At 71.3% G+C, this 55,925-nt stretch carries 49 protein-coding genes (2 of these 49 cut by a window edge); 24 read left to right on the top strand and 25 right to left on the bottom strand.

Translation table 11 applies throughout. The features are described 5' to 3' along the window. The 4 genes from ACYVMZ_RS03070 to ACYVMZ_RS03055 all read right to left on the bottom strand — a co-directional run. On the bottom strand, positions 1-2,477 hold the 5' portion of the coding sequence (locus ACYVMZ_RS03070) for a DUF3367 domain-containing protein (protein ID WP_461075119.1). It extends 1,696 nt beyond the left edge of the window; 2,477 of the gene's 4,173 nt are visible here — the first part of the coding sequence; the start codon lies at positions 2,475-2,477; the stop codon falls past the left edge of the window. After that, on the bottom strand, positions 2,474-3,199 hold the full coding sequence (locus ACYVMZ_RS03065; protein WP_461075117.1) for a class I SAM-dependent methyltransferase: 726 nt from the start codon (positions 3,197-3,199) through the stop codon (positions 2,474-2,476). Before ACYVMZ_RS03065 ends, ACYVMZ_RS03070 begins: the two co-directional genes overlap by 4 nt. Before the next feature lie 113 nt (positions 3,200-3,312). Continuing rightward, positions 3,313-4,500, bottom strand: coding sequence for a glycosyltransferase family 4 protein (locus ACYVMZ_RS03060; RefSeq protein WP_461075115.1), 1,188 nt, complete (start codon positions 4,498-4,500; stop codon positions 3,313-3,315). Positions 4,501-4,705: 205 nt separating this feature from the next. Beyond that, positions 4,706-5,758, bottom strand: coding sequence for a PorA family protein (locus ACYVMZ_RS03055; RefSeq protein WP_461075113.1), 1,053 nt, complete (start codon positions 5,756-5,758; stop codon positions 4,706-4,708). A 233-nt stretch (positions 5,759-5,991) separates the two neighbouring features. On the opposite strand from ACYVMZ_RS03055, the gene ACYVMZ_RS03050 reads away from it, so the two are divergent. The 4 genes from ACYVMZ_RS03050 to ACYVMZ_RS03035 all read left to right on the top strand — a co-directional run bounded on the left by ACYVMZ_RS03050 (position 5,992) and on the right by ACYVMZ_RS03035 (position 9,192). After that, a complete protein-coding gene (locus ACYVMZ_RS03050; RefSeq protein ID WP_010042314.1) occupies positions 5,992-6,144 on the top strand; it encodes a hypothetical protein in 153 nt (50 codons plus the stop codon). Between the two features lie 2 nt (positions 6,145-6,146). Then, positions 6,147-7,391, top strand: coding sequence for a PucR family transcriptional regulator (locus ACYVMZ_RS03045; RefSeq protein WP_461075111.1), 1,245 nt, complete (start codon positions 6,147-6,149; stop codon positions 7,389-7,391). 176 nt (positions 7,392-7,567) lie between these two features. Beyond that, positions 7,568-8,341, top strand: coding sequence for an IclR family transcriptional regulator (locus tag ACYVMZ_RS03040; protein ID WP_461075109.1), 774 nt, complete (start codon positions 7,568-7,570; stop codon positions 8,339-8,341). After that, on the top strand, positions 8,338-9,192 hold the full coding sequence (locus tag ACYVMZ_RS03035; protein WP_461075107.1) for an SMP-30/gluconolactonase/LRE family protein: 855 nt from the start codon (positions 8,338-8,340) through the stop codon (positions 9,190-9,192). Before ACYVMZ_RS03040 ends, ACYVMZ_RS03035 begins: the two co-directional genes overlap by 4 nt. Positions 9,193-9,319: 127 nt before the next feature. Here the strand turns inward: ACYVMZ_RS03035 and ACYVMZ_RS03030 are convergent, their stop codons facing one another. The 3 genes from ACYVMZ_RS03030 to ACYVMZ_RS03020 form a co-directional block, all read right to left on the bottom strand. Next, positions 9,320-10,711, bottom strand: coding sequence for an FAD-dependent oxidoreductase (locus ACYVMZ_RS03030; RefSeq protein WP_461075105.1), 1,392 nt, complete (start codon positions 10,709-10,711; stop codon positions 9,320-9,322). Between the two features lie 139 nt (positions 10,712-10,850). Next, entirely contained in the window at positions 10,851-12,152 is a 1,302-nt protein-coding gene (locus ACYVMZ_RS03025) for an MAB_1171c family putative transporter (RefSeq protein ID WP_461075103.1), read from the bottom strand. Further along, on the bottom strand, positions 12,149-12,790 hold the full coding sequence (locus tag ACYVMZ_RS03020) for a toxin-antitoxin system, toxin component family protein (protein WP_461075101.1): 642 nt from the start codon (positions 12,788-12,790) through the stop codon (positions 12,149-12,151). The genes ACYVMZ_RS03025 and ACYVMZ_RS03020 overlap by 4 nt, the downstream gene beginning before the upstream one ends. 285 nt (positions 12,791-13,075) lie before the next feature. Here ACYVMZ_RS03020 and ACYVMZ_RS03015 point away from each other — a divergent pair, with 285 nt between their 5' ends. The 5 genes from ACYVMZ_RS03015 (at position 13,076) to arfA (ending at position 18,819) form a co-directional block, all read left to right on the top strand. Beyond that, the gene (locus ACYVMZ_RS03015; RefSeq protein WP_461075099.1) at positions 13,076-14,434 is read left to right on the top strand and encodes an extracellular solute-binding protein; all 1,359 of its coding nucleotides are present in this window, start codon (positions 13,076-13,078) and stop codon (positions 14,432-14,434) included. Further along, positions 14,431-15,372 carry a carbohydrate ABC transporter permease gene (locus tag ACYVMZ_RS03010; protein WP_461075097.1) on the top strand — a complete coding sequence of 314 codons (942 nt, stop codon included), beginning with the start codon at positions 14,431-14,433 and terminating at the stop codon, positions 15,370-15,372. Before ACYVMZ_RS03015 ends, ACYVMZ_RS03010 begins: the two co-directional genes overlap by 4 nt. Then, entirely contained in the window at positions 15,369-16,232 is an 864-nt protein-coding gene (locus tag ACYVMZ_RS03005) for a carbohydrate ABC transporter permease (protein ID WP_461075095.1), read from the top strand. The genes ACYVMZ_RS03010 and ACYVMZ_RS03005 overlap by 4 nt, the downstream gene beginning before the upstream one ends. A 22-nt stretch (positions 16,233-16,254) precedes the next feature. Further along, complete coding sequence (locus ACYVMZ_RS03000; RefSeq protein WP_461075093.1) at positions 16,255-17,223, top strand: arabinan endo-1,5-alpha-L-arabinosidase; 969 nt, start codon at positions 16,255-16,257, stop codon at positions 17,221-17,223. Between the two features lie 81 nt (positions 17,224-17,304). Next, positions 17,305-18,819, top strand: a complete 1,515-nt coding sequence (gene arfA, locus ACYVMZ_RS02995; RefSeq protein WP_461075091.1) for an arabinosylfuranosidase ArfA — start codon at positions 17,305-17,307, stop codon at positions 18,817-18,819. Between the two features lie 15 nt (positions 18,820-18,834). On the opposite strand, the gene ACYVMZ_RS02990 is transcribed toward arfA, so the two are convergent. Then, the gene (locus ACYVMZ_RS02990; protein ID WP_461075089.1) at positions 18,835-20,037 is read right to left on the bottom strand and encodes an NHL repeat-containing protein; all 1,203 of its coding nucleotides are present in this window, start codon (positions 20,035-20,037) and stop codon (positions 18,835-18,837) included. Between the two features lie 84 nt (positions 20,038-20,121). Next, complete coding sequence (locus ACYVMZ_RS02985; protein ID WP_461075087.1) at positions 20,122-22,938, bottom strand: glycoside hydrolase family 35 protein; 2,817 nt, start codon at positions 22,936-22,938, stop codon at positions 20,122-20,124. A 197-nt stretch (positions 22,939-23,135) separates the two neighbouring features. Here ACYVMZ_RS02985 and ACYVMZ_RS02980 point away from each other — a divergent pair, with 197 nt between their 5' ends. Then, a complete protein-coding gene (locus tag ACYVMZ_RS02980; RefSeq protein ID WP_461075085.1) occupies positions 23,136-24,182 on the top strand; it encodes a lysostaphin resistance A-like protein in 1,047 nt (348 codons plus the stop codon). A 219-nt stretch (positions 24,183-24,401) separates the two neighbouring features. After that, positions 24,402-25,052 carry a DUF4360 domain-containing protein gene (locus ACYVMZ_RS02975; protein ID WP_461075083.1) on the top strand — a complete coding sequence of 217 codons (651 nt, stop codon included), beginning with the start codon at positions 24,402-24,404 and terminating at the stop codon, positions 25,050-25,052. A 42-nt stretch (positions 25,053-25,094) separates the two neighbouring features. Here the strand turns inward: ACYVMZ_RS02975 and ACYVMZ_RS02970 are convergent, their stop codons facing one another. Next, entirely contained in the window at positions 25,095-25,487 is a 393-nt protein-coding gene (locus ACYVMZ_RS02970; protein ID WP_461076313.1) for a MerR family transcriptional regulator, read from the bottom strand. 124 nt (positions 25,488-25,611) lie between these two features. Between ACYVMZ_RS02970 and ACYVMZ_RS02965 the strand changes: the two genes are divergently transcribed. After that, on the top strand, positions 25,612-26,511 hold the full coding sequence (locus tag ACYVMZ_RS02965) for an NAD(P)-dependent oxidoreductase (protein ID WP_461075081.1): 900 nt from the start codon (positions 25,612-25,614) through the stop codon (positions 26,509-26,511). 232 nt (positions 26,512-26,743) lie between these two features. Here the strand turns inward: ACYVMZ_RS02965 and ACYVMZ_RS02960 are convergent, their stop codons facing one another. Both ACYVMZ_RS02960 and ACYVMZ_RS02955 read right to left on the bottom strand, forming a co-directional pair. Continuing rightward, on the bottom strand, positions 26,744-27,874 hold the full coding sequence (locus ACYVMZ_RS02960) for a sensor histidine kinase (protein WP_461075079.1): 1,131 nt from the start codon (positions 27,872-27,874) through the stop codon (positions 26,744-26,746). A gap of 134 nt (positions 27,875-28,008) precedes the next feature. Further along, positions 28,009-28,668, bottom strand: a complete 660-nt coding sequence (locus ACYVMZ_RS02955) for a response regulator (protein ID WP_461075077.1) — start codon at positions 28,666-28,668, stop codon at positions 28,009-28,011. A gap of 352 nt (positions 28,669-29,020) precedes the next feature. On the opposite strand from ACYVMZ_RS02955, the gene ACYVMZ_RS02950 reads away from it, so the two are divergent. The 3 genes from ACYVMZ_RS02950 (at position 29,021) to ACYVMZ_RS02940 (ending at position 31,611) form a co-directional block, all read left to right on the top strand. Next, the gene (locus ACYVMZ_RS02950; RefSeq protein WP_461075075.1) at positions 29,021-29,971 is read left to right on the top strand and encodes a DUF4258 domain-containing protein; all 951 of its coding nucleotides are present in this window, start codon (positions 29,021-29,023) and stop codon (positions 29,969-29,971) included. 22 nt (positions 29,972-29,993) lie between these two features. Then, a complete protein-coding gene (locus ACYVMZ_RS02945; protein WP_461075073.1) occupies positions 29,994-30,218 on the top strand; it encodes a DUF2283 domain-containing protein in 225 nt (74 codons plus the stop codon). A gap of 271 nt (positions 30,219-30,489) precedes the next feature. Further along, positions 30,490-31,611, top strand: coding sequence for a hypothetical protein (locus tag ACYVMZ_RS02940; protein ID WP_461075071.1), 1,122 nt, complete (start codon positions 30,490-30,492; stop codon positions 31,609-31,611). Positions 31,612-31,657: 46 nt separating this feature from the next. Here the strand turns inward: ACYVMZ_RS02940 and ACYVMZ_RS02935 are convergent, their stop codons facing one another. Both ACYVMZ_RS02935 and ACYVMZ_RS02930 read right to left on the bottom strand, forming a co-directional pair. Next, the gene (locus ACYVMZ_RS02935) at positions 31,658-31,840 is read right to left on the bottom strand and encodes a DUF397 domain-containing protein (protein ID WP_461075069.1); all 183 of its coding nucleotides are present in this window, start codon (positions 31,838-31,840) and stop codon (positions 31,658-31,660) included. Continuing rightward, a complete protein-coding gene (locus tag ACYVMZ_RS02930; RefSeq protein ID WP_461075067.1) occupies positions 31,837-32,673 on the bottom strand; it encodes a helix-turn-helix domain-containing protein in 837 nt (278 codons plus the stop codon). The genes ACYVMZ_RS02935 and ACYVMZ_RS02930 overlap by 4 nt, the downstream gene beginning before the upstream one ends. A 130-nt stretch (positions 32,674-32,803) precedes the next feature. Here ACYVMZ_RS02930 and ACYVMZ_RS02925 point away from each other — a divergent pair, with 130 nt between their 5' ends. The 3 genes from ACYVMZ_RS02925 (at position 32,804) to ACYVMZ_RS02915 (ending at position 35,799) form a co-directional block, all read left to right on the top strand. Beyond that, positions 32,804-33,271 (top strand): ATP-binding protein, encoded by a 468-nt coding sequence (locus ACYVMZ_RS02925; RefSeq protein WP_461075065.1) that lies wholly within the window; start codon positions 32,804-32,806, stop codon positions 33,269-33,271. Between the two features lie 123 nt (positions 33,272-33,394). Beyond that, positions 33,395-34,381 carry an arabinan endo-1,5-alpha-L-arabinosidase gene (locus ACYVMZ_RS02920; RefSeq protein ID WP_461076311.1) on the top strand — a complete coding sequence of 329 codons (987 nt, stop codon included), beginning with the start codon at positions 33,395-33,397 and terminating at the stop codon, positions 34,379-34,381. After that, positions 34,363-35,799, top strand: coding sequence for a family 43 glycosylhydrolase (locus tag ACYVMZ_RS02915; RefSeq protein WP_461075063.1), 1,437 nt, complete (start codon positions 34,363-34,365; stop codon positions 35,797-35,799). Before ACYVMZ_RS02920 ends, ACYVMZ_RS02915 begins: the two co-directional genes overlap by 19 nt. Positions 35,800-35,812: 13 nt before the next feature. Here the strand turns inward: ACYVMZ_RS02915 and ACYVMZ_RS02910 are convergent, their stop codons facing one another. From ACYVMZ_RS02910 to ACYVMZ_RS02875, 8 genes are all read right to left on the bottom strand, one after another. After that, positions 35,813-37,555, bottom strand: a complete 1,743-nt coding sequence (locus ACYVMZ_RS02910) for a pyridoxal phosphate-dependent aminotransferase (RefSeq protein ID WP_461075061.1) — start codon at positions 37,553-37,555, stop codon at positions 35,813-35,815. A gap of 134 nt (positions 37,556-37,689) precedes the next feature. Beyond that, positions 37,690-38,838 carry an aldose epimerase family protein gene (locus tag ACYVMZ_RS02905; protein WP_461075059.1) on the bottom strand — a complete coding sequence of 383 codons (1,149 nt, stop codon included), beginning with the start codon at positions 38,836-38,838 and terminating at the stop codon, positions 37,690-37,692. 89 nt (positions 38,839-38,927) lie between these two features. Continuing rightward, the gene (gene mmsB, locus ACYVMZ_RS02900) at positions 38,928-40,172 is read right to left on the bottom strand and encodes a multiple monosaccharide ABC transporter permease (protein WP_461075057.1); all 1,245 of its coding nucleotides are present in this window, start codon (positions 40,170-40,172) and stop codon (positions 38,928-38,930) included. Continuing rightward, the gene (gene mmsA / locus ACYVMZ_RS02895) at positions 40,169-41,719 is read right to left on the bottom strand and encodes a multiple monosaccharide ABC transporter ATP-binding protein (RefSeq protein ID WP_461075055.1); all 1,551 of its coding nucleotides are present in this window, start codon (positions 41,717-41,719) and stop codon (positions 40,169-40,171) included. Before mmsA ends, mmsB begins: the two co-directional genes overlap by 4 nt. A gap of 47 nt (positions 41,720-41,766) precedes the next feature. Beyond that, the gene (gene chvE, locus ACYVMZ_RS02890; RefSeq protein ID WP_461075053.1) at positions 41,767-42,879 is read right to left on the bottom strand and encodes a multiple monosaccharide ABC transporter substrate-binding protein; all 1,113 of its coding nucleotides are present in this window, start codon (positions 42,877-42,879) and stop codon (positions 41,767-41,769) included. A gap of 141 nt (positions 42,880-43,020) precedes the next feature. After that, the gene (locus tag ACYVMZ_RS02885) at positions 43,021-43,989 is read right to left on the bottom strand and encodes a glycosyltransferase family protein (RefSeq protein ID WP_461075051.1); all 969 of its coding nucleotides are present in this window, start codon (positions 43,987-43,989) and stop codon (positions 43,021-43,023) included. Positions 43,990-44,101: 112 nt separating this feature from the next. Then, positions 44,102-45,109 carry a zinc-dependent alcohol dehydrogenase gene (locus ACYVMZ_RS02880; protein ID WP_461075049.1) on the bottom strand — a complete coding sequence of 336 codons (1,008 nt, stop codon included), beginning with the start codon at positions 45,107-45,109 and terminating at the stop codon, positions 44,102-44,104. Then, entirely contained in the window at positions 45,106-46,269 is a 1,164-nt protein-coding gene (locus ACYVMZ_RS02875; RefSeq protein ID WP_461075047.1) for a mandelate racemase/muconate lactonizing enzyme family protein, read from the bottom strand. Before ACYVMZ_RS02875 ends, ACYVMZ_RS02880 begins: the two co-directional genes overlap by 4 nt. A gap of 287 nt (positions 46,270-46,556) precedes the next feature. On the opposite strand from ACYVMZ_RS02875, the gene ACYVMZ_RS02870 reads away from it, so the two are divergent. Beyond that, positions 46,557-47,462, top strand: coding sequence for an SCO2400 family protein (locus ACYVMZ_RS02870; RefSeq protein WP_461075045.1), 906 nt, complete (start codon positions 46,557-46,559; stop codon positions 47,460-47,462). Between the two features lie 551 nt (positions 47,463-48,013). Here the strand turns inward: ACYVMZ_RS02870 and ACYVMZ_RS02865 are convergent. After that, positions 48,014-48,451, bottom strand: coding sequence for a MarR family winged helix-turn-helix transcriptional regulator (locus tag ACYVMZ_RS02865; protein ID WP_461075043.1), 438 nt, complete (start codon positions 48,449-48,451; stop codon positions 48,014-48,016). Between the two features lie 105 nt (positions 48,452-48,556). Here ACYVMZ_RS02865 and ACYVMZ_RS02860 point away from each other — a divergent pair, with 105 nt between their 5' ends. Then, complete coding sequence (locus ACYVMZ_RS02860; RefSeq protein WP_461075041.1) at positions 48,557-49,579, top strand: NADP-dependent oxidoreductase; 1,023 nt, start codon at positions 48,557-48,559, stop codon at positions 49,577-49,579. Between the two features lie 92 nt (positions 49,580-49,671). Next, positions 49,672-50,091: an organic hydroperoxide resistance protein gene (locus ACYVMZ_RS02855; protein ID WP_461075039.1), complete on the top strand. Its 420-nt coding sequence runs from the start codon at positions 49,672-49,674 to the stop codon at positions 50,089-50,091. Positions 50,092-50,160: 69 nt separating this feature from the next. Here ACYVMZ_RS02855 and ACYVMZ_RS02850 read toward each other — a convergent pair whose 3' ends face one another. Both ACYVMZ_RS02850 and ACYVMZ_RS02845 read right to left on the bottom strand, forming a co-directional pair. Next, on the bottom strand, positions 50,161-51,306 hold the full coding sequence (locus ACYVMZ_RS02850; protein WP_461075037.1) for a serine hydrolase domain-containing protein: 1,146 nt from the start codon (positions 51,304-51,306) through the stop codon (positions 50,161-50,163). Next, complete coding sequence (locus ACYVMZ_RS02845) at positions 51,303-53,912, bottom strand: M14 family zinc carboxypeptidase (RefSeq protein WP_461075035.1); 2,610 nt, start codon at positions 53,910-53,912, stop codon at positions 51,303-51,305. The genes ACYVMZ_RS02850 and ACYVMZ_RS02845 overlap by 4 nt, the downstream gene beginning before the upstream one ends. A 184-nt stretch (positions 53,913-54,096) precedes the next feature. Here ACYVMZ_RS02845 and ACYVMZ_RS02840 point away from each other — a divergent pair, with 184 nt between their 5' ends. The 3 genes in view from ACYVMZ_RS02840 to ACYVMZ_RS02830 are tightly spaced (at most 46 nt apart) and all read left to right on the top strand, a layout consistent with a single transcriptional unit that may run on beyond the window. Next, entirely contained in the window at positions 54,097-54,960 is an 864-nt protein-coding gene (locus ACYVMZ_RS02840; RefSeq protein ID WP_461075033.1) for a hypothetical protein, read from the top strand. Positions 54,961-55,006: 46 nt separating this feature from the next. Then, entirely contained in the window at positions 55,007-55,801 is a 795-nt protein-coding gene (locus tag ACYVMZ_RS02835; RefSeq protein WP_461075031.1) for an EI24 domain-containing protein, read from the top strand. Further along, positions 55,798-55,925: the beginning of a LysE family translocator gene (locus ACYVMZ_RS02830; protein ID WP_461075029.1), read on the top strand. 487 nt of this gene lie beyond the right edge of the window; 128 of the gene's 615 nt are visible here — the first part of the coding sequence; its start codon is at positions 55,798-55,800; its stop codon lies off the right edge, out of view. The genes ACYVMZ_RS02835 and ACYVMZ_RS02830 overlap by 4 nt, the downstream gene beginning before the upstream one ends.

The following is a 55,925-nucleotide window of genomic DNA, read 5'->3' as shown; positions in this document are numbered from 1 at the left end:
GCGCCCTCGGGCGCCTTGATGCTCTGCGTCATGCCGTTCGGCCGGAGGAAGCTGGTGCGTGCCCCCTTCTCCGTCTCCACGCGCACCTTCGTCGCCGCCGCCCGCACGCTCTCCTGCGGCAGCGGCGTCACCTTGAACGACGACGGCATGTCGTAGCCGCCCGTGAAGCCGATCCGCAGCCACTGCCCGTCCGGGGAACTGGGCGAGCCCTCGGCCCACGCGGTGCCCGGGTCGCCGTCGAAGGCGTTCACCGGGTCGTACTGCGGGAGGTGGAACAGCCAGTTGCCGTACGAGGACGCCGTCACCGAGCGGGCGCCGCGCAGCTCCGCGACCGTCTGGTGGTTCAGGCCCTCGGTCGGCAGGATCTGGCGCGGTTTCCCGCCCGGGTCCTGCTGGGCGCCGGGCGCGTTGCGCTCGTCGCGCGTGTACGTGTACGAGGTGTTGGCGTTGACCAGCCCGAACCGGGTGTCGGCGTAGCGCATCCCGTCGCCGACCACCTGCACGGGCGGGGTGCCGAGCCCGGGGTGGTGGTCGCCGGTCAGCACGGTCGCCCGGCCGCGCAGCTCGGTCGCCAGCGGCAGCAGCGCCTCCGGGCCGCCGGAGACGACGGCCGTGTCGGCGACCGGGGCGAGAGCGGCCTGCCCGGGGCGCGGTACGTCCTCGCTGCTCGGCCGGTAGATCTCCACGGCCCGCTGCCGCGGGTACAGGCCCTCGACCTGGAGCGGCGTGTCGTGCGCGATCCGCCCGCCGGTCATCACCGGGCCGAGGCCCGTCACCCGCTCGTACCCCGACTGTTCCAGGGTCCGCTTGACCGTCGTGGTCGGCACGTACCCGATCTGGTCGGGGTCGAGGTCGTTGCGGACGACCACGTAGTAGACGCCGGCCCGGCTCAAGTAGTCGGCCAGGCCCGGGACTTCGGCGCCGGACATCAGGGCCTGCTCGACGGCGTCCATGGCGCGCCGGTTGCCGGGGGTGCCGAAGGGGACGTAGTCCCGTTGCGCCCAGCGGGACTCGGCGAGCACGTCGAGGGGCTGGTCGATGGGGGAGCCCCAGGTGTAGATGCCGTGCGCGGTCGCCGGGACGACCAGGGCACGCGAGTCGGGGGAGTACTTCTCCAGCCAGTCGGCCGTGGCCTGCCAGTACGTGGGGAGCTTCTGGAACGAACCGGCGCTGAGGATCGAGCCGTTGAGGTACGGCCACATCAGCCCCGGGAGGATCAGCACGGCGGCGATCAGCGGGGCGAAGCGGCGGACCCGCACCGGCCGGGCACCGTGCCGCTCGGCGGCCACGCCCACCAGGTGGGCCAGGCCGAACACCAGCGCCAGCGCCAGGCCCGTCTGGAACTTGTAGATGTTGCGGAACGGCGAGAGCCAGCCGTCCAGCCAGTCCCGCACGGTGTCGTGGAAGGGCGCGCCGAACGCGCCGCCGTACCCGGCGAGCAGCACCAGCGCCGTCACCAGCGCGGTCAGCACCAGCCAGCGCCGCTCCGGCATGTCCCGCCGGGCCAGTCCCGCCAGGCCCAGCCCGGCCGCCAGCGCCGAGCAGACGATCACGATCACCGAGGAGGCCACCGTCCAGCCGGCCGGCAGCCAGGCCTCACCGAAGTGCAGGTACGCCACCCAGTTGCCGGCCCCGCGCAGCGCCTCCGTGGCCGCCATGGTGTCCGTGGTCGTCTTCGAGGTCTCGATGTAGGGGAGGAAGTTCTCGCCGTAGATCCCGAGCAGCAGCAGCGGGATCCACCACCAGGCCGTCACCACGATCACGGCGGGCGCCCACCAGGCGATCAGCTTGCGCTGCCGGGGACCGGGCGGGCGGGACAGCAGATACAGGCCGACCGGGAGCAGCGAGGCCAGGGTCGCCGCCGCGTTCACCCCGCCCATGAACGGCACGATCAGCGCCGAACGCAGGGCCGCGATCCGGGCGGCGTACCGCTCGCCGGTCAGCGGCAGCAGCACCCACGGCAGGAAGGCACCCGGCAGCGCGGCGGCCGACGTGGAGCCGACCACCGTCGTGAACACCGGCCACAGCGCGTACGCCACGGCCGCGAGCAGCCGGGACGCGCCGCTGCCGATCCGCAGCCGCTCGGCCAGCCGCAGCGCCCCCCAGAAGGCGACCGACACCACCAGCGACAGCCACAGCCGCTCCGCCAGCCACACCGGCAGCCGCACCAGGTCGCACAGCCAGTAGAACGGCAGCATCGGCCACAGATAGCCGACGTACTGGTCCTGGATGCCGCCGAACCCGCCCCGGTCGTGCCACAACTGGCCCAGGTCGGACAGGAACTGGCCGGGGTCGACCGTCACACCGAGCTTGGTGTCGAAGGTCTGCCGGCCCGGGTGCACCGCGAGGAACAGCACGAACACCACGGCCCAGAACCCCAGAAGCCAGCGCCGCGACCTCGGGCCCTCCGGCGGGCCCGAGGCGGGCGCGGGGGTGGGGACGGCTGCCGGAGGAGGAGCCTGGACCGTGGTCGTCATGGGGGACACCGCCGCAGGATGAGGAGGAGGTTCCAGGTGGCGAACTCGCGGATCCCGGGCGCCTTGACGACGGTCTCCGCGAGGAAGGGCCAGTAGCGGGAGCGCGCCGAGACGACCCGCACGTCGTCGCGGGCGCGCACCTGCCGCAAGGTGGTGCCGATGTGGTGCGGGAACAGGTTCTCGCCGAGGGTGTGCTTGGGAGTCCTGCCCGTACGGCGCTCGTAGCGGGCGCGGGCCCGCTCGGCGCCGAGGTAGTGCCACGGGGCCCACTCGTGCCCGCCCCACGGCGACAGCCAGTTGGTGAACGACACGTAGATCAGCCCGCCCGGCCGGGTCACCCTGGCCAGCTCGCTGAGGAACGTCTGCGGATCGGCCACGTGTTCCAGCACGTTGGAGGAGAACGTGACGTCCGCGACCCCGTCCGACAGCGGCAGCAGATACCCGTCCGCGATCACCGCGCCCTCGGGCGGCTTCTCGCCCAGCTCCCCTGCGTCCGGCTCGAACAGGTAGGCGTGGGCGCCCCGGCGCCGGAACTCCTCGGTGAAGTGGCCGCTGCCGCCGCCCACGTCCACCACCGTGCGCCCGGCGACCGGACCGTCGTACGCCTCGACCTGGTCGGCGGCGTCCCGGGCGAGGAGGGAGTAGCAGGCGTCGGGGTCGTCCTGCTCGTGCAGGAAGGCGCGGAGGAGGGCGAGGGAGCGCCGTATCGAGGGGTCCTTCATATGCCGACCCGAGGAGCGCGGGGCTGTGACATGTGCGGCTGCGCCGCGTGGACGCGACCAGCCACGAAGAATCCGTGCTCGCGAGACGGCCGTACCGACACGGCGCATGGGCGTCACGGCGCCCAGCCCCGCACCGCCTCGGCGGCCACGGCCCGGAACTGCCGGACCGTTCGATCCCAGCGATACCGCGCCGCCCGGTCACGAGCCGCCTTCCCCATCAACTCCCGGCGATGCCCGGACAGGGCCAGCGTGCACCAGGCCGCCGCGAACGACGACTCGCCCTGGGCCAGGACACCGGTCTCGCCGTCGACCACGGAGTCGCGCAGGCCGGGTACGTCGAAGGCGATCGCCGGGGTCTCCCGCGCCGCCGCCTCCGTCACCACCAGGCCCCAGCCCTCCACCGCGGAGGGGTGCAGCAGCAGCCAGGCCGCGCACAGCAGCCGGTGCTTCTCCGCCTCGGAGACATGACCGGTGAACTCCACACCGGGACCGGCGAGTTGCTCCAGCCGCTCCCGCTCGGGGCCGTCCCCGACGATCAGCAGCCGCCCGCCGGTGACCGGCCGCACCCGCTCCCACAGCCGCAGCAGCAGGTCGATCCGCTTGTACTCGACGAGCCGGCCGACGGCGACGAACAGCGGATCGGGCGAGCGGTCGGCGCGCGGCCCGGGCTCCTCGACCCCGTTGTGCACCACGCGTATCCGGTCCCGCTCGACGCCGATCGCGCGCAGCGCGTGGGCCGTCGAGGGGGAGACCGCGACCATCAGGCTCCGGCGCTGCGCACCCGTCAGCGCCCAGTGCTCCAGTCTTCGGCCGATCCGCGCGGCCGGGGCCAGCGGCCCGCCGAAGCGCATCGTCCACAGGTCGGTGTGAACGTGGTTGACCAGGCACAGCGTGGGCCCGTGGTGCCACAGGGGCGCCAGGTACGGCATGCCGTTGCACACCTCGACCAGCAGGTCGCAGTCGCCGACCTGGCGGGCGAAGGCCGAGCGGGCGCGCAGGTAGTGGCCGTACGCGCCGCCCGCCGACACGACCCGGTAGTCACGGAAGGCCGCCGGGCCTCCGCACAGCAGGGTGACCTGGTGGCCCAGGCGGGTCAGCCCGTCGGCGAGCCGGTCGACGAGGAGCTCGGAGCCGCCGGCCGACGGGTTTCCGAGGTCACGGTGGGCGAGGAAGACGATCCGGCGCGGATGTGGGGGGAGCGCCGGAGGGTGCTGCGGCGCGCTGGGGGGCGCGGCGCGATGGGGGTCCCCCCGCTCGAGCGGAGCCGAGAGCGGGGGAGGGGATGGTACGTGCTGGGGCATGGGTGCTCCAACTCGTGTCAGGGTGCGGAACTCAGCGTGGGGAGGCAGGAGCGCACTCAGGCGTGCTGTGGGGGGTCTGAGCTCTTCCTGGGGGTGGGGTGTGGACAGGTTGTGCTCGGGTGGGGTTGGACAGTTTTCGCCTGGACGTTCTCCACGGCTACTCACCGGCGTGACAATTTCGGGCTTTGTTAGAGCTGACGTCACATCACATCGTGAGGGTGGGGCGGGGCGTATCGGGTGTGTCGGGCGCATCGGTGGGTTCCTGTCGATTCCGCCCACGGGCCACCAGAACACCGCCCACCACCGCGAGCACGAATCCCACCACAGCCGCACCGACCGGCAACGTCTCGCCCACCATGCGCAGTCGACCGCTGTCCTGCTTCGCCTGCCGCACGGCCTCCTTCTGCGTCTCGGTCGTGAACGCGATCTTCCGGCTGTCCAGCAGCACCGCCGCGTCCTTCTTCGCCCCCGGCGCCCGCAGGGTCCGCTTCGGGCCGGTCTGCGCGTAGATCACCCGGCCGGTGCGCTGGTCGACGACCAGCTCGAAGCCGTGGTTGGCGTACCACTCCTCGGCCAGCACCTGCGGGCGCCGCGGCTGGTCGACGATGCTGCCGGGCACCAGCCGGGTGCCGGTCTTCATGGGCGCGACGGTGCCGGTGAAGCGGTAGCCGGTGTAGCCCTGGATCTTCTTGGTGCCCCGGTAGTGCAGCGTGACGGTGGTGCGGCCGGTGTTGTCCCACCACTGGTAGGAGCGTTTCTCCACGTCGAACGGGAACTTCAGGTACGCCTCGCCCTCGATGTACGGCTTCTCCTGGCAGCAGTGCACCGGCTTGGTCGTCCTGCGGTCCATGACCCAGCGGTGCGGGACGAAGTCCAGCGCGTCGTGCGGGTCGGCGGCCGGCAGCGACTTGTCGGTGTCGACCGTGGTCGTCACGTCCCAGACGGCGTTGCCGCTGCGCTCGCTGTCCTCGACGTTGCCGCGCACGCGCTGGGTGACGGTGATCTTCCGGTTGGGCACCGTCTCGATCCGGTCGGTGTCGAAGACGCTGCCCCGGCCGGTGTAGACGGCCGTGGTGTCGATGTCGATCGGGTTCACGGCGGCACGCGGCTCGACGTACCACGCGAGCAGGGGGGCCAGCACCAGCAGGAACGTGCCGAGACCCAGCAGGAGGAGGGAAAAGGGGGCTGGAAGGCGCGGCCCGAAGGGCCTCGACGACGAGGGGTGGTGGTCGGGTGACGGGTGGGCTGTTCGGCGCATCCGGGCACTCCAGGGAAGTGGGTCGGTTCGACGTACGGACGCGTCGACACCGTGGGGGCAAGTGCGCGTGCGGTATTGGGCCGGGAACCGTAGGCGGCTCTTGACGAGGTGTCAATCTCCTGTCGACACTGGGCGCACGACAGGCAGGGGTGCACGGACGTACGAACACACGGGGTGGGGACGACCTCCGAACACCTTCCGGACGACCTCCGGACAGAGAGGCTGACCCTGCGATGTCCAGACTGCTCGCCGCCGCGCTGACCGTCGCGCTCGCCGCCGCCCTCGCGGTGGGCGCCGCGCTCGGCGTCGTCGCGCTGCTCGAAGCCACACCCGACCAACCGAACACGCCGTTGATCACGTACGAGCAAGCCGGACAAGGGAGTTGACCGTGACGGCCACCCGCCCGGGAACCGTCACGAACCGCTCCGCCTGGCACGACGTGCCGCGCTTCCAGGTGCGCCGGTTCGCGGCGATCGCCATGGCCGAGGCCCCCGAACTCGCCGAGGAGATCCTGCGCGAGATCCAGCGCGAGTACCCCCACCTGCCCGTCGTCCTGGACGACTCCGGCGAGCCGATGGCCCTGGTCGGCATCCGCCGCGCCATCGAGGTCTTCGTCCAGCACCTGGAGAACTCGGAGGGCCGTCCCACGGTGCCGCCCGGCGTCTTCCAGGAGTTCGGCAGAGGCGAGGGCCTGCACGGCCGCTCCCTGGACTCCCTCCAGGCGATCTACCGCATGGGCGTCCGCCTGGCCTGGCGCCGTTTCGCCGACATCGGCCAGCGCGTGGAGATCCCGCCCCCGGCGATGTACGAGCTGGTCGACGCGGGCTACGAGTACCTGGACGGCCTGGTCGACCAGTCCGTACGCGGCTACGCGGAGGCCGCCGCCCGCCAGGCCGGGGAACGCCTGCGCCTGCAGCGCAGGCTCATGGAGCTGCTGCTCGCCGAGCACCACCGGGGCGACCCGGCCGACGCGCTGGCCGAACGGGCCGCCCGGATCGGCTGGCCGCTGCCCGAGAAGGTCGCGGTGGGCGTGCTGCTGCGCCCGGCGCGCGAGGCGGTGGCACCGGCGGTCGGGCAGGGCGTACTGCTCGACATGGAGTACGAGCAGCCGCGCATGGTCGTCCCCGAGCCGGACGCCGCCGGCCGCCCCGAGCTGCTGCACCGCGCCCTGACCGGCTGGTCGGGCGCGATCGGACCGCCCGTCCCGCTGGCCGACGCGGCGAAGTCGCTGCGCTGGGCCGAGGCCGCCGTACGCCTGATGGAGCGGGGCCTGCTGCCGTCCGGGGAGGTGCTGTACTGCACCGAGCACACGGAGGCCCTGGTGCTCCTGCAGCCCGAGGAGCTGATCGACGACCTCGCCCTGAGGTGCCTGGCCCCCCTGGCCCACTGCGGGCCCACCCACGGCCGCCGGCTGGCGGAGACGCTGCTGGCCTGGCTGGAAACCCGCGGCGGCGCGCCGGAGGTCGCGGCGCGGCTCGGCGTCCATCCGCAGACCGTGCGGTATCGCCTCAGGCAGATCCGCGAACTGTGGGGTGACGAGATCGGCGATCCCGACCGGCGGTTCGAGCTGGAGCTGGTGTTGCGGGCGCAGCGTTTGCGGGGGGTGCTGGGGGAGTCGCGGAGGCGTGCGTGAGCGCGTTCGCGGGAATCCTCCCGTCCGTACACCTCCCTCGCCTGCCGCAACCTTCTGCGCCTGAGCGCGCAGGACCATTGCCCAGGCAAACGGACATTGAGTAGCCTGTGTTCGCTATTCCGATCAGCTGTTGAAATTTCGAACGCAGCTTCAGACACCAAGGGAGGGTGCCGGTCGTGGGACGCCTCGTACCAGCCGTGACCCGGGCTCTCGACATTCTCGAGCTCTTCCTCGACGGGGACGGCACGCTCTCCGCCCCCGACATCGTGCGCAGGCTCCAGCTGCCGCGCACCACCGTGCACGAGCTGGTCACCACGCTCGCCGCCCGGAAGTACATCGTTCCCGTGCCCGGTCAGCCCGGACGCTACCGGCTCGGCGTACGCCCGTACCAGCTCGGCGCCCGCTACGCCGAGCAGCTCGACCTCGCCGCCGAGGGCCAGCAGGTCGCCCGGTCCGTCGCCGAGACCTGCGACGAGACCGTGCACGTGGCGATCCTGGAGGACACCGACGTCATCTACATCGCCAAGGTCGACTCCACGCACGCCGTGCGCATGGTGTCGGCGGCCGGGCGCCGGCTGCCCGCGCACTGCACCTCCGTCGGCAAGATGCTGTTGGCCTCCCTTCCCGAGCAGGAGCTCGCCGCGCGCATCCCCGACGACGCCGAGCTGGTCGCGATGACCCCGAACAGCATCACCGACCCGGCCGCCCTGCGCGAGACCCTGGCCGAGATCCGGCAGCGGGGCCTCGCCGTGGAGAGCCGCGAGTCCAACCCCGACGTGAGCTGCGTGGCCGCGCCGGTCCGGGACCGCACCGGCCAGGTCGTCGCCGCCCTGTCCATCTCGGTGCCCATGATCCGCTGGAGCGAGGAGCGCCGCGCCGAGCTGGAGCAGCTCGCCGCCAAGGGCGCCGCCGAGCTGTCCGAGCGCCTCGGTCACCGGAGCGTGGCATGACGACGAACTCGGCGTACGAGGTCGCGGTCCGCGCGGAGGCGGAGCTCGGCGAGGGCCCGACCTGGGACGCGGCGGCCGGTCGGCTCCTGTGGATCGACATCCTCGGCTCCCGCGTGTACACGTACGACCCCGCCACCGGCCGCCGGACGGTGCGCAGGACGGAACAGCACGTGGGCGCCGTCAAGCCGCGCACGGGCGGCGGGCTGGTGCTGAACCTGCGCGACGGGATCGGGCTCCTCGACCCCGACGACAGCTTCCGCTGGCTGCACCGGGAACCCGTGCCCGGCCGCCGCGCCAACGACGCCGCCGTCGCCCCCGACGGCGCGCTGTGGGCCGGCACCATGCGCTACGACGAGGCGCTCGGCGGCGGCACACTGTCCCGGGTCACCGGCGACGGCACCGTCGAGGTCGTGCTCGACGACGTGACGGTGAGCAACGGCACCGGCTGGAGCCCCGACGGCCGGCTGATGTACTACATCGACACCCCGACCCGCCGTATCGATGTGTTCGACCACGCGGACGGCCGGATCTCGAACCGGCGGCCTTTCGCCGAGATCGAGGAGCGCGCCGGCTTTCCCGACGGACTGACGGTCGACGCCGACGGATGCGTGTGGGTCGCCCTGTGGCAGGGGGCGGCGGTACGCCGCTACACGCCGGGCGGCGAGCTGGACCGGGTGATCGAGCTGCCGGTGCCGCTGGTGACGGCGTGCGCCTTCGGGGGCGCCGACCTGACCGACCTGTACATCACGACGGCACGGACGGGGCTGGAGTCGCCGGCGCCGCTGTCCGGGTCGTTGTTCGTGGTGCGAGGCGCGGGGAAGGGGCTGCCGCAGCCGGCGTTCGAGGGCTGAGGGCGGGGGTGCCCCGGGGATGGGTGCGCAGCCCGGCGCAGTCCGCGGGCATCCGTGCCCCCTGAGGCACCCCGCAGCGCCGGGCTGCGCCACCCACCCCCGCCCACCCCCGCCCAGCCCCCCGCGCCTACGACAACCCCGCGGCCTTCCGTTCCCCAGCCGTCAGCGGCGGAGCCGTCAGTGCCGGTTTCAGCGGCCCCACCACCGCCGCCAGCAGCACCGACGGAGTCAGCAGCACCTCCGGCCCCCGCTCCAGCGAGGTCACATCCGTCACCCGCCGGGCGATGCGCCCGTTGCCCATCGCGGTGCGCAGCAACCGGTCGACGTACGCCGCGACCCACCGGTCCCGCCGGGTCGGCCCGCCCTGCGTCGCCCCGGGGTAGAACACGTCCTGCCCGAGCGCGAGGTCCCAGGCCGGCCCGACCGGCCGGGCCACCGCCCGCTGGGCCCGCCGCGCCCACCCGGGAGAACCCCAGCCGTACCGGCGTACGACCGTGCCGAGCGCCGCCGCGCTCTGGGCGGCGACCGACATGCCGTGCCCGTAGACGGGGTTGAAGGCGGCGAGCGCGTCCCCGAGGACGACGAGGTTGTCCGGCCACACCGGCATCCGCTCGTAGAAGTACCGCCGGTTGGCCGTGGTCCGGGTGAACGCCACGTCGGTCAGCGCCTCCGCCCGGCCGATCAGGTCGGCGATCACGGGATGCCGCAGCTCCTCGCGGGCGTACCGGTCGAAGTCGCCGGTGTCGGCGGACGGTTCGCCGCCGCGCGTGCCGTACAGGGTGACCAGCCACCGTCCGTTCTCGACGGGCAGCAGGACACCGCCCCGCCCGGGGCCGGAGCGCGGGTCGGGCTGCACGTTCACCACGGGGAAGCCGTCCCGGGCCGCCTCGGGCGCGCGGTAGAGCCGGCTCGCGTACGCCAGCCCCGAGTCCACCACCCGGCGGTCGGGCGCGGGCAGCCCCAGCTCGGTCAGCCACTGCGACGTGCGGGAGCCGCGGCCGGTGGCGTCGACGACCAGATCGGCCCGCAGGGTGTGTTCCGTACCGTCCGGACGCCGCACCCGCACCCCCGCCACAGCGGCGGCCGTGCCGTCGAGTCCCAGGACCTCGGTCCGCTCGGCCAGCTCGATCCGCTCGTCGGCGCGCACCTGCTCCCGCACCGTCGCGTCGAGCAGGTCCCGGCTGCACAGCAGCATGAAGTGCGACTCGGCCCACCGCCGGTACCAGCCGTGCGGCGACAGGATCACCATGTCCGTGGTGACCGGCTGCCGGTGCGCCCCCGCCTGCCGCAGCCGCCCGGTGACGCCCGGCAGCAGCTCCTCCAGCGCCCGCACCCCGCCCGACCACAGCTGGTGGACGTGCCGGGCCTGCGGCAGGCCCCGGCGCGGCTCGGGACCGGCGGGCAGCGCGTCGCGCTCCACCACCGTGACCCGTACGGCGAGACAGGCCAGGGCCCGCGCGGCGAGCAGGCCGGCGAGGGAGCCGCCGAGGACGACGGCGGTGGCGGGACGTTCACTCATGGACGGGCACGCTCTTTTCTCCCACGGGCACGCTCGGTGCCATCTCAACAGACACAGTCATCAGCGGACACAGTCATCACAGACACAGTCATCAACGGATCCCCAAGGGACACCGTCCCCGACGGGCACGCTCCGGCGCTCACCGCGCACGTTCGCCGGGCCGGACCGGATGCTCCTCGTGCTCGTCGTGCTTCTCGTGATCGTCCTGCTCCGCGTCCGCCACGGGCGTGCCCGGCGCGGCCCCGGCCAGCCGCTCGCGGACCGCCTCGACCTCCTCGGGGCGGCGCAGCGCCCGCGACACCGCCCCGATCTCCTGCAGCAGGTCGGCCGTGTCGGACTCGTTCGTGCCCTCGCTCTGCGGCGACCGCCGCCGGGCCTGCACCGCGTCCTGGATCGTCACCGCCGCGGCCAGCGCCTTGGCCCGGCCCGGCTCGAATCCGAGGGCGAGTGCCGCGTCGTACGCCCGGCGCCGCCGCTCCTCGTCGATGTGCCGGGCCAGCGGGAGGAGGACGTCACGGATGAACGTCTCCCGGCGGATCAGGCGCAGTTCCGGGGTGGCGCGCAGGACGAAGGGGATGCCGCCGCCGTTGACGGCGCGCATCAGCAGGTACAGGGGGCGCAGTTCGTGGTGGGCGAGCCGTAAGCGCCAGCGCTCGTGCAGGTACTGGCCGGCGTGCGGGAGGATGAAGCCGACCGCGATCAGGATGGCGGACAGCGCGGCGACGGTCGGCGCCAGATCCGTGCTCAGCCAGTCCAGGTCGTGCCCGGACCAGCGGGCCACGACGGCGGTGAGCTTGGCCGCGTCGAAGACCAGGTTGATCGCGTAGCCGACGCCCAGGGACTTCAGGCCCCAGCGCAGCCAGGCGTCGAGCCCGTCGGTGCGCATCCAGTTCCAGATCAGCCGGGACGTGATGAGGACGGCCACGGTGTGCGCGAGCAGGTAGAGCAGGATCTCCTCGCGCATGAACGGGGTGGTGGCGTAGTACGTGTCCAGGTCCCGCAGCCGCTCCACGGGCGCGTCGGCGAGCGCGAACAGCACCCACAGGGCGACGATGACGCCCGAGTAGACGCAGATCACCCAGCGCATCGCGCGGCGGGTCGCGGCCGAGCGGTCGGACAGGCCGTTGCGCCAGGCGATGATCAGCAGCAGACAGGAGCCGCAGAACGCGGTGAGGAGCGAGTAGCACCAGGGCGCCGAGATGTTCGGCACGCCCACGAACCGGTTGACCCGGGCGATCGTCGACGGGGCGCAGAACACGAAGACGAAGCAGGCGAGCAGCAGCAGCCCGCCGACCGCGCGCAGCAGCGGGTCCCGCCACAGCCGGACGATGGTGGGCAGCTTGATCACCAGGGCGATGGTCAGGACCGTGGCCGGGATCCAGAAGGAGATGTGGAACTCGCTGAGGAAACCGGAGGGTGTGAGCGCCAGCCGGGTCGTCACCGCTCGCCGCCTTTGCGTCCGCGGTAGCCCAGGGACCGCTGCAGGGGGTCGAGGGGCGCGTCCGTGTCCCGGCCGCTCAGGTAGGGGCGGAACACGGCGGCGAGACGGTGCCCGAAGTCGTCGGCCTCGGCCTCGTCCCGCTCACGGGACCCGTCGCGGGCGGCCACGGCCAGCGCGGCGTCGCGCCACCCGGGCTCGCCCGCCAGGGCCTCGGCGGCCGCCGCGCCGGCGATGTGGTGATGGCCGTGTCCGGCATGCAGGTGCCACAACTCGTGGCCGAGGATGACCAGTTGTTGCACCGCCTCGGCCCGCTCCTCGACGATGACGAGGTCGAAGTCCTGGAACTCCACCCACAGTCCGGTGACGTCGATCTCGTCGGGAAAGCGCTCGAAGCGCAGCTCGACGGGGCGTCCGCCGCGGCGCGCGCTCATCTCCTCGCACAGCGCCCGGCACAGCGCCCGCACATCGGCCGGCGGGCGAGGTCGGGCCCGCACCGCGGCGGCGAGGCCGGCGGCCAGGGCGCGCATGGCGGATCCCGCCCGGGGCCGTCGCGGCGCCGCGCGTGAGCCGAAGGGGCGGCGAACGACCAGGGAAACAGCGGCCCGCGCCGCCCACTTCCGCGCGCCCGCGAAGTCCATCGCGCCCCCTTGTCGTCAACACCGCCGCACAGCAGGCCGTTCGAGCCTACGCGGCCGGAAGTGTCCGCGCCATGCGAACCCGTGACCGTTGTTCAGCCGCAAACGACCGAGGTTTTCCGTGTCCCCGCGCAAAGTGCTGCCCGGAGTTCTTGTCCGAACCATTGACGCGCGAGCGCTTCGAATTTACGGTCCCGTTCGAAGTTACGAGCATTTGTCGAAATACCGAACGCATCGAACGAACTGGCCGTAACGCAGACGGAACAACTCGAACAGTTAGGGCAGGGCATGGGACGACCTGGCCTGAATCGCAGGCAGCTTCTGGGCGGGCTCGGAGGGCTGTTGGTCGGCGGCAGCTTCGGCTTCGCCGCCCTCGGCACCGGCGCCGACGCACTCGCCTCCAGCGCGAGCACGCGGGTGCGGTACTGGAACCTCTTCAGCGGCGGCGACGGCTCCAACATGATCGCGATGCTGGACGCCTTCCGTAAGGCCAACCCGGACATCGCGGTGAAGGACTCCACCCTCCAGTGGGGCAACCCCTTCTACACCAAGCTCGCCATGGCGGCCGCGGGCAACCGCGCACCCGACCTGGGCGTCATGCACCTGGGCCGGGTCACCGGGTTCTCGCCCGGCCGCCTCCTGGACCCCTGGGACGTCGACCTGCTCGCCAAGTACGGCGTCAGGGAAAGGGACTTCAGCCCCGCGCTGTGGAAGCGCGCCGTCATCGACGGCAAGCTCTACGCCCTGCCCCTCGACAGCCACGTCCAGCTCTGCTTCTACCGCAAGGACGTGCTGAAGAAGGCGGGCCTGCTCGGCGACGACGGCCGGATGGTGCCCGTGACGTCGGCCGGAGAGTGGTTCGACGTCCTCAAGGAGGCCAGGAAGGCCACCAAGAAGGGCCTGCAGACCATCGGCTTCTGGCACAACGACCAGAACTTCCAGTGGTGGTTCTTCGTCGCCTTCTACACCCAGCTCGGCGGCACCTGGTTCAACGCCGCCAACACCGAGGTGACCTTCGACACCGACAAGGCCACCCAGGTCCTGGAGTTCCTGCGGCGGCACATCACCGACGGGTACGCCAACCCGGGCTTCGGAGGCGCCGCGGGCGCCGAGCAGTTCCTCAACGGCTCCCCCTTCGTCTGGGAGGGCAACTGGTCGGTGCCGGTCTTCTCCGGCGCGAAGCTCGACTACGGCGCCACCCCGCTGCCGCCCGTCTTCGGCAGGCCGGCCACTCACGCCGAGTCGCACGCCTTCGTCCTGCCCCACCAGTCCGACCGCGGCGGCCCCGCCAACGAGGCCGCCCACCAGCTCGCCGCCTACGTCGTCCAGCACGCACAGCAGTGGGCGGCCGGCGGCCACATCCCCGCCTACACGCCCACCCTGTCCACGGCCGCGTACCAGAAGCTGGACCCGCAGAGCGAGTACGTCTCCGCCATGGACCACCAGGCCACCGAGCCGAAGGTGTGGTTCGCGGGCTCCACCGGCATCCTCGCCCAGCGCGTCGGCCCCATCGTCGTCGCCTCGACGATGGGCTCCGCCGAACCGCAGACCGCCGCCCGCCGGATGAAGGGCGCGCTCACCCAGTTGCTCGCCATGAAGAACCCCATGGACGGCAGGACCGCCGCAGAAGGAGGTGCGGCCGCATGATGGCGACCAGCGCCCAGACCATCGCCGCACCCGCGCGCGCGAAGACCGCCGCCGACAGCGCCACCCTCCGCCGCAAGCGGGGCTTCCAGCACGGCGGCTGGTTCGTCGCCCCGTTCCTCGCCCTGTTCACGCTCTTCGTGATCTGGCCGCTGCTGCGCGGCATCTACCTCAGCTTCACGGACGCCAACATCTCCGGCGAGGGCGCGAGCTTCGTCGGCCTCGACAACTACCGCGAGGCGCTGCGGGACCCGCTGATGTGGGACGCGCTCGGCCACAGCGCGTATTTCACGCTCCTGGTCGTGCCCTGCATCACGGTCCTCGCCTTCCTCCTCGCGATGCTCGCCCACCACATCGAGCGCGCCAAGTGGCTGTGGCGGCTGTGCTTCTTCGCCCCCTTCCTGCTGCCGTCCACCGTCGCGGCCAACCTGTGGCAGTGGCTGTTCAACCCCGGCACCGGAATGATCAACCACGTCTTCGGCATCGAGACGCCGTGGCTGACCGACAAGTCGTACGCGATGCTCGCCGTCGTCATCTGCACCCTGTGGTGGACGGTCGGCTTCAGCTTCCTGCTCTACCTCGCCGCCCTCCAGGGCATCCCCGGCCACCTCTACGAGGCCGCCAAGCTGGACGGCGCGAACGCCTGGCACCGCATGGTCCACATCACCCTGCCGATGCTGCGCAACATCACCGGCCTCGTCATCGCCCTGCAGATCCTCGCCTCGCTCCAGGTCTTCGACCAGGCCGTCGTGATGATGGACTTCGGTCCCGGCCCCGAGAACTCGACCCGCACCTTCGTCCAGTACACCCTCGAAGAAGGCTTCACCAGCTACCGCGTGGGCTACGCCTCCGCGATCTCCGTCATCTTCTTCGTGATCATCGCGGCCGTCGCCCTCGCCCGGATGTGGCTGCTGCGCAACCGTGAGGAGGGCGCCCGATGACCACCGCCACACAGATGCGCGTCAAGCCCCGCAGGTCGTCCTGGACCCCCAGCCAGATCGTCCTCACCCTCCTCGGCGCGGCCGTCTCCGTCGTCTTCCTGGCCCCGTTCGCCTGGGCCCTGTTCACCTCCCTCAAGGCCGAGACCGAGGCCGTCGCGGTGCCGCCGCACTGGCTGCCGCAGGAGTGGACCGGTCAGGCCTGGAAGGCCATCTTCGAGAACGGCAACATCACCAACTGGTTCGTGAACTCCGTCGTCGTCTCCGTCTGCGTCACCGCCGTCGTGCTGCTGGTCAGCGCGCTCGCCGGATACGGCTTCGCCCGTACCGAGTTCCGCGGCAAGAACGTCCTGCTGGGCCTGGTCATGGCCGGCCTCATGGTCTCGCCCGCTGTCCTCGGCGTCCCCCTCTTCACCACCGTTCAGCAGATGGGCATGGTCGACACGTACTGGGGCATGATCCTGCCGCAGTGCGCGCCCGCCGCGATGGTCTACATCCTCTACAAGTTCTTCCAGGGCATCCCGCGCGAACTGGAGGAGGCCGCCTTCATCGACGGCGCGGGCCGCTGGCGGGTCTTCTTCACCATCGTCCTGCCGCTCTCCCGCCCCTCCCTCGCCGCGGTCGGCATCTTCACCTTCATCGCCTCGTGGAACAACTTCCTGTGGCCCTACATGGTGACCAACAACCCCGACCTGATGACCATGCCGAACGGCATCGCGACCGTCATGAACTCCTACGGCATCCAGTGGGCCCAGCTCATGGCCGGCGGCCTCATGGCGGGCCTGCCGCTGATCATCGTCTTCGTCTTCTTCCAGCGCCAGATCGTGGCGGGTGTCGCGCACACCGGCCTCGCCGGCCAGTAACTCCCGAAAAGGAGCTTGGCACTTGAAGCGTCACAGACTGGCGACGCTGCTCGCCGCCACCGTCCTCGCCCTGCTGCCGACCACGGCCCAGGCGGACCCCACCTACCCCGCCCCCCGGCCCATCACCGGCCAGCAGATCATCCACGACCCGACTGTCCACCGCCTCAAGTCCGGCGGATACGTGGCCTACTCGACCGGCGGCGTCATCGGCGCTCGCCTGTCCAGGGACGGCACGCAGTGGGACGACGCCGGCAACGCCTTCACCGAGCCCCCGAGCTGGTGGTACGAGTACAACGACAAGGCCGACCCCTGGGCCCCCGACTTCTCCCACCGCGACGGCCGCTACTGGCTCTACTACTCCGTCTCCTCCTGGGGCAGCAACCACTCCGCGATCGGCGTGGCCACCTCCCGCTCGGGACTGCCCGGCACCTGGACCGACCACGGCAAGGTCTTCAGCTCCGCGAAGACCGACACCTGGAACGCCATCGACCCGGCGGTCATCAGGGCCGACGGCAAGCTGTGGATGGCGTTCGGCTCGTACTGGACCGGCATCCGCATGGTCGAACTGAACCCCAGGACCGGCAAGGCCATCCCGGGCGCCACCGTCCACCACCTGGCGACCCGCCCCGACGCCCCCTACGCCGTCGAGGGCCCGTACGTCGTCAAGCACGGCCGCTACTACTACCTCTTCGCGAGCTACGACGCGTGCTGCTCGGGCGTGAACTCCACGTACAAGATCAAGGTGGGCAGGTCCCTGAAGGTCACCGGCCCGTACGTGGACAGCACAGGCAAGCCCCTGCTGGAAGGCGGCGGCGACCTGCTCCTCGCCGGCCACGGCCGATACATCGGCCCGGGCGGCCAGTCGGTCTTCCGCGACAAGGGCAACGACTGGCTGGCCTACCACTACTACGACGCCGAGGACGACGGCACCCCCAAGCTCGGGCTGAACAAGCTCAGCTGGACGAAGAACGGCTGGCCAGTCGTCCTTTAGGGGCGCGGGGAACTGCTTGAGAAACCACCCACGACCCGCAGCCGCCAACGAAAACAGAACCACCCTCCCCGAAAGGCGAACATGCACACCGCCCGCTTCACCCTCGACCCCGCCTTCACCATCGGCACGGTCAACCCCCGTCTCTTCGGCTCCTTCGTCGAACACCTCGGCCGCTGCGTCTACACCGGCATCTACGAGCCCGACCACCCCACAGCCGACGCGTCCGGCATCCGCCAGGACGTCCTCGACCTGGTCCGGGAACTCGGCGTCACCGCCATCCGCTACCCCGGCGGCAACTTCGTCTCCGGCTACAAGTGGGAGGACTCGGTGGGCCCCGTCGAGGACCGCCCCCGCCGCCTCGACCTCGCCTGGCACTCCACGGAGACCAACCACTTCGGCCTGTCCGAATACATCGCCTTCCTCAGGAAGATCGGCCCTGAGGCCGAGCCCATGATGGCCGTCAACCTCGGCACCCGCGGCGTCGCCGAGGCCCTGGAACTCCAGGAGTACGCCAACCACCCCTCCGGCACGGCCCTTTCCGGCAAGCGGATCTCACACGGCGACAAGGACCCCTTCGGCATCAGACTCTGGTGCCTGGGCAACGAGATGGACGGACCCTGGCAGACCGGCCACAAGACGGCCGAGGAGTACGGCCGTGTCGCCGCCGAGACGGCCCGGGCCATGCGCCAGATCGACCCGTCCGTCGAACTGGTCGCCTGCGGCTCCTCCGGCCAGGGCATGCCCACCTTCGCCGAGTGGGAGGCGAAGGTCCTCCAGGAGACCTACGACCTGGTCGACTACATCTCGCTCCACGCCTACTACGAACCGCAGGACGGCGACGTCGACTCCTTCCTCGCCTCGGCCGTCGACATGGAGTCCTTCATCGAGAACGTGGTCGCCACCTGCGACCACGTCGGCGCCCGCCTGAAGTCCAAGAAGAAGATCAACCTCTCCTTCGACGAGTGGAACGTCTGGTACCTCTCCCGCTGGGAGCAGCACGCCCGGACCATCGACCAGGACGACTGGCCCGAGGCCCCGCGCCTGCTGGAGGACAACTACAGCGTCATGGACGCCGTCGTCTTCGGCTCACTCCTCATCGCCCTGCTCCGGCACGCCGACCGCGTCACCGTCGCCTGCCTCGCCCAGCTGGTCAACGTCATCGCCCCGATCATGACCGAGCCGGGCGGACCGGCCTGGCGGCAGACGACGTTCTTCCCGTTCGCGCAGGCCTCGCGGTACGGCCGCGGTGAGGTCCTCGACGTCCGCGTGGACTCGCCGACGTACCGGACGAAGAAGTACGGCGAGGCCGACCTGCTGCACGCCACCGCCGTCCGCGCCGAGGACGGCTCGGTCACCGTCTTCGCCGTCAACCGCGGCCGCACCGAGCCGCTGCCACTCGAAGTCGCGCTCAACGGTCTGGAGTTGACGAAGGTCGTCGAGCACAGCGCGCTCGCGGACGCCGACCCCGACGCCCGCAACACGCTCGCCGAGCCCGAGCGGGTCACCCCGCACGCGGTCCAGGGCACGGCCCTGAAGGACGGCACGCTCAGCGCTGTCCTGGAGCCGCTGTCCTGGAACGTGATCCGGCTGGCGTAGCCAGGGCCTGTCGCCCTACCGCTCGATACGCGGCTGGGCGGTCGAGGACGGCGAGGACGACGTCGTGCCGACCGCCCAGTAGCCCGCCGAACCCGGCACCGCGGCAAGGGAGTTCATGACGACCGGGGTCGTGGCGGTGGGGCCGCGCTCGCTCACCCACGCGGCGCCGTCCCACCGGAGGTGATGCGCCCGGGTCTGGTCCCAGAAGTCCCAGCCCGAGATGCGGTCGGGGCGGCCCCGCGCGTCGCCGACGATGCCGGTCAGCATGCCGACGCCGAACGGTGTCGTCACGCTCTCCCAGGCGGTGCCGTCCCCGTGCAGCAGCCTGACGCCCGGAGGCTTGCCGGGCGGGCCGCCGACCCCGTAGGCGTGGCCGGTCAGCCAGATGTCGTCGGTGGCGACGGCGAGCAGCCCGGTGACGGAGGCACGGATGCCGCCGGGCGACGGCAGCACGGTCCAGGCCTCCCCGTCCCAGCGCGCGACGAGCTCACTGCCGTAGACCCAGACGTCACCGCAGGGCGCGCGGTGGACGCCCGACGGCGCGACGGTGGTCGTGGCCGGGGGCGCCTCCAGCCAGGTCCAGCGGTCGCGGTGGCCGTGCAGCAGGAGCGCGCCGTCGCTGTTCCGGCCGGAGACCCAGACGTGGCCGGCCGGACCCGTCGTGACGCCGGTGAGGGAGGTGCCGGTCGCACCGCGTCCGGGAAAGTCCGCCTCCTGCCAGGCCTGTCCGTCCCAGGCGAGGAGCCGGGCGGTGCCGGCGGCGTCGGTGCCGACCGCCCAGGCGGAGCCCTCGGAGGTGGCGGCGACGGAGCCGAGATGGCCGCCGAAGCCGGGGCCGGTACGCGTCCAGGCCGTGCCGTCCCAGACGAGGGCCAGCGCCGTCCCCCGCGTACTGCCGCTGCGGCCCTCCTCGCCCACGGCCCAGGCCAGACCGGGACCGGCGGCCGCCACGTCGAGCAACTGCGCGGCCGGGGCGCACTCCGGGGCGCTGACCGCCTGCCACTCGCGGGGCTCGCCCAGGAGCCGGCCAGGGGCCGCCCCGGCCACCCCCGCCGCCCCGGCCGTCCCGGCAGCTCCGGCCGCCCGGGCCGTCCCGCTGCTCGCCGAGGCGAGTCCGAGCCCGGCCCCGGCACCCACTAACCCACTGATGAAACGCCGTCTTCGCACGAGGTCCCCCTCCGTCTGGTCCACCGTCTCCGCCGTCTCCGCCGTCTCCACCGTGTCCGTCGTAGGCGGTGCGCGGAGGCAACACGGTGGACCAGCGTGCCGGAGAAGGCAATGCACGGGGACGGACGGATCCGGTCACATCGGCTTGACCGGCACTCCTCCGGCCGCCGAGCCCAGCAGGGTCAGCCGTACGTCCCCCGGACCGGACGGTGTGGTCCCGTCGGACAACACCGCCAGGGCCAGTGTGTTCTCGCCCCGTGTGCGCAGGATCCCGTTCGGCAGCACGAAGGTGTGCTGCGGGCCCACATCGTTGATGTACTGGCCCATGTTCCAGCCGTTGAGGAAGATCTGGACCCGGTAGGCGCGCTCCGGGTCGTCCTCGAGAACGAGCCCGATCGAGGCGTCCACGTCCGCGTCCACGGCCAGCCGGAACCTCGTCCGGTACCAGGTCACCCCCTGCCGCCGGTCGGCGCGCGGGAATTTTGCGGACTGCCAGTCCCCGTCGTCGTACCCGGGCAGGTGCCAGCCCTCCCGCTCCCCGTACAGCCCGCCGTTGTTCAGCGGCCCGCGCACGGGATCGGCCGCCTTCTCGCCCTGCACCCGCCAAGTGACCTGCGGGGCAGCGCCGGTGAAGCGGACCGAGGTCAGGCCGCGCGCCGCGTCGTGTGCCTCCCCGTCGCGCTGCATGCGCCGGACCAGGACGGACAGCACATGCCGGCCGCGCGCGCCCGGCTCCCCGCCCGGCTCCCCGCGCCTTTCCTCGCGCCACTCCTCGCGCAGCTTCCCGGGTATGGGGAAGGTGGCCGTCGCCGTCCACGTCCCCTTGACCGCCGTGCCCTTGTCCGGCACCGGCATCCGATGGGTGCCCAGCGGCCGCCCGTCCAGCCACGCCATCAGCAGCCCCTGCGTGCCGGTGCTGTAGGCGAGGGACACCGACTCCACGTCCTGCGCGTCAGCGAACTCGCCCCGGTACCAGACGTCGCCGTGGTGGAAGCCGTAGTCGTCGGCGAAGAGGACGGGCTGCCCGTCGGGCACGGGCGTGGTGCTGTACGAACCGGTCCGGTCGGCGACCGTCCAGCCGGAGTCGTCGAAGTCGGGCTCGGACTCCGGGTTCTCGGTCCGCCGCCGCCAGCCGCCGAGGGCGGGCAGCACCATCGGGGGCACTCCGGGCAGCAGCCGCTCGGCCATCAGGCTCCCGGTGGCGCTGAGCCTGGTGCGCACCGGCCGCCCGTTCCAGGTCACGCCGGTGATGCCGCGCGGCCCCCACACCTCCAGGCCGGTCTCGATGGTCGTGTCGCCGGTGAGGTGCACGGTGGAGCCGCGCACGGTGGCGCTCCGCAGCAGCGCCGGGCCGTACACGAGGAGCGAGCCGGACGGCGTCTCGTACGGCCACAGCCGCACGGACGTGGCGTCGTCGGCGAACAGCAGCAGCATCGGCGTCTCGTCGTCACCGCCCTCGACCAGCACCCGGTTCAGCCCGCCGGGACCGAGCGGAGCCGTCACGTTCAGCCTGCCGTCGGCGTACGACCACGCGGGCTCCGGGTCCAGCCGGGTGGTGACCGGCTGCACCTGGCAGTCCAGCACCACCTGCGCCATCTCGCCGCCCCGGCCCGCGAACACGGCGATGTCCTGCCGCCCCGCCCTCAGCGACAGCATGGGCGGCACCGTCGAGTACGCCAGCTTCCGCCGCCCCAGCTCCACACCGGTGACCAGCAGCCTGGCGTCCCGTGCGGGCACGGTGACCGGCACGTCGACCCCGGCGTCCGGCAGCGTCGCGGAGACCGGCTCGGCGGAGTCGTTGCGCAGGACGTACACATGGGCGTCGGTGTCCGGGTTCGCCAGGTGGCGGACCCCGATCCGCTCGTCCGTGGCCGCCACGTCCGCCGCCCGGTCCAGCCTGGCGAAGTCGGGCACGCTGCGCAGCAGATGCCCCAGCTGGTGCAGCGCGGCGAGCTTGGCTGTCGGGCGCCGCGCCTCGTCCAAGGCGGCGCCGTAGTCGTACGACGTGTAGACGTCCGGCGCGGGCAGCCAGCCCCACGACGTGCCGCCGAAGGCCATGCGGAGGTCGTGCAGCGTGACCCCGTCGGCGAGGTCGGTGAGGCGGGTGCGCCGCTCGTATGCCGCGTCCCGCGCCCGGCGCACCTCCGCGTAGCCCTTCCCGCCCCACGGATCGGGCCACCCGTCGTCGCCCTGCGTCCGGTCCGCGGGCACGAGCGGTACGTCGATGCCGTCGGCGCGCGCCTTCCCGCGCAGGTGGGCGTCGTACGCCGTCCCGGTCCGGGGCTCGGTCCGGTACAGCAGGACCGTGCCCCCGCCGTGGGTGAACAGGTGCCGGGCGATGACGGCGTGGACGGCGGTCAGCCACGCGTCGGCGTGCCGGAGGTAGTCCGGGTCGGCGGTCCGGGCCCGGCCCTGCGCCGCCCCGCGCTCCGTCGCCCCGCTCTTCGCCGTCCGGCTCTTCGCCGCGGTCAGCCAGCCCGGGAGACCGCCGCCGTCGACGTCCGCGTCGATGTACGGGCCGGGGCGCACGATGACGTACAGGCCGGTCTCGGCGGCCATGCGCAGGAACAGGTCCAGGTCGCGCACACCGGTGAAGTCGTGGCGGCCGGGCGCGGGGGAGTGGTGGTTCCAGGCGACGCACACACTGACCGCGTTGTAGCCGTGCGCGCGCATCTTCTGCAGCACGTCCCGCCACAGGGACGGGCTCGGCAGCCGGAAGGGATGCACCTCACCGGACCACAGCACCAGACGCCGGCCGTCCACCAGCAGCGAGTACCGGTCGAAGCCGACCTGGTGCCGCCTGCCGTCCGCGCTCGGCGCAGGAGGCGGCGGCCCGGTGGGCACGGTGCGGGGCGTCCGGGTGGAACTCGGCGCCCCGCCGCTGCCGGTCAGCGCGAGACCGAGCGCCGCGGTGCCGGCCAGTGCGGTGAAGGTACGCCTGCTGAGCTCCAAGGGAGCGCCTCCTGTTGCTGCCTGCCGTGAGGGGTGCTGGTGGGTCATTGTGTACGGCGAGCCCCGCAATGGTCATATGAGGATCTCCGCGCGTGCGGATCACGCGGTCCGACGTGCGGGTCTCCACCCTGGGATGGAGCGGTGGTTCGTGCCGGCGGCGGACGCCCGGCCGGTTCCGCGCTGACATGCTGTTGATCATGACGACCGCACCCGCGCACCTCACCGGCCTCCCGTATCACCGGATGGCCCGCTGTACGGGCCGTCACCGCTGGTGGCGGCCGCTGCTCGGTACGTTGCTGCTGATCGGCGGCTGGGTTGTGCTCCTGCTCTTCCTGTACGCCTTCTCCTACGGCCTCGGGAAGGCGGCCGGACGTCGCGAACTGCCCGACGGGAGTATCGACTTGGGTCCGCTCGCGGAAACGGCCCTGGACCTGGCGTGCATAGCGGTCGCCCTGCCGCTGGTGCTGCTGGCGGTGCGCTGGGCGGGCGGGCGGCCCGCGGGCACGGTGTCGTCGGTGACCGGGCGGCTGCGCTGGGGCCGGCTGGGCCGGTGCCTGCTGGCCGCCGTGCCTCCCCTGGCCCTGCTGGCGGTGGTCGCGGCCTTCCTGCCGGGCGGCGAGAGCGACGTGTGGGTGGGGTGGCGCCCCTTCCTGGTCTCGTTGGCGGTGCTGGTCGTCCTGGTGCCAGTGCAGGCCGCGGCGGAGGAGTACGTCTTCCGGGGCTGGCTGCTGCAGGCGGTGGGCGGGTTCGTCCGCTCCCCGTGGTTCGCCGTACTGCCGCAGGCGGTGCTGTTCGCGGCCGCCCACGGCTGGGGCACGCGGTGGGGCTTCGCCGATCTGCTGGTCTTCGGCCTGGTGGCGGGGTGGCTGACCCTCCGCACCGGCGGCCTGGAGGCGGCCATCGCCCTGCACACCCTGAACAACCTGCTCGCCTTCGGCTTGTCCGCCGCGGTCGTCGACGGGCTGTCGTCCGACGAGACCGCGGCCGACGCCCCCTGGCAACTGGCCCTCGCGGACATCGCGGTGGTCCTGGTCTACGCGGCGCTCGTGCTGTGGCTCGCACGGCGCCACCCTCCGCTGCGGCTCTCGCCCCCGTCGGCCGTGCCGCCCCCGCCGCAGCAGCCGCCGTACGCACCACCGCAGGCCGCGCTGCCGTCGTACGGTACGCCGCCCTCGTACGGCATGCCGCCCTCGTACCCCGTCGCGTACGAGCCGGGCGGCCCCGACGGGCACCGCCGACCGTGACCCACGAGAGCTGTGAATGGCCGGAGATGGACCTGGCCGCCCCGCACCCGGCTGCGTACGATGCGACCGCGCTCCCGGCCTTCACAGCTCCTTCATGTCTCCCTCACAGGCTCGGGAGTGGCGCGCACTGCTGCTGTTGGCATGCGCGCGCCAAGCATGACGCACACCCGTGCACGCCGTGCACGACTGTCACCCCCCACTGAACCGGATGGGAGAACCATGGCCGGTGGCCTGCTCCTGAGCGCCGCGATCGCCGCGCTCCTCGGCACCGCACTGCCCGCTCAGCCCTCGTCCCCCGGGTTCGTCGACCCGCCTCCGGACAAGATCGTCATCAAGGTCGCCACGGTGAACGGCTCCGGCTGCCCGCAGGGCACGGCCGCGGTCGCCGTCTCGGAGGACAACACCGCCTTCACGGTGACCTACAGCGACTACCTCGCCCAGGCGGGCGGCGGCTCCGACCCCACGGCGTTCCGCAGGAACTGCCAGCTCAACCTGATCGTCCACGTCCCGCAGGGCTTCACGTACGCCATCGCCAGCGCGGACTACCGGGGTTTCGCCGCGCTCCAGCCGGGCGCGAGCGGCACGCAGCGGGCCTCGTACTACTTCCAGGGCTCCCCGAACACGGCGTCCCGCAGCCACCCCTTCAACGGCCCCTACAACGACAACTGGCAGGCCACCGACACCACCGACTGGGCCCAACTGGTCTGGGCGCCCTGCGGAGTCCAGCGCAACTTCAACATCAACACGGAGCTGCGGGTCAACGCCGGCAGCACGGCGCCGGACAAGGTCAGCTTCATGACGATGGACTCGACCGACGGGGACATCAGCACGATCTACCACCTGGCGTGGAAGGAGTGCCCGCGGTCCTGACCGGGTGACCGGGTGACCGGGCGCGGCCCGTCCGCACGGACGTCACGTGCGGGCGGGCCGTGTCCGGGGCAGTGCACCGGCCCCGCGCGCCTCGGTGGCGTCGACGTAGTCCTGGAGGGCCTGACGGGAGCGGGCGAGGGTGGCGATGTGCTCGTCGAGCTCGCGCAGGCGGGCGCGGAGGCCGTCCAGGAGTTCGGGGCAGGGCTCCAGCTCGGGCGCCGTGCCGGTGGCGCAGGGCAGCAGGAACGCGATGTCCTGCGTCGACAGTCCGGCTGCGAGCAGCCGCCTGATCTGGCCCACGGTCACGACGGCGTCCTCGGCGTACTCGCGGTAGTCACCGGCGCTGCGGCGCGGCTCCAGCAGCCCCTGCGCCTCGTAGTAGCGCAGCTGATGCGCACGAACGCCGGTTCGCCGGCTCAACTCCCCGATCAGCACGCCCACTTCTCCCTGGCCTGTTGACCCTCTTGGCCCTCTTGGCCCTCGCGACCTCTTGACCTTCATACCGATGTGAACGTTGAGGATTCTTCCACGGCTGCAACCCGCTTGAACGGAGCGCACGATGAAGAGTCCCGAAACCAGCCACACCCCCGTGACGGTCCTGGGCCTGGGCCTGATGGGCCAGGCGCTGGCCGGTGCGTTCCTGCGCCAGGGCCACCCGACCACCGTGTGGAACCGCACGGCCGCGAAGGCCGGCCCGCTCGTCGCCCAGGGCGCGCGGCTCGCCGACTCGGCCGGCGAGGCCGTCGCGGCCGCCCCGCTCGTGGTCGTCTGCGTCTCGGACTACGAAGCCGTGCACGACCTCCTCGACCCGCTGGGCGAGGTCCTCGAAGGCCGGGCCCTGGTGAACCTGACCTCGGGCACGTCCCGGGCGGCCCGTGAGACCGGCGCGTGGGCGGCACGGCAGGGCGCCGCCTACCTGGACGGCGCGATCATGGCCGTCCCCCAGGCCATCGGCACGGCGGACGCCGTCCTCGTCTACAGCGGGCCGCGCCCGGCCTTCGACCTGCACGAGCCGGCCCTGCGCAGCCTCGCCACCGAGACGCTGCACCTCGGCGACGACCACGGCCTGTCGTCCCTCCACGAGACGGCCGTCACGGGCCTGATGTGGAGCGTCCTGAACGGCTTCCTGCAGGGCGCCGCCCTGGTCGGCACGGCGGGCGTGGACGCCGCGGCGTTCGCCCCCGTCGCGACCAGGGCCACCCGGATGGTGACCGACTGGTTCTCCGGATACGGCCGGCAGATCGACGACGGCACGTACCCGGCCCTCGACGCCACCCTCGACACCCACCGGGCCGCCATGGAGCACCTGGTCCACGAGACCGAACTCCTCGGCGTCAACGCCGACCTCCCGAGATTCGTCAAGGCCCTCGCCGACCGGGCCACGGCCGAGGGGCACGGCGGCGACGGCTACGCGGCGCTGATCGAGCAGTTCCGCAAGCCGTCGGGGGCACGCCCGTGACCGAACGCCGACCCCGGGTTCGCCGCGAGCGTCGACGGCGCGACGCCCTTCTCGCGCTCGGCGCACTGCTCACCGAGGTAGGCGACGAAACGGCGGCCGGAGATCGCCTTGATCGCCTGCCAGCCACCCCCGCCGACGACCGTGGGCGGACCGGCCGGGCCGGCTCCAACGCCACCGCCCAGGCCATCCCGGCACCGGCCTCGGCCTGACCATCGCTGACACGATCCACCGGTCAACAACGCTCGTAGTCGCTGTCCGGCCCGGACAGTGGTGCGTCCGAGGTCGCCCATCCCACGGGGAAGCGCGCCCGCACGATGAACCCGCCGTCCGTGGTCGGCCCGGCGCGGAACTCGCCGCCCAGGAGGTGAGCCCGTTCCCGCAGCCCCACCAGGCCGTGCCCGCCCCCGGGGAGGTCCGGCGGTGGGACGACCTGCCCCGGGGCGGTGTTGTGCACCTCGACTCGCAGGCCGGCGGCGCAGCGGATCCGGACCCGCACTCGGGAACCGGGGGCGTGCTTGCGGACGTTGGTCAATGCCTCCTGGACCGTGCGGTACGCGGCACGTTCGACCGCTTCGGGCAGCCGGTGCGGCGGAGAGGAGACGTCGAGATCCACCGTGATGCCGCTGTCACGGACCAGGCCCGGGATGTCGGCCAGGCCGACCGGTGGGCCGATCTCACCGACCGTGCCGCCCGCCGTGCGCAACACGCCCACCATGTGCCGCAGTTCGGTGAGCGTCTGTGCCGACAGCTCGTGGATCCACCGGGCCGTCGTCCGCACGTCCGCGTCCCCCGGCCGGCCGACCTGCAGCGCACCTGCCTGAAGGCTGATCAGGCTCACCTTGTGAGCCACCACGTCGTGCATCTCCCGAGCCAGTCGATTGCGTTCGGTGGTCAGAACCCGCTCGGTGAGGACCTCGTTCTCCCAAGCCTGCCGGGCTGTTGCCTCCCGCAGGCGCTCCTGCCGTGACCGTACCGACCGGCCGAGTACGACCACGCCCGCCGCCAGTCCGCAGCAGTCCAGAGCCAGCAGCACGGTCTCCCGGTCGAACGCGAGGGAGGAGACGCCGTTCAGCGGGTGGGGCAGGAACGACGCGGCCGCGACCACTGCCGCGCCCGCCGAGCAGGCGAGGAGACTGCGGCGCCGGACGGCGACGCAGTACAACGCGATCAGCGGAGCGAAGGCGATGTGCCCGAGGTACAGCCCCGGCAGCCCGGCCAGCACCGCGACCTCAGGAGCCCGGTGCCGCAGCAACAGCGCACCGGCGGCGATCACCCAGAGCCCTGTCCCATGACCGGCGGACAGACCGTTGACCACCAGCCCGTCGACGAGGGCGACCACGACCGGTAGCGCCCGGGAGGCCATCCGCCGTACCGCACCGGCGGCCCGCGGTTCCTGCGGCGGGGCAACCGGGACCACCGTGACCGCCGCCCCCCGGCTGTCCCCTCCTGCGGGCGAAGCGGCCCCGCCCGACAGCGGCCCGCACGGCATCGGTCCGCTCATCGCCGGCCCGCCGCCGCATCGATCAGGTTCGCCCGGTCGGCGAGCACGGCCGCCTGGACGCGGTTGACACCACCCAGCTTGGCCAGCAGCGCGCTCACGTGATCCTTGACCGTGCTGTGCGCCAGATGCAGCCGGCCCGCGATGGCACGATTGCTCAGTCCCGCGCCCACCAGCGCCAGCACCTGGCGTTCACGCTCGCTGAGCAGCCGGACCCGCCGTTCGGCCTCCTCGGCACGACCAGAGAGCAGGTACCCGTCGATCACCTGCCCCGCCGCCTCAGGCGCCAGCACCCTGCGGCCGGCGGCGAGGGACCGCACAGCGTGGATCAGCTGCTCGGGCGCGATGTTCTTCATCAGGAACCCGGCCGCTCCCAGCCGCAGTGCCTCGTCCACGTGCTCACGGGCGTCGAAGGTGGTCAGCATCGCCACCGCAGGGGCCTCCGGCAGCCCGACGACCTGGCGCAGCACGGACGGCCCGTCCACGCCCGGCATCCGGATGTCGAGCAGCAGGATGTCCACGCGCCCGCCCCGCACGGCCTCCACGGCGCTCACTCCACTGCAGTCGGCGACCACGGTGATGTCCTCCGCCGAATCGAGGATCACTCGTAGCCCGGCGCGGACCAGAGGCTCGTCGTCCACCACCGCGACCCGTATCACTTCCGCTTCCCCCTACCTGTCACTGCGCCGGCTCCCGCCCAGTGCACACCGTCGCCCTGGCTCGGCCACCGGCTCCCGGACCGTGCGGCACCACGGTCACCACTCGGTACGACGGTCGTCCCTCGCGAGGCGTTGCCCGGCAGCCATGTGCCACCTGCCACACGGCGGCACGTCCCGGACTCGGCCGAGCACCCCGTCCGGTGACCGCCCGCCGACCGGCCCCCGACCCCCGCCGGTCGGCGGGGCCACATCCCGGCCTCGGACGGATGTTCCCGGCCGGTGCCCCGCTGCCACCATCCGTGGGGTCGCCGATCACCACACGCCCGTCGACGGGCTTCCAGCAAGGACGCATATGCACCACATTCAGCACCGCCCCGCCCGCCGCCGACGCACCACCGCACTGGTGGCGTGCTGCACCGCCGGAGCGGTACTGCTGACCGCCACGGGCGCGTACGCCGCGACCGGTGGCGCCGATGCCCCCTCTTCCCCGGCCGTGCGAGCGGCCGAGACGGTCGAGCGCGTCACGGGAACGGCCGACCTCGTCCCCGGCACTCCGCTCGGCGGTGGAGCCACCCGTGCGGAGGTGACTCTGGAGACGTCCGCCGCGCGCATCACCACGCCCGCGGCCGCCGACGGAACCGTGGAGTTCGCCTATGGCACCGACGTCCTGCGCCTGACGCTGCCCGGCAGCGCCGACTCCCAGGCCGCCGTCAGCGCCAAGGGCACGGTCGTCTACCCCGGCGCGGGCGAGGACATCGATCTGGCGGTCCAGCCCAACCAGGACGGGGTGCGCACGCTGATCACGCTCAAGGACGCCGACGCCCCGACCGAGTACCGGTTTCCGCTCGGCCTTCCTGCGGACGCGACCACCGAACGTCTTGAGGACGGCTCCATCCTGGTCAGCCGGGGCGAGGATTACCTCGGCACGTTCGACGCGCCCTGGGCGAAGGACTCTCGCGGCGAGGCCGTTCCCACCGAGTACCGGATCGAGGACGGCGCTCTCGTCCAGAGCGTGCGGCCCGGGCCGAATACGGCCTTCCCCGTGGTGGCGGACCCGGCGTGGTTCATCCCTATCGCGATCGTGGCCGGGCGGCTCCTGCTCTCCCAGGGCGTCAAGAGCATCTCCCGGCACGCGGCCCAGCGCATGGCCCAGCGCGGGATCAGCGAGGAGATGGTCGCGCGTACGGTGAAGACGGGCAAGAAGACCAAGGGCAAGTCGCCGGGCACCTGGAAGTACACCACCGGCAAGATCTGGGTCGTGATCAACAAGGCCGGGAACGTCGTGTCCGTCGGCCGTAACTGAGTCCGTCCCCGAAAGGCGAAGCATGCACATCGAGTACGACCGCGAGAACGACAGCGCGTACATCTCTCTGGTCGCTCACATCGCGGACGGCGCCGCCGTCCGGCAGATCCCCGTCGACGGGATCGGGGTGGACGCCGAGGTGCTCCTCGACGTCGACGCGTCCGGGCGGCTGCTGGGAATCGAGGTGATCGGCGCCGGCCGTGCGCTGCCGGCCGAACTGCTGGAGCAGGCGCCCTCGTCGGGCTGAGTCAGACTCCGCCGACCTGGCGCAGGGGGCGACATGAGCGGGGATCTCGCGCTCGTCGCCCCGTCCCTCCCGGCCATGCCCGCCACCCCGGCCGACAGCACAAGACCCCGGGCGTCTCCGACGCAACCGGGGTCCTCGCAGGCTCGTGCGTCAGCATGCAACCGATGACCGCGAGGATGATCCCGATCAGCCCATCTTGCAGGCCAACTGTTCAGCCCGCACACCAGGTCGGAAACCGCTCATTGTCAGACCCGTGCGCCACGCTTGATCTATGCGAACACTCTTCAGCGGCGAAGTGCGCGTGGCCTACGGGCAGATCTATGTCTGCAGCGACGACAGCCACTCCCTCGAAGACTCTTTCGCCGGGCAGCGGGCCGGGCTGTGCGGCGGGGCGGTGCCAGGCGGGCTCTTCCTGCTGACCGGAATGCACACCGGCTCCGTCCCGTTCACCGTCGAGCTGCACGGGACGGAGCCGCCCCTGGACGCCGACGGCTGGGAGGACATCGTCGAGGTGTCGTTCCGGCCCGAATCGGACGAGATCGAGCTCGTGGAGTGGGACGGCGGCCGGTATCCGCTCCCCCTCTCCGAGACCTCGTACCGGGTCCGGTACCACTGCCGGGGCATGGACGAGGCGCACAACGCCGTACGCGACGCGGGCGGACCCGTGCTGGATGAGTATCTGCTGCGATTCTGGCCGAGCCCGCCGGCCCCGGACCGCGTGGTCAAGGAGACCAGCCAAGCCGCCGCGTATTGGCACGAGTTCGCGCGCAAGCAGCCCCCGGGCCCCACCCCCGAGGAGCGAGCCGAGGCCGAGCGCCAGGCCCGCGAGGCGGAGGAGCGCACCAAGCTGCAACGGGAGATGGACGCGTGGGGCGGGCGCCTGCCCAGCGACCGGCTGCGGGATGTCCGGGACAAGCTGCGGAGGGTCCAGGGCTGTCCGAAGGGTCTCCTGGGCCTTGATGCCGCACTCGTGCACGCGATCGACGCCGCAGGCCCCGAGGAACAGCGCGCGCTCGCCCGCTGGGCAGCGCACCGCGCCTGTGCGAGAGCAGGGCTCAGCGAAATCGACTGGGTGGCGCGTGGCCTGGTGGAGCTCGACCGGGGCGAGCCCTACTCGCCGCCGCTGGACGACCCACGACGGCTGCGGGACGCCGCACTGTCCGACGCACGCGTTCCACGGTGCCACGACGGAACCCCCGGCTTGCCCCAGGCCGCCGCCTTCGCCGCTCTCTTCGACGCTGCCGCCCCCCACCCCCTCAAGGCGGCGCTGGACGCCCTCCTCGCCGCGGCGGTCACCTATGAAACCGACTGCCCCCACCTCTTCGCGGAGGTCCGCCGCGTCTTCCCAGCGACGGCCGTCGCGTCAGAGGCGGAGAGGAGCGACCGCCAGTAGCGTCACCACGTGCGACCTTCCGTATCGCGCCCCGTTCAAAGCGAGCTTACTTCGCGACGTGCGTGAGGAAGTCGGCCCAGGCGGTGGGGGAGAGGGTGAGCTTCGGGCCCTGCTTGTCCTTGGAGTCGCGGACGTGGATGGTGGCAGGGGCGAGGGCGACCTCTACGCAGTCGCCGGAGCCGCCGCTGCTGTAGCTGCTCTTGAACCAGGCCAGTTCAGTGATGCTCATAGGTCTCCTCGCATCCGCTGCAACAGGCTCAGTGAGTCATTGATGGTGAGAGCCTGTGACCGCATCCTGGCATACCTCATCTGGAGCATGCTGACTACCTTCCGGTCAGTGATGAACTGACCGCTTTCCTGCCCCTCGCAGTAGGCGAACCACTGGTTCTCCGGCGTCTCCAGCAACTGCATCGGCCCGTCGAGCCCCGCATGTGTCTCCTGCACAGTCGGCATGATCTGGATCTCGACGTTACGCAACTTTGCGATCTCCAGCACGTGATCGATGAGCTCCCGCGTGACCTCCAGCCCACCCGTGCGCCGCCGGAACACGTGCTCCTCCAGGAGGAAGCTGAAAGCCGTGTTCGGCCGCTCCCTCAACAGCCGTTGCCGTTCCGCCCGTGCCTCCCACTGCGCCTCGATCTGCGCGTCGTCCAGCGGCGGCAGCTGGTTCGTGAACAGCGTCCGCGCGTACGCCTCCGTCTGCAACAACCCCGGAACCAGGCGGCACTCGTACGTGTACAGCGTGATGGCCAGCGCCTCCAGACGAGCCCACCGCCGGAACCAAGCCGCCAGCCCCGTCTGCCGCTCCAGGCGCCCAGCCGCCTTCTGGAGGACACCGGTCATCCCCAGTGCCTCCTCCGCCCGCGTCACGAACGTCGGATCCGGCATCCGCCGCCCCAACTCCACCGACGCAACCGTGTGTTTGGAGAACCGGACCAGCTCCCCGAACTCCTCCCTGCTCAGCCCGGCATGTTCGCGCAGCCCCTGGACCACCGCCCCGAACGTCCGCAGACTGTCCGACGACTCCGGCTCGCCACCCGTTCCCGTCACGCCATCGACCACTGTCGGTCACCTCCCCACGGCATGGTCACGGGTCGTCACCAGTACTGTCCAGTCTGTGACCGCGTACGCTGCCGCAGCGTACGCGCCGCCGACCTGGAGAAGTGCCGTACTCACCCGCCACATTGGGCGCATGACAGCACCGCCCGACCGCCAAACCCCGGTCACTGTACGTATATTCGCCCAGCGCCTCAGCGCCACCCCACGCGGCGCCCGCCTCGCCCGGCGTCTCGCCCTCACCCAGCTGCACACCTGGGGCATCCCGCACGGCACCGACGTCTCCGGCCGAGTCGAGGCGGTCGTCGCCGAGCTCGCCGCCAACGCCGTGACCCACGGGCGCGTGCCCGGACGGGACTTCGAGCTCCGGCTCTCCCTCGTCGTCGGCGGCGTCCGTATCGAGGTGACCGACACCCGCGCCGACCTCCGCCCGCCGGCCCCCGGTGACGTACGGCCCCCGCAGGCCCTCGACGAACACGGCCGAGGTCTCGTCATCGTCGACGCGCTCGCCGACCGCTGGGAGGTGCTGGACCGTGAACCGCCCCGCAAGACCGTCCGTGCCGAGATCGACGTGCCGAGGTGGCTGTCAAGGGTGAGCCGATGAACTCCTGCGCAAACCATTGACGCGCAAGTGGTTCGATTCTACGGTCCGTTCGAACTTGCGAGCGTCGTTCGAAATGTCGCACGGCGAACATCCCCCACCGCAAGGAGAACCCGCATGAGCCGCATGTCCCACACCACACGCGCCACACGCGCCAGGACCACCCTCCTCGCCCTCCCCACCGCCGCCGTTCTCGCCCTCATCCCCACCACGGCCTCGGCGTACCCCAACCCCGGCCGCGTCACCGGCGACATCGTCACCCACGACCCGACGATGATCCGCACCTCCTCCGGGCAGTACCTGCTGTACGCCACCGGCGGCGGCATCGCCAACAAGTCCTCGTCCGACCGCACCGCCTTCAGAAACGGCAGCGACGCCTTCTCCAGCAGGCCCAGCTGGTGGCGGAACTACTCCTCCGTCCCGGAGGCCTGGGCGCCCGACATCTCGTACCACGGCGGCAAGTACCTGATGTACTACTCCGTCTCGAAGTTCGGGTCGAACACGTCCGCCATCGGGCTCGCGACGTCCAGCACCGGGCAACCGGGCAGCTGGACCGACCAGGGGACCGTCTACACCTCCAGCTCCTCCAGCGACTACAACGCCATCGACCCGAACCTCTTCGTGGACGACGACGGCAAGTGGTGGCTGTCCTTCGGGAGTTGGTGGACCGGGATCAAGATGATCCAGATCAATCCCGCCACCGGGAAGCAGCTCTCCTCCAACACCACCCGGTACTCGCTCGCCTCCCGCCCGACCGGGACCAAGGCCGTCGAAGCGCCCTTCGTCGTCAAGCGCAACGGGTACTACTACCTCTTCGCCTCTTACGACACCTGCTGCAACGGCACCAGCTCCACGTACAAGGTCAAGGTCGGTCGCGCCACCAGCGTCACCGGGCCGTACCGCGACAAGAACGGCGTCGACATGAGGAACAACGGCGGCACCCCCGTCCTCGAGTCGCACGGCAGCGTCATCGGCCCGGGCGGGCAGTCGATCATGAAGGACTCCGACGGGGACCTGATCGTCTACCACTACTACGACGGCAACGACAACGGCACGCCCAAGCTGGGCATCAACCTTCTGAACTGGAGCAGCGGATGGCCCGTCGCCTACTGACCCTGCTGGCGGCCCTGCTGCTCGCCCTCACCCTCGGGCAGCCGTCCGCCAGCGCGGCCTCGTTCACCAACCCCGTCAAGGCCGTCAAGGGCGCCGACCCCTGGATCTCGTACCACGACGGCAACTACTACCTGGTGACGACGAGTTGGACCGACGTCATCACCATCCGCAAGTCGGCCACGCTGGCCGGGCTCTCCACAGCACCCAGTGTCCAGGTGTGGAAGGGCGACGCGGCCTCACGGTGCTGCAACATCTGGGCGCCGGAGCTGCACTACCTCAACGGGCGCTGGTACCTGTACTACGTCGCCGGGCAGAACGTGTCCGACTACAACCCGACGCAGCGCAGCCATGTGCTGGAGAGCGCGGGGTCCGACCCCATGGGGCCGTACACCTACAAGGGGCAGCTCAGCAGTGTCTGGATGCTGGACCCGAGCGTGCTGAACGTGGGCGGGCGGCTGTACATGCTGGGCAGCGCCATCACCAACGGGACGCAGAACCTCGTCATCGCGCCGATGTCCAACCCGTACACCGTCAGCGGGTCCTACTCGACGATCTCGACACCGACGTACGACTGGGAGCGGCAGGGCGGGACCGTCAACGAGGGGGCGGAGATCCTCCAGCGGGGCGGCCGGACCTTCCTGATCTACTCCGCGAGCGGGTGCTGGACCCCGGACTACAAGCTCGGCCAGCTCGAACTCACCGGGTCCAATCCGCTCTCCGCGTCGTCCTGGACGAAGAAGTCCACGCCCGTCTTCCAGCGCAGTGACGCCAACGGGGTGTACGGGCCCGGGCACAACGGCTTCTTCACCTCGCCGGACGGCAAGGAGAACTGGATCGTCTACCACGCCAACGACAGCGCGAGCGAAGGGTGTGACAACGGGCGTACGACCCGGGCGCAGAAGTTCACCTGGAACTCCGACGGTACGCCGAACTTCGGTACGCCCGTCCGGCTCGGCGCCGCCCTCGCCGGGCCCTCCGGGGAGCCGGCCGCCACCTCCACCACCTACACGCTCACCAACCGCAACAGCGGCAAGTGCCTCGAGGTGACCGGGGGTTCGGCGGCCGATGGCGCCAATGTGGCGCAGTACGGCTGCAACGGCGGCGCCAACCAGCGCTGGCGGCTGGAGGATCTCGGTGACGACACCCACCGGCTCGTCAACGTCGCCACCGGGAAGGTGCTCGACACCGCCGAGTGCTCCTCCGCCGACGGGGCCGACCTGCGGCAGTGGTCCTGGCTGAACAACACCTGCCAGCGGTTCCGGTTCGTGGCCACCGACGGCGGCTACGTGCGGATCGTCAACCAGGCCACCGGAAAGGTCGCCGACGTCGCCAACTGCTCCACGGCCGACTCCGCCGACGTACGCCAGTGGACCTGGCTGAACAACGCCTGTCAGCAGTGGAGGCTCACTCCGGCGTGAGGCCTCGGAGAGGTCAGCCCGCCTGGCCCATCCCCGCCGCGTTCGGCCAGCTCTGTGGGCCGGGCCAGCCGGTCGCCGGGGCCGGGGAGAGGCCGTTCGTGCCCCTGACCTGGGCGGCGGTGAGGCCGCCGCGGGCGGGGACGCCGGGCGGGGTGGGGCCGGTGGCCGCCGGGACCGGGGCGGGCATCGGCGCCTGGGCCGCGGGCGCGAGGGGCTGGGCCGGTGCTGGTGCCGCTGCCGCTGCCGGTGCTGGTGCTGGTGCCGGCATCGGCTGCGGGGCCGGCTGAGGAACCGACTGCGGAAACGACTCAGGAACCGACTGCGGAAACGACTGCGGAACCGGCTGCGGCACCCCAACCGGTACCGACTGCGGTACCGGTTGGGGTGCCGCCGGCATCGGCATCCCGCCGCCCGGGCCCGCCGAAGCGCTGGCCGCGGCGGACGCGGCGGCGGGGAGCGGCATGCCGGTGCCGGCGGCGGCGGGGGCGGCGGCGAGGCCCGGGCCACCGGCAGCGGCGGCCTGAGCGGCGAGGCCCCGCATGCCGGCCCCGTTGGTCTCGCTCACCAGGCGGTCCACGGCCGCCGTACCCGAGCTGTAGCTGGTCCCTGTAGCGAGCTCGGGTACGGCGGCTCCCCTCCTGGACGTCCCGTAGAGCACCTGTTCCAGGCCGGACACCAGGCGACGCACGTCCACCTGGGGGCGCACCACGAGACGCAGGAAGCGACTGGACGAACCGATCTTGTTGCCGCACTCGCGGACCAGGATCCGGTGCTCGGTGAGCAGCCGGTCCCGGACCACGGTGCCCTCGGCGCCCACGGGGAGGCGCACGAAGAGGAAGTTGCCCTGGGAGGGGTAGACGGTCAGGCCGGGCAGCGCGGAGAGCTGGCTCGCCATGTCCAGGCGGTCGCGGCGGACCTGCTGGAGGCTCTGCGCGTACTCGGCGCCGTGCTCCTTGAGCATGAAGACGACGTGTTCCGCGAAGGAGTTGAGGTTCCACTTCGGGAGCATGGAGCGCACGCGGCCCGCTAGGGCCGGATTCGCCACCAGGTAGCCGAAGCGGATGCCGTGCAGGCCGAAGTTCTTGCCGAGGCTGCGGAGCACGATCACGTTCGGGCGCAGCATCGCTTCCTGGACGACGCTCGGCTCCGCCTCGGCGTCGGCGAACTCCAGGAACGACTCGTCGATGATCACCAGGTCCAGGTCGGCCATCGCGTCCATGAACTGGACGACCGCGTGCTTGTGCAGGAAGCCGCCGTCGGGGTTGTTGGGGTTGCAGATGACCGCCACCCGCGTCCCTCTGGCCCGTATGAATTCGGCGTACTGCGCGAGGTCGAGGGCGAAGCCGCTGGACTCCTGGAGCGGGAACATGTCGACCCGCTTGCCGGTCTCCATCGGCTGGTCGGTCCAGCGGCCGAAGGTGGGGACGGGGACGGCGAGGGACTCGCGGACCAGGAGGTGGTCGATCCAGGTGATCAGCTCCGTGGAGCCGTTGCCCATGGCCACGCACTGCGGCGGGAGCTGGAGCAGGCCGCACAGCTCGGCCGTGATCGTGTCGGCGCTGGACGGGTAGTACGTGATGATGTCGCGCAGCTTGCCCGCCATCTCGTCGAACATGGCGGGGGTGGGGAAGTACGGGTTGCAGGGGATGCAGAAGTCCACGGGTCCGGCCCCGTCGCCGCCTTCGCGTGTCAGCGCCGCCATGGAGGGGCTGTGCGCCGCGGTGCCGCGGAACAGCGACGTGACGTTGTCGGCCATGGAACCTCCGTATGGGGCGGGCCCGTTGGGGACTTTCAGGACCCGACGTTTAAGGGCGGCCCGCGCGGGGGAGCGCGGGCCGCCCTTTGATACGGAGCACGGCGTGCCACCGTTCAACTCATATGACGAATCCGTCAGCAGTCGAACGAGTGGATCGTCGTCGTCCGGTACGTCTGCCCCGGCCGCAGCACCGTCGACGGGAACGACGGCTTGTTCGGCGAGTCCGGGAAGTGCTGCGTTTCCAGGCACAGGGCGTCGCCCTGGCGGTAGGTGCGGCCGGACGGGCCGGTCAGGGTGCCGTCGAGGAAGTTGCCGGAGTAGAACTGCAGGCCCGGCTCGTTCGTGGCGATCTTCATCGTGCGGCCGGAGGCGGGGTCGCGCAGGGTGGCGACGTGCTCGGGGCGGGCCGTGATGCCCTTGTCGAGGACCCAGTTGTGGTCGAAGCCCTTGGCGGTGACCAGCTGGGGGTGGGCGGCGCGGATGTCCCGGCCGATCGGCTTGGCCTTGCGGAAGTCGAAGGGGGTGCCGGCGACCTTGGCGAGCTCCCCGGTGGGGATGAGGCCCGCGTCGGTGGGCGTGTAGCGGGAGGCGGCGATCGTCAGCTCGTGGTCCTCGATCGTGCCGCTGCCCTCGCCGGCGAGGTTCCAGTAGACGTGGCTGGTGAGGTTGACGACGGTGGCCTTGTCGGTGGTGGCCTCGTAGTCGATGCGCCAGTCGCCGTGCTTGGTGAGCGTGTACGTCACCTTGGTCTTGAGCGTGCCCGGGTAGCCCATCTCGCCGTCGACGCTCGTGTAGTACAGGTACAGACCGACGTCGGTGCCCTTGGTGAACGGCTCGATGTCCCAGACGCGCTTGTCGAAGCCCTTGGTGCCGCCGTGCAGGCTGTTCTCGCCGTCGTTGACGGAGAGCTGGTAGCTCTTGCCGTCGAGGGTGAACCGGCCCTTGCCGATCCGGTTGCCGTAGCGGCCGATCAGCGCGCCGAAGTACGGGCTCTTGGCGACGTAGTCGTCGATGTTGTCGAAGCCCGCGGAGACGTTGGCGTACCGGCCGCGCCGGTCGGGGATCTCCAGGGACTGGACGATGCCGCCGTAGGAGAGGACCTTCAGGCGGGTGCCGCCGTTCTCCAGCGACCAGCTGTAGATCTTGGTGCCGTCGGCGAGCTTGCCGAAGAGCGACTTCACCGGCTTCCTGCCTCCCGTGGCATGCGCCGTACCGCCGAGCGTGGTGGCGGCTATGCCCGCCGCCGCGGCTCCCGCGATGACCGTGCGTCTGTTCAGTTCCATGTGCGGCTCCGCTTCATTGGGAAACTGCTTCATCGGAAAACTGCTGGGAAAGGAGCCGGGCCCCGCCTTCCGGCGGGGCCCGGTCCGGATTACGAACCGACCTTGCGCTTGTTCCACACGTCGAACCCGACCGCCGCCAGCAGCACCATGCCCTTGATGACCTGCTGCCAGTCGGTGCCGATGCCGACGAGGTTCATACCGTTGTTCAGCACGCCCAGGACCAGGCCACCGATGATCGCGCCGAGCACGGTCCCGACACCGCCGCTCATCGACGCACCGCCGATGAACGAGGCCGCGATCGCCTCCAGCTCGAAGTTGAGGCCGGCCTTGGGAGAGGCCGCGTTGAAGCGGGCGGCGAAGACCAGACCCGCCAGGGCCGCGAGCATGCCCATGTTCAGGAAGACCAGGAAGGTGACCTTCTTGTCCTTCACACCCGACAGCTTGGCCGCGGGCAGGTTGCCGCCGATCGCGTAGATGTGGCGGCCGATGATGGCGTTGCGCATCACATAGCCGAAGCCGACGAGCAGCACGCCGAGGATGAGCAGGACGATCGGGGCGCCCTTGTAGCTGGCCAGCAGCAGCGTCAGCGTGAGGACGGCGGCGCCGATCGCGACCAGCTTCAGCAGGAACAGCTTGGTGGGCAGGACCTCCAGGGAGAACTCCTGCTGCCGCTTGCGGTCGCGGACCTCCTGGAAGATCACGAACGCGATGAGGGCGAACCCGAGCAACAAGGTGAGGTTGTGGTAGTTCGTGTTCGGTCCGACCTCGGGCAGGAAGCCGTTGGCGACCTTCTGCAGGCCCTCCGGGAACGGGCCGAGGGTCTGGCCCTCCAGGAAGATCTCGGTCAGACCGCGGAAGATCAGCATGCCCGCCAGGGTCACGATGAACGACGGTATGCCGCCGTACGCGATGAAGAACCCTTGGACCGCGCCCGCGATCGCGCCCACGGCCAGGCACAGGATCACCGCGACGGGCCACGGCAGGTCGTTCCTGACCATGAACACGGCGGCCATCGACCCGACGAACGCCGTCAGCGAGCCGACCGACAGGTCGATGTGGCCCGCGATGATGACCAGCATCATGCCGATCGCGAGGATCAGGATGTAGCTGTTCTGCAGCACCAGGTTGGAGACGTTGCGCGGCAGCAGCAGGTCCCCGTCGGTCCAGACGGCGAACAGCGCCACGATCAGGCCGAGCGCGATCAGCATGCCGTACTGCCGCATGTTGCGGCGCATGCCCTCCAGCATCAGCTGCAGCAGGCCGCCGCCCGTGGCCGCCCCTCCCTTGCCGGGCGGCGCGGGGGCCGGCGTCTTGGCGGTCACATCCGTGCTCATCGGGTTACCTCTTTGTCCTTCGTCATCTGACGCATCAGCGATTCCTGTGAGGCCTCGGCCCGTGAGAACTCACCGGTCAGCCGCCCCGCGGCCATCGTGTAGATGCGGTCGCACATGCCGAGCAGCTCGGGCAGCTCGGAGGAGATGAAGACGACCGCCTTGCCCTGGGCGGCCAGCTGGTCGATGACCGTGTAGATCTCGTACTTGGCACCGACGTCGATACCGCGCGTCGGCTCGTCCAGGATCAGCACGTCCGGACCCGAGAAGATCCACTTGCTGAGGACGACCTTCTGCTGGTTGCCGCCGGACAGCTTGCCCACCGGCTCGAAGACGGTGGGCGCCTTGATGTTCATGGACTTGCGGAAGCCCTCGGCGACCTGCCGCTCCTCGTGCTCGTCGACCACACCCCGCTTGGCGACCTTCTTCAGGGCGGTCAGCGAGATGTTCCGGTTGATGGTGTCGATGAGGTTGAGGCCGTAGTGCTTGCGGTCCTCGGTGACGTACGCGATGCCGTGCTTGACCGCCTCCGGGACGGACTTCGTACGGATCTCCTTGCCGTCCTTCAGGACCGTGCCGCCCGCGTACCGGCCGTACGTCCGCCCGAAGACGCTCATCGCCAGTTCGGTGCGGCCGGCGCCCATGAGGCCCGCGATACCGACGATCTCGCCGCGCCGCACGTGGATGGACACGTCGTCGACGACCTTGCGCTGCTGGTCGATCGGGTGGTGCACGGTCCAGTTGCGGATCTCCAGGGCCGGTGCCGCGCCCTCCTCCGGCTGGTGCGGCGTCCGCTCCGGGAAGCGGTTCTCCAGGTCGCGGCCGACCATGCCGCTGATGATCCGGTCCTCGGTGGTCTCCGGGGCCTTCACGTCCAGCGTCTCGATGGTGCGGCCGTCCCGCAGGATCGTCACCGAGTCGGCGACCTTGCGGATCTCGTTGAGCTTGTGCGAGATGATGATCGAGGTGATGCCCTGCTTCTTCAGGTCCAGGATCAGGTCCAGCAGCTTGCCGCTGTCCTCGTCGTTCAGCGCGGCGGTCGGCTCATCCAGGATGAGCAGCTTCACCTTCTTCGACAGGGCCTTCGCGATCTCCACGAGCTGCTGCTTGCCCACGCCGATGTCGGCGACCCGGGTGTCCGGGTGGTCGGTCAGCCCGACCCGGCGCAGCAGCTCGGTGGCGTGCTTGAGCGTGTCGGTCCAGCTGATGATTCCGCGGGTGGCGTGCTCGTTGCCGAGGAAGATGTTCTCCGCGATGGAGAGGTACGGAATCAGGGCCAGTTCCTGGTGGATGATCACGATGCCGCGCTCTTCGCTGGCCCGGATGTCCTTGAACTGGCAGACCTCTGACTCGAAGAGGATCTCGCCCTCGTACGTGCCGTGCGGGTGGACGCCGGAGAGGACCTTCATCAAGGTCGACTTGCCGGCGCCGTTCTCCCCGCAGATGGCGTGGACCTCGCCCTGCTGGACGGTCAGTGTGACGTCCGACAGCGCCTTGACGCCGGGAAAGGTCTTGACGATCGAGCGCATTTCCAGGACGGGTCCCGCCATGGTCGTGCCTTCCAATCAGTGGTGAATCGTCGGTCGGTCGGCGGCGGTTACTTCAGGTCGCTTTCCTTGATGTAGCCGGAGTCGACGACGACCTTCTGGTAGTTCTCCTTGTCGACGGCGACCGGCTCCAGCAGGTACGCCGGGACGACCTTGGCGCCGTTGTCGTAGGTCTTGGTGTCGTTGACCTCGGGCTTCTTGCCGCCCAGCACCGCGTCGACCATGTTCGAGGCCACCTTGGCGAGCTCGCGGGTGTCCTTGTAGACGGTCATCGACTGCTGGTCGGCGATGATCGACTTCACCGAGGCGACCTCGGCGTCCTGGCCGGTGACGATCGGCAGCGGCTTGCTCTTGGAGCCGTAGTCGTCCGACTTCAGCGCCGAGAGGATGCCGATGGAGATGCCGTCGTACGGCGAGAGCACCGCGTCGACCCGCTCGGTCTTGTACGCCGAGGTCAGGATGTCGTCCATGCGCTTCTGGGCGGTGCCGCCGTCCCAGCGCAGGGTGGTGACCTGGTTGAGCTTGGTCTGGCCGGAGCGGACGACGAGCTGCTTCTTGTCGATGTAGGGCTGCAGGACCTTCATCGCGCCGCCGAAGAAGTAGCGCGTGTTGTTGTCGTCGTTCGAGCCGGCGAACAGCTCGATGTTGAACGGGCCCTTCTTGCTGCCGTCCTTCAGGCCGAGCTTGTCGACGATGTAGGTGGCCTGGAGCTCGCCGACCTTCTCGTTGTCGAACGACGCGTAGTAGTCGACGTTCGGGGTGCCGAGGATCAGGCGGTCGTAGGAGATGACCGGGATGTTCGCATCCTTGGCCTGCTGGAGCACGTTGTTCATCGACTTGTTGTCGATGGCGGCGATGATCAGCGCCTTGACGCCCTGGGTGATCAGGTTCTCGATCTGCGAGACCTGCTGGTCCGGGTCGTCCTCGCCGTAGACCAGCTGGGTCTTGTAGCCCTTGGACTCCAGGTCCTTCTTGACGTTGTTGCCGTCGGCGATCCAGCGCTCGGAGGACTTCGTCGGCATCGCGATGCCGATGGTGCCGCCCTTGGCGCTGTCCTTGCTCTCCTCGCTGCCGCCCTCGCTGTTCTGCCCGCAGGCCGACAGGGTGAGGGCGAGGGAGGCGGCTCCGGCTATGGCGGCGAGGGCGGCTCTGCGGTTACGCATGATCATCATCCTTGATGTGTGTGCAGGGCTCGGTCTGGGGGTGCGAAGTCGCTCCGGGGGGTCGGGCCGGAAAGACCGAGAAGAGATGTGTGGGATTGTGCGCGGGTGTGTCGTCTTCTGTGAAGGCGAGTTTCCGGAACGTTATGACGGAATTTCGAAACGTTGCAGATCGCCCGGAAGCCGGGAGCCGAGCGGCGCCATGTCGCCGTCCGCTCCGTGGCGGGCCAGAAGATCGAGGGCGAGCCGCCCGCGCCGCACCCGTTCCTTGGCGGTGGCCAGGGTCAGCTCCCGCATGTGGGTGCCGTACGGGTAGATCCCGGGGGCCTTGGACAGGCCGAACTTCAGATACAGCGGTGCGCCGCGCCGGATCAGCTCGGCGACCTCGTACATCCGCACATAGCCGCCGAGATCGTCGGGGGCCTCGATGTACATGTCCATGGGAGCGCCGGACACCCGGCGGATCTCGGTGAGGTGATCGAGCGTCAGATCGCTCGGTACGTTGATGGAGTCGGCGCCGAGCAGCTCGTACACCGCGTAACTCGCCGGGTTGACAGGGCCGATGAGCGCCGACACCTTCAGCGTGGTGTCGGCCGGGATGATGCCGGCCGCGCGCGCCCGGTGCAGCGTCCACAGCACGCCCTCGTCGGCGACGAGCAGGCACTTGACGCCCAACTCCGTTGCCCGCACGGCGTCTTCGACGCACCCGGCGACGGCGTCGTGGCCGCGGGCTCTCAGGCCCGCCCCACGCGAGTCGGTGCGCGTCGAGCCGCCGATGTCCCACGTGCCGCGCGGGCCGGTGAACAGGCACAGCTCGATGTCGCGTTCGGCGGTCGCCTCGACCATCTCGGTGATCTCGGCGTCGGTCAGCATCCACACGCCGCTGCCCTGGCTGATCCGGTGGATCGGCACATCCAGCCGCGAGGCCTCCTTCAGGACCACCGCCAGCGCCTCGGGACCCTCGCACGAGGGGATCTCGGTGCGCCAGCGGCCGCCGCCGGGGAAGGAGTGCGGCGAGGCGTCGGCGGGGTCGAGGGCGGGCGCGCCGAGGCCGAGGGTGGTGAGCGCCTGCTCACCGGGCCTGCGGGCTGCCGTGGCGGAAGCGTCGGTCACAAGAAGTCCTTCGTGTTCGTTATGTCGGACGAGGTTCGCGGCGTGCGGTGTGCGAAGGCTTGGGAGTACGCCGGTACGGGAGCCGTCAGGTTGCCCCCGTACCGGCGTACGTCTAGGGGTGGAGCAGCACCTTGCCCACCTTCGGATCGCCGGACCCCACCAGCTCGATGGCCTGCGAGAACTCGGCGAGCGGCAGCTCGTGCGTCACCAGCGGCAGCGGATCGAGCAGCCCGGCCGCGAACACCCGCACCGTGTGCGCCCAGGCGTCCGGCGGGGCCCCGAAGACGGTGTGCACCTCCAGCTGCCGTACGACGAGGTCGGTGGGGTCGAGCCCGTCGGCCCCCGGCGCCGGGATACCGGTCAGGACCAGCCGCCCGCCGCGCCGCAGGAGTGCCGCGGAGATACGGGCCGCATCGGCGGACCCGGCGGTCTCGATCACGACGTCGACGTCGTCCGGGAGCTCCTGGTCCTTCGTACGGAAGTCGGTCGCTCCGTACTGCCGCGACAGCGCCTCGCGGTCCCGGCGGGTGCCGACCACCAGCAGCTCGCCGGGGGAGACGGCCTTCAGGAACTGCACCGCGAACATCCCGAGCGTGCCGGTGCCGACCACGGCGACCTTCTCGCCCGGCTGGGCGTTCGCCTTCAGGGCGGCGGCCGCGATGCACGCGGCGGGCTCCAGGAGCGCGGCGGCGGTCAGGTCGCAGTCGTCCGGGAGGACGTGCAGGAGCCGGGCCGGGAGGGTGAGCGTGGGCGCCATCGCCCCCGGCTGGGTGAACCCGGTCTCCTCGTACCCGGCGCTGCACAGCGTCGTGTCGCCCGCGTGGCAGCGGTCGCAGACCTGGCAGTTCCGGAAGCCCTCGCCGACCACCTTGCGGCCGACGAGGGATGCGGGGACCCCGGCGCCGACGGCTTCGACGGTCCCCGACCACTCGTGGCCCGGCGTGAGCGGGTAGCGCACGTACCCCTCGGGCCGGTTGCCCTGGAACACCTCGCGGTCGCTTCCGCAGATCCCGCTCGCGTGCACCCGGACCAGGGCCTCGCCCGGACCGGGGTCGCGGGGCGTGTGCTCGGCCAGGTGGAAGGCGCCCGGGGTGTCGATGACGACGGCTGTGCCGGTCACTGCGTGGCCTTCGGATTCCGCTTCTCCCAGCCCTCGGCCCACAGGTCGAAGTGGGCCCGCTGCTGCGGGAACTCGGCGGCGGCGTCCGTGTCCAGCTCGACGCCGAGGCCGGGGGCGTCCGAGATGTGGAAGCAGCCGTCCTCCGGGTTGACCTGGGGCGCGCCCTTGACGACCTTCTTGATCTCCGCGTCCGCGAAGTCGTTGAAGTGCTCCAGGATCTTGAAGTTGGGGGAGGTGAAGCCGACCTGGAGGGAGGCGGCGGTCAGGACCGAGCCGCCCACGTTGTGCGGGGCCACGAGCATGTAGTGGGTCTCCGCGGTCGCGGCGAGCTTCCGGGTCTCCCAGATACCACCGATGTGGCCGACGTCCGGCTGGATGATGTCCGCGGACTGGTCCTCGAACAGCTCGCGGAACTCGATCCGGTCGTGGATGCGCTCGCCGGTGGCGACCGGCATGTCCACCTTCTCGGCGACCTTCTTCAGCGCCTTCAGGTTCTCCGGCGGGACCGGCTCCTCCAGCCAGGCCGGCCTGAACGGCGCGAGCTCCTTGGCCAGGCGGACGGCGGTGGCCGGGGAGAAGCGGCCGTGCATCTCCAGCATCAGCTCGGCCTCGGGGCCGATGGCGTCCCGGACGGCCTCGATGAGGGACACGGCGTACCGGGTCTGCTCGTGGTCGAGCTCGAAGTGCCCGGTGCCGAAGGGGTCGATCTTGAGCGCCCGGTACCCGCGCTCCATGACCTGCTGGGCGGCCTTGTGGTAGGCCTCCGGGGTCCGCTCGGTGGTGTACCAGCCGTTGGCGTACGCCTTCACCTTGTCGGTGACCTTGCCGCCCAGCAGCTGCCAGACGGGGACGCCGAGGGCCTTGCCCTTGATGTCCCAGCAGGCCATCTCGACGACGGCGATACCGGACATCACGATCTCGCCGGCGCGGCCGTAGTCGCCGTACTTCATCCGCTTGACGAGGTCCTCGACGGCGAACGGGTCCGAACCGAGAATGTGGTTGGTCTCAGCCTCCTTCAGGTAACCGAGGAGGGCGTCGGTGTGTCCCAGCATCCGGGTCTCGCCGACTCCGGTGAGCCCCTCGTCGGTGTGCACCTGTACGTAGGTCAGGTTGCGCCACGGCGTCCCGACCACGTGCGTGCTGATTCCGGTGATGCGCACGGCAGTTGCCCCTTGCTGCGTCGTCTGCTGTCGTTTGCTGTCGTCTACTGCTGTTGTGCTGCTACGTCGGCTCTGTGTTGCTGTGTTGCCGGTTCGAGCGTGTTCGATATTTCGGCACACGTTCGAAATGCTGGCGTGACAGTAAAGACGGGGTGGTGGCAGTGTCAATGGGTCGCGCGCATAACGGTTTCGACAGTTTCGAAAGAGGGGGAGCGGCCGGTTCCCCACAGAACATTCACAGCTGGATCTAGGAACGTTACCCGGGCGGAACTTAACCTTCCCGCGTCATGGACTACTGCCACCCGTGCCGACGGCACCTCAACGGCGCCCTCGCCTGCCCGGGGTGCGGCACCCCAGCTGAAGCGCTCCGCGGGTATGCGGAGGAGGGCGTTGTGCGTCCGGATTACGGGGCGTACGGGACGCATGACGGTGGGTACGGGGACGGGCGTGCCGCGGAGGGTGGCGATGGCTACGGCGGGCACGGCGCCGGGCATGACGAATACGACGTACGTGGGGAGCCGGGTGAGCCGGGCGAGCCTGACGAGCAGGACGAGTACGGCGATGACGAGTACGGCGATGAAGGTGAGCCCGATCGGGTCGGTCGGGCTGCGCGGCGCCGGGATCGGGCTCGGGGCCGGGGTCAGGGGCCGGATGCGGATGGGCCGGGTGGCTCGGGCGGGGCGAGCCGGCGGGACCGGAAGGCCGCGGCGCATCGTCGGCGGAGGCGTCGGGCCCTGCTGGTCACCGCGGGTTTCGTGCTGGCGGCCGGTGGGCTGAGTCTCGCGGAGCTCGGGATGGACGCGCCGGGGTCGGCGCCGAAGCCGGCGGCGGCCGGGGGTGAGTCGGCGGACGGGGCGGCGTCGGAGGAGGCGGGCGAGACGGCGCAGCCGTTGGACGCCGGGTCCGGAGCTGACACGGCATCAGGCTCCCCGTCGCCAGGGGTCTCTGACTCCCCGTCGGCGTCCAAGTCCCCGAAGGACAAGCAGTCGAAGTCCCCGGAGGAGGACCCGACCAAGGCCCCGCAGTCCTCGACGACAGGCACGTCCCCGGACCGGGAGCGCCCGACATCGGCCCCCAGGCCTACGCCCCCGGCTCAGACGCCGACAGAGACCTCGGAGCCGACGCCTTCGGTCCCGACACCTGAACCGTCCCCGTCGGAAACGTGCGATCGCTTCCTGTGGTGGTGCACGTGACCCTCCGGTGGGCGGGGGGCCTGCGGCGGCCCGCGCGGGTGGGGTGGTGGCGTGCGTAGCGCCTACGGTTCGGTGGGTGGGTCGGGGCCGCGCCGGGGGGTGTCCGTCCTCGGTCTGCCGCACTGTCACCGACCATCGGACCGGACGTTTCCGGCATCCCTGCGGGCGGACACCCCCCGACACGTCCCCTTCCCGCCGTGCGCGACCTCGGGCGTCCACCTTGCGGTGCCGAGCGGGCCGGTGGCTCGCGCGGCGCGGTACTTGCCGACGGTGCGCAGTCGGGTCCGCGGTGCGCCGCACCTGTGGATGGCGGCTGTGCACGGCGGGCGGCCGGGTCCGCAATCCGCGGGCGGTCGTGCCGCCCGGGGCGGCACGGGTGGGCGCGGCGGCACCCCGTAGCGCCGGGTTGCGTGACCCGCCTCGCCTCAGCCAGCGCCTGGTGCCTTACCGGCAGGCGGCGGCCGGACCCGGTCCAGCACCAGCACCGGGTGCCTCGCACAGGCGGCACCTGAACCCCGGCTCAGCAACCGACCAGCACCCACACCCCGGCCTCAAACACCCAGCATCCGCCGCAACGCATCCCGCAGGGCCACCCGCTCCCCCTCCGACAGCCCGGCCAGTGGCTCACGCGCGAAGCGCAGGGACTCTCGTAGGCCGCGAGCCACCCGGCGCCCCTCCGCTGTGACCGCCGCCACCTTCACGCGCCGGTCGGCCGGGTCCGGGCGCCGCTCCACCAGGCCCCGTGCCTCCAGGCGGTCCACGATTCCGGTGACGTTCGACGGCTCGCACTTCAGGCGCTGGGCCAGCCTCCGCATGGGCAGGGGCTCCAGGGACAGCAGGCTGAGCAGCCGGGCCTGCGCGCCGGTCAGGGCGTGTTCCGCCGCCGCCTCCTCGTAGTCCGCGTGGAACCGGGCCACGACCTCACCGATGAGCTCGACGACCTCAAGGGTCAGCGCGTCGGGGCGGTGGGCGGCGGGAGGTGTGGTCATGGGTCTCAGGGTACCCGGTTGTTTGACAACCTGAAATATTCACAGGCATGGTTGTTTCAGGTAATGAAGTATTCCGGCTTTGTGTCCGCGAGGAAAGGCGTTCCCATGACCGACACCCCCACCCTCCCCGCCGTCAGCCGCGAATGGCACCTGCTCAGCCGTCCCGTCGGCTGGCCCGAGCCCGAGAACTTCGCCCTCGTCGAGGCCGAGGTCCCGACCCCGGGTGAGGGCCAGGTGCTGGTGCGCAACCTGTACCTGTCCGTCGACCCGTACATGCGCGGCCGGATGAGCGACGCGAAGTCGTACGTCGCCCCCTTCGAGCTCGGCAAGGTCATGCAGGGCGGTGCCGTGGGAGAGGTCGTCGCCTCCAACGCCGAGGGGTTCGCCGTCGGCGACCACGTCCTGCACTTCCTCGGCTGGCGCGAGTACGCCGCCGTGGACGCCAAGAACGCCGTGCGCGTGGACCCGCAGGCCGCGCCGCTGTCGACGTACCTCGGTGTGCTGGGCATGACCGGGCTGACCGCCTATGCGGGGCTGCTGCGTACCGCCTCCTTCAAGGAGGGCGACGCGGTGTTCGTGTCGGGTGCGGCCGGTGCCGTCGGCAGCCAGGTGGGGCAGATAGCCAAGCTGAAGGGCGCCTCCCGGGTCATCGGGTCCGCCGGGTCCGAGGAGAAGGTCAAGCTGCTCGTCGAGGAGTACGGCTTCGACGCCGCCTTCAACTACAAGGACGGGCCCGTGTGGGAGCAGCTGAAGGAGGCCGCCCCGGACGGGATCGACGTCTACTTCGACAACGTCGGCGGCGAGCACCTGGAGGCCGCGATCGGCGCCCTCAACCTGCGCGGCCGGATCGCGATCTGCGGCATGATCTCGCAGTACAACGCGACCGAGCCGACTCCCGGCCCGCGCAACATGGCCAAGATCCTGCAGAACCGGCTCCACGTCGAGGGTTTCCTGGTGGGGGACCACTACGACCTTCAGCCGCAGTTCGTCGAGGAGGTCGGTGCCTGGGTGCGGTCCGGGCAGCTCAAGTACCGCGAGACGGTCGTCGAGGGCATCGAGAACAACCTCGAGGCGTTCCTGGGTGTCCTGCGGGGCGACAACACCGGGAAGATGATCGTCAAGCTGTAGTCTTCACCCGGTTTCCGGTATGCGGTAACTTCTTTCCGAATCCGTCCCGGCCCGGGCGCGAGTCGCGGCGGACGACAGAAGGAAACCACCGCATGTCCATCCAGCAGTCCGATGTGCTCTACACCGCAGTCGCCACCGCCGAAGGCGGGCGCGACGGGCGGGTGGCCACCGATGACGGCAAGCTCGACGTGGTCGTCAATCCGCCGAGGGAAATGGGCGGCAGCGGCGCCGGAACCAATCCGGAGCAGCTGTTCGCCGCCGGGTACAGCGCCTGCTTCCAGGGCGCCCTCGGTGTCGTGGCACGTCAGGAGGGCGCCGACGTCTCCGGGTCGACCGTCACCGCGAAGGTCGGGATCGGCAAGAACAGCGACGGGTTCGGGATCATCGTCGAGATCGCGGCCGAGATCCCGAACGTGGACGCCGAGACCGCCCGGGCGCTGATCAAGAAGGCCCACGAGGTGTGCCCGTACTCGAAGGCGACCCGCGGGAACATCACCGTGACGCTTCTCTGACGGCAGTCGTTGCGTACGGCGGAGGCCGCACCCTTGGACGTGGGGTGCGGCCTCCGTCCGTGCCGGGGGTCAGAGGGCGAGTGCCGCCTTGTGGATCGCCTGCGCCAGGCGGTCGTTCTCCGGGGCCGCCCCGCCGGGGAAGGCGAAACGGCGCCGCGTGTAGCCGTACGCGAGGCCGCTGTGCGGGTCCGCGAAGGCCTGGGAGCCGCTCGCGCCGCTGTGGCCGATCGTCCCGGCGCCCAGGAACGGGTGCCACGTGTCAGCGGTGGCCTGGAAGCCCAGGCCGTACGACTTGTGCGTCCGCGCCACCAGGTCGTAGCCGGCCGAGTGGAGCTGGCCGAACTCCGCCACCGTGTCCGGCTTCAGCAGCGGCGCCTTCCCGTCGACCTCGCTGATCGCCGCCGCGTACATCCCGGCCAGGCCCCGCGCGGAGGCCACTCCGCCGACCGACGCCGGGCCCTTGGCGCGGACCAGCGGCAGGTTGGGGAGCGATTCGAGGTCGGTCGGCTCGGTGCCGTTGCGGTTGAAGGCGATCGAGGAGAGCGTGTGCGGGCCCGTGGGGAGCGAGTCCAGCAGGGCCTGCTGGTCGGGGGTGGGGGCCATGGGCTGTGTGGTGCGGAAACGGGGTTCCAGGGCGGCCGGCAGGCCCAGGTGGAAGTCCAGGGCGTAGGGGGCGCGGACGCGCTCCTCGTACACCTCCTGGAGCGTGCGGCCCGTGGCGCGGCGTACGACCTCTCCCGTGAGGGCGCCGATGACCAGCGCGTGGTAGCCGAACGCCGTGCCCGGGCGCCAGAACGGGCGCTGGTCGGCGAGCCGTTCGGCGACCAGCCGGTCGTCGGCCAGCTCCGCGAGGGTGAAGCCGGAGTCGGTGCCGACCACGCCCGCGCGGTGCGCGAGCAGGTCGCGCAGGGTCAGGACGCCCTTGCCCTCGGCGGCGAACTCCGGCCAGTAGTACGTCACTTTGCGGTCCAGTTCGAGCGTGCCCTCCTGGACGAGCAGGGCGACGACCAGGTGGGCCGCGCCCTTGGTGGACGAGTACACGCCGTACAGGGCGTCGGCGTCGGTCCCCGCCCACAGGTCGACGACCTTGCGGCCGTGCACGTAGGCGCACAACTGGCCCTCGTAGTCGGGGCGTTCCCCGGCCACGAATGCGGCGAACTCCGCGCGCACCTCCTCGAAGCCGTCGGCCACGGTGCCGTGGATCTCCTGCGTCATCCGCTCTCCTCAACTGAACCGCTGTGTGCCACTGTGAACAATGCCCGTGCGACCTGGGGGAATTCGCCCTTCGGATGGTCCCGGAAGAGGGGTTCGGTGCCGAACAGGACGGTGTGCGCGCCGCTGACGACCGAGGCTTGGCCGGACGCGGCGGCGGGGCCCCCGGTGCCGTCCCGGTGCGGGCGCCAGTGCCCGGAGACCAGCGGGTCGCCGGTCCCGTACGACTGCTCCACGCGGACACCGGGGCCGAGGTCCGTGAACCACATCGGCGCGTAGACGAAGCCGTGGTCCGGGGCGCCGGAGGTGATGCGCCCGGAATTGCTGACGCGCACCACGCCGTTGGCGTCCTCGTTGCCCTCGACCGGCTTCACCGGCAGCCGGCCCGCCGTCGCGTTGAGGGCCGCTCCCGTCGTGCCCCGGCCGACCAGGCCGTGGTCGGCCAGGAAGGCGTCCAGGGCCGTGCGGGCGGCCGGGTTCAGGTCGTCGCGGTCCAGGCCGGCCGAGACGAACAGCACGTCCGTGCCCGACCAGTCGAAGCCCGCGTTCAGGACCTCCGTCGAGACGGGGGTGACCTCGAAGTTCATCTCCCGCAGCGCGAACAGTTCGCCCGGCGTGACGGCCGCGGCCACGCGGACACGGCGCAGGGGTGCCGTGCCGGTGAGCTTCGCCGCCTCGAAGGAGACGTCGTACGTGCGGGCCGCGGTGACCGCCTTGGGGCGGGCCGACGCCGGGACGATCGCGCTGCCGTCCGCCGCCTGCCGGATCCGGACGCCCTGCCGGAGCAGGGAGTTGAGGGCCGCGATCTCGCGCGGGTCGTCCAGGCGCAGGCGCAGGTCGCCGTGCGGGGCGACCCGCGCGACGGACGTGGCCGCGGCGACCGGGCGCAGGGGTACGCCTTTCAGGCTGCCGGTCCGTACCGGCTCGACCGTGGCGCCCCACAGGCGGCCCAGGCTCCAGCCGGAGATGTCGTACATCACCGACACCTTGCCGCTGATGTCCCGGCCGTCGGCGAGCAGCACGTTCGCCATGCCGCGCTTGGGCTGGCGCAGGTCGACGACGTAACTGCCCCTCGGGTACGTCTTTCCGGCCAGCCGGAAGGGGTGGGTGGCGCGGGTGACGCGGACGTCGTTGGCGATCAGGTGGTCGACCAGGCGGGCGGCTGCGGGGGCGGAGCGCTGGGCGCCAAAGCCGCCGGCCGGGATGACGTACGCGCGCGGGAAGGTCGTCGTGTAGACGTCCTCGGGGCCGATGCCGGGCACGCCCGGGACCGTCTCCGGGGACACCGGCACCTGCGGGGCACCCGCCGCGCCGCGCCGGAAGACCTCGATCTGGTCGGCGATCAGGGCGGTCCGGTGCCTGTGGACGTGGTCGAGTGTCGCGCGGACGGCCGCGCCCGCCACGGCCGTGTTGACGGCCGAGCGGCGGCGCAGCTCCGTGACCGGCAGGCGGTCGTAGGCGTCGTTGTTCACCCGGAGCGGGATCTCCACCGTGTGCGCGGCCACCGTGCCGTGGAAGGCCGCGTACTGCGGGGTGAAGATCGGCGGCCAGTCGTCCCAGCCCTCCTCCTGGTCGCGGAACGGGATCTGGACCGGCTCGACACCGTCCTTCCCGGGCGTGTAGCCGAGGCCGTTGACGGCGGCCTCCATGGCGAGGGCGTTGGCGTAGGTGTTCTTCAGGAAGAGGTCGTACTCGTAGTTCTCGCCGTGCGGGGGCGTGGTGGGCTCGATGAGGGTGCCGTTGACGTAGCCGTGCAGGTCGAGCATGACGGCCGGCTGCTTGTCGAGCTCGATCTGCCGCATCGCGCGCGTCTCGGGCTGCGAGGCGGTGACGAAGTCCCGGTTCAGGTCGAAGCCGTTGGCGTTCGCCCTGGTGCCCGCGATACGGCCGTCCGGGTTCGCTGTGATGTTGAAGTAGAGGCGGCTGTGCGCGAGAAGGTCCCTGGTCTTCGCGTCGCGCGCGGTGGCGAGCCGCTCGACGATCCTCAGGGAGGCGTCGGTGCCCTCCCACTCGTTGCCGTGGATGTTGCTGTTGACGAAGACCGGTGTCTTGTACGTGCGCTTGATCTCAGGGGACTTGGCGGCGGCCACGGGCGCGTTCTCGATGAGCTCGCGCATCCGCTCCTGGGCACGGGCCTGGCGGGCGGTCTCCGGGGCCGTGACGGTGACGAGGTAGAGCCGGTGGCCGCCGGCCGAGCGGCCGGCCACCTCCACGCTCACCCGGTCGCCGAGGCGTTGCAGGGCGTTCAGCTTCGGGGCGATCGCGTGGTACGGGGTCAGGCCCAGCTTGAGGGACTTGTCGGCCGGGTTCACCGGGTCGGGGGAGAGGTGCCGGCGGCGCGGGTAGCCGCGCGTGGACGTCTGCTCGGTGACCGGGGCGGTCAGGGCCCGGCGGGCCGCGCTCGCGGGAGCCCGCGCCGCGCGGTCGCCGTCGACGGCGGCGTCCTCCCGGGTGACCGGCTTCGGGTCCGCGGCGGTGTCTTCCCGGGGGACGGGCTTCGGGTCCGCGGCGGCCGCGCCGGGGGTGAGCAGGAGCGAGCCGGTCGTGGTGAGGGCGAGGGCGGCGATCAGTAACGGTCTTGCAGGAACGGTTGTTCTCGTGGTGCGCACGCGTGCCTCCTCCGGGGCTTCCTGAGATCGGTACGGCGAGGTGTACCGGTTCGACTCAACCGCAACAAGGCCGCGTTGATGTCACCGTTGCCCCGTACGGCCCCCTCGACGGGCGCGGAGAGGGCATCCTCGACTTCGGCTGAAGCGCCCCGGAGGGGGAGCGCGAGGACTGCGAGGAGACCCCATGGCGACGATCCCTTCGCTGCCCAGCAGGGACGACGTGCTGCGCATGGCCCGCACCACCACCGACATCACCGGCCAGCTCCTGGACACCGCCGGAAACCTCACCCGGATAGCCGTCAACACCCTCGACCCACGGGACGGTTCGGGCGCCGAGGCGCTGCGCGTCCTGCGGCGGACCACGGCGGAGCTGGCCGAGGCGAGCGCGTCCCCGCAGGCGCAGGAGGCGTTCTACCGCATCGTCGACACCCTCACCCGGATCGGCACGAGCGGCGCACCCCTGGCGGTGCACCCGGTGAGCGAACCGGCGCAGGCCCTGCTCACCGCGCTCGGTGAGAGCCTGCTGCCGGTGCTGGACGCGGTGGAGCCGGCCGTCGAGGAGTTCGCGGCGGCCCTCGGAAACCTGATCGAGGCGTCCGCCCCGCTGCTGCCCACGGCGGCCGGCGTCGCGGCGGGCGTCCTGCTCGCGCTGACGCCCGTGATCCGGGCCGCGACGGAGGTGCTGAACGACTCCACGCCCGAACTACGCCGCGCCGCCGACGCGTTGACGGCCGCGCTGGCCCCGCTGATGCCGTTGCAGGTGGCCCTCGCCGAACGGGCGGCGAACGCGGGCGCCGGCGTCGTCCGCGCCGCCCTGCCCCCGCTGGCCGACCTGACGGAGGCGGCGGCGCAGGCGAGCAAGGCGGCCCGCCCGGTGTTCGTCGCCGGGGAGGAGCTGCTGGTGGCGGGACTGGAGCAGCTCCAGCCCGTGCTGCTGTCCGGCACCTCACGCGCGGGGCGGGTGGCCCGGGCGGTGGCCGTACGGGTGCGGGCGGCGGTGAACCCGGCGGCCGAGCCGGGGGTGGTGGTGGCTGTGACACCGGTGTGACCGCAGCGCGGCGAGGACGACACCGGCGCCTGGATAGAGTTCCCCCATGCGCGATCTCGGGGCGGGTTTCAGGTACCTCCTGAAGGGCCAGGGCTGGGTGGCCCGGCACGGCAAGAAGTACGGCTTCGGGCTCCTCCCGGGCCTGATCACCCTTGTCCTCTACGCGGCGGCGCTCATCGCGCTGGCGCTGTGGGGCGAGGACGCCGTCGCCTGGGCGACCCCGTTCGCCGACGACTGGTCGAGCCCCTGGCCCGGCCTGTTCCGCGGCTTCCTCACCGTCGTGCTGTTCGCCCTCGCCCTGCTCCTCGCCGTCCTGACCTTCACCGCGGTCACGCTGCTCATCGGGCAGCCGTTCTACGAGAACCTCTCCGAGCAGGTCGACCGGGACGTCTCCCCGGACGGCACCGCCCCCGAGTCGGGCCTGCCGCTCTGGCGCGAACTGTGGATCTCGGCCCGCGACAGCCTCCGGATCGTCCTGCGGGCCGCCGTCTGGGGCATCCTGCTCTTCGCCCTCGGATTCATCCCGGTCGCCGGCCAGACGGTCGTACCGGTGATCGGCCTCCTCGTCACCGGCTTCTTCCTCACCGAGGAACTCACCGGCGTCGCCCTGCAGCGCCGCGGGGTCGAACTGCGCGACCGCCTCACCCTGCTCCGCTCCCGCAAGACCCTGGTCTGGGGCTTCGGCACGCCCCTGGCCCTGGCCTTCCTGGTCCCGTTCGTCGCGGTGTTCCTGATGCCGGGCGCGGTCGCGGGCGCCACCCTCATGGCGCGCGAACTGCTCGGGGAGGAGAGCGTCCGGGACGACACGGCACCGTCCGAAGAGGAGGACGTCACCACGTGACCGAGCTGCTCGCCGTCGCCGTCATCACCGTCCTGGCCGTCATCGCCCCCGGCGCCGACTTCGCCATGATCGTCCGCAACAGCTACCTCTACGGCCGCCGCACCGGCCTGCTCGGCGCGGCCGG

It is taken from the genome of Streptomyces deserti (assembly GCF_054782695.1).
The sequence above is the reverse complement of the archived record's forward strand: the minus strand, read 5'-3'. Positions and strand labels throughout refer to the sequence as shown.

What these genes read in the sequence shown, in the direction of transcription:
- ACYVMZ_RS02935 (WP_461075069.1), bottom strand. Translation starts at nt 31,840, where the DNA reads ATGAGCATCACTGAACTGGCCTGGTTCAAGAGCAGCTACAGCAGCGGC.
- ACYVMZ_RS03050 (WP_010042314.1), top strand. Translation starts at nt 5,992, where the DNA reads ATGTCCAGACTGCTCGCCGCCGCGCTGACCGTCGCGCTCGCCGCCGCC.
- ACYVMZ_RS02860 (WP_461075041.1), top strand. Translation starts at nt 48,557, where the DNA reads ATGACCGACACCCCCACCCTCCCCGCCGTCAGCCGCGAATGGCACCTG.
- ACYVMZ_RS02975 (WP_461075083.1), top strand. Translation starts at nt 24,402, where the DNA reads ATGGCCGGTGGCCTGCTCCTGAGCGCCGCGATCGCCGCGCTCCTCGGC.
- ACYVMZ_RS02950 (WP_461075075.1), top strand. Translation starts at nt 29,021, where the DNA reads ATGCACCACATTCAGCACCGCCCCGCCCGCCGCCGACGCACCACCGCA.
- ACYVMZ_RS02835 (WP_461075031.1), top strand. Translation starts at nt 55,007, where the DNA reads ATGCGCGATCTCGGGGCGGGTTTCAGGTACCTCCTGAAGGGCCAGGGC.
- ACYVMZ_RS02915 (WP_461075063.1), top strand. Translation starts at nt 34,363, where the DNA reads ATGGCCCGTCGCCTACTGACCCTGCTGGCGGCCCTGCTGCTCGCCCTC.
- ACYVMZ_RS02840 (WP_461075033.1), top strand. Translation starts at nt 54,097, where the DNA reads ATGGCGACGATCCCTTCGCTGCCCAGCAGGGACGACGTGCTGCGCATG.
- ACYVMZ_RS02960 (WP_461075079.1), bottom strand. Translation starts at nt 27,874, where the DNA reads ATGGCCTCCCGGGCGCTACCGGTCGTGGTCGCCCTCGTCGACGGGCTG.
- ACYVMZ_RS03005 (WP_461075095.1), top strand. Translation starts at nt 15,369, where the DNA reads ATGACCACCGCCACACAGATGCGCGTCAAGCCCCGCAGGTCGTCCTGG.
- ACYVMZ_RS02925 (WP_461075065.1), top strand. Translation starts at nt 32,804, where the DNA reads ATGACAGCACCGCCCGACCGCCAAACCCCGGTCACTGTACGTATATTC.
- ACYVMZ_RS02940 (WP_461075071.1), top strand. Translation starts at nt 30,490, where the DNA reads ATGCGAACACTCTTCAGCGGCGAAGTGCGCGTGGCCTACGGGCAGATC.
- ACYVMZ_RS02920 (WP_461076311.1), top strand. Translation starts at nt 33,395, where the DNA reads ATGTCCCACACCACACGCGCCACACGCGCCAGGACCACCCTCCTCGCC.
- ACYVMZ_RS02850 (WP_461075037.1), bottom strand. Translation starts at nt 51,306, where the DNA reads ATGACGCAGGAGATCCACGGCACCGTGGCCGACGGCTTCGAGGAGGTG.
- chvE (WP_461075053.1), bottom strand. Translation starts at nt 42,879, where the DNA reads ATGCGTAACCGCAGAGCCGCCCTCGCCGCCATAGCCGGAGCCGCCTCC.
- ACYVMZ_RS02870 (WP_461075045.1), top strand. Translation starts at nt 46,557, where the DNA reads ATGGACTACTGCCACCCGTGCCGACGGCACCTCAACGGCGCCCTCGCC.
- ACYVMZ_RS03020 (WP_461075101.1), bottom strand. Translation starts at nt 12,790, where the DNA reads ATGGACTTCGCGGGCGCGCGGAAGTGGGCGGCGCGGGCCGCTGTTTCC.
- ACYVMZ_RS03030 (WP_461075105.1), bottom strand. Translation starts at nt 10,711, where the DNA reads ATGAGTGAACGTCCCGCCACCGCCGTCGTCCTCGGCGGCTCCCTCGCC.
- ACYVMZ_RS02855 (WP_461075039.1), top strand. Translation starts at nt 49,672, where the DNA reads ATGTCCATCCAGCAGTCCGATGTGCTCTACACCGCAGTCGCCACCGCC.
- ACYVMZ_RS03060 (WP_461075115.1), bottom strand. Translation starts at nt 4,500, where the DNA reads ATGCCCCAGCACGTACCATCCCCTCCCCCGCTCTCGGCTCCGCTCGAG.
- ACYVMZ_RS03010 (WP_461075097.1), top strand. Translation starts at nt 14,431, where the DNA reads ATGATGGCGACCAGCGCCCAGACCATCGCCGCACCCGCGCGCGCGAAG.
- mmsA (WP_461075055.1), bottom strand. Translation starts at nt 41,719, where the DNA reads ATGGCGGGACCCGTCCTGGAAATGCGCTCGATCGTCAAGACCTTTCCC.
- ACYVMZ_RS02910 (WP_461075061.1), bottom strand. Translation starts at nt 37,555, where the DNA reads ATGGCCGACAACGTCACGTCGCTGTTCCGCGGCACCGCGGCGCACAGC.
- ACYVMZ_RS02865 (WP_461075043.1), bottom strand. Translation starts at nt 48,451, where the DNA reads ATGACCACACCTCCCGCCGCCCACCGCCCCGACGCGCTGACCCTTGAG.
- ACYVMZ_RS02945 (WP_461075073.1), top strand. Translation starts at nt 29,994, where the DNA reads ATGCACATCGAGTACGACCGCGAGAACGACAGCGCGTACATCTCTCTG.
- ACYVMZ_RS03055 (WP_461075113.1), bottom strand. Translation starts at nt 5,758, where the DNA reads ATGCGCCGAACAGCCCACCCGTCACCCGACCACCACCCCTCGTCGTCG.
- ACYVMZ_RS02905 (WP_461075059.1), bottom strand. Translation starts at nt 38,838, where the DNA reads ATGGAACTGAACAGACGCACGGTCATCGCGGGAGCCGCGGCGGCGGGC.
- ACYVMZ_RS03015 (WP_461075099.1), top strand. Translation starts at nt 13,076, where the DNA reads ATGGGACGACCTGGCCTGAATCGCAGGCAGCTTCTGGGCGGGCTCGGA.
- ACYVMZ_RS02980 (WP_461075085.1), top strand. Translation starts at nt 23,136, where the DNA reads ATGACGACCGCACCCGCGCACCTCACCGGCCTCCCGTATCACCGGATG.
- mmsB (WP_461075057.1), bottom strand. Translation starts at nt 40,172, where the DNA reads ATGAGCACGGATGTGACCGCCAAGACGCCGGCCCCCGCGCCGCCCGGC.
- ACYVMZ_RS03065 (WP_461075117.1), bottom strand. Translation starts at nt 3,199, where the DNA reads ATGAAGGACCCCTCGATACGGCGCTCCCTCGCCCTCCTCCGCGCCTTC.
- arfA (WP_461075091.1), top strand. Translation starts at nt 17,305, where the DNA reads ATGCACACCGCCCGCTTCACCCTCGACCCCGCCTTCACCATCGGCACG.
- ACYVMZ_RS03035 (WP_461075107.1), top strand. Translation starts at nt 8,338, where the DNA reads ATGACGACGAACTCGGCGTACGAGGTCGCGGTCCGCGCGGAGGCGGAG.
- ACYVMZ_RS02965 (WP_461075081.1), top strand. Translation starts at nt 25,612, where the DNA reads ATGAAGAGTCCCGAAACCAGCCACACCCCCGTGACGGTCCTGGGCCTG.